The following is a 56,606-nucleotide window of genomic DNA, read 5'->3' on the forward strand; positions in this document are numbered from 1 at the left end:
GTCGCACCTCGCCCTGATCGAGCGGGTGGTCGCGGCCAACCCGCGTACGGTCGTCGTCCTCAACAACGGCGCCGTGGTCCGCACCTCCCCGTGGGACGCGTCGGTGCCCGGCCTGGTCGAGGCGTGGCTGCTGGGCCAGGCCGGCGGCAGCGCCATCGCCGACGTCCTGTTCGGCCGGGTCAACCCGTCGGGCCGGCTGGCCGAGACGATCCCGCTGAAGCTGGCCGACCACCCGTCCTACCTGGACTTCCCGGGCGAGGCCGGGCACGTGCGCTACGGCGAGGGCCTGCACGTGGGCTACCGCGGCTTCGACGCCCGCGAGCAGGCGGTGTCCTACCCGTTCGGCTTCGGCCTGTCCTACACCACGTTCACGTACGGCGAGGCCAGCGCGATCGCCGGCGCTGACAGCGTCGAGGTAACCGTCCCAGTGACGAATTCGGGCGCCCGCGACGGACGCGAGATCGTCCAGGTGTACGTGTCCAAGCCCGGCTCCCGGGTGCGGCGTGCCCCGCGCGAGCTGAAGGGCTTCGCCGCCGTCGACATCGCGGCCGGCGCCACCGGGACGGTAACGGTGACGATCCCCCGCGACGACCTGGCCTACTGGGACGTTCGCCTGGGCCGCTGGGTCGTCGAGGAGGGCGAGTACGCGTTCGCCGTCGGCGCTTCGTCGCGCGACCTGCGCACCACGGCCACCGTCGCGGTGACCGGCTCCCCCGATTCCCGTTGGCCGCTGGCCGCCGACTCGACGGTCTCGGAGTGGATGGCCGACCCGCGCGGCGCCGCGCTGCTGCGCGAGGCGTTCGCCGCCGCCCCGGACAGTCCCCTGGTGGCCGCGGCCGGCGGCGAGGGCGAGTTCGAGCTGCTGGGCGGCATGCCGCTCGACCGGCTGGCCCTGTTCCCGGGCAGCCCGTTCAGCCCCGAGACGGTCGCCGAGCTGGTCAAGCAGGCCAACGCCTGAGCCCGGTCACCGGGCGCGGGCCCGGTGGCGCCGGACGGCCGAGCGGTTGGCGCAGGCCGGGGAGCAGTACGTCTGCTTCCCGGTCCGGCTGAAGTCGGCGTAGGGGCGGCCGCAGCCGTCGGCGGCGCACCGGCCCAGGCGGTGCATGCCCCGGCCGGCCAGGTGCAGGGCCGTGCCGACGCTGATCAGCGTGCGCAGGATCGAGGCGAGCGGCTGGTCGGGGTCGCGGTAGTGGATGTGCCAGCCGTTCTCGGCGTGGTCGGTCAGCCGGGGGTAGGCCGACGCGAGCCGTAGCAGGTCGTTGAGGCGCCGGGCCCGCTCGGCGGGCACGGTGGCGTCGATCACGGTGAGCCATTCGGCCAGGAACTCGGCGGTCGCCTCCCTGTCCCAGGAGGTCACCGGCAGCTCGATGACCAGGTCGTATTCGAGGCAGCGGGCAACGAGCCCGTCGTCGGTGGCCGGTGGGTCGGTCACCAGGGAGAGGGCGAGCCGCACCGCATCCTCGCCGTAAGGGTTGAGATGCATAAAGCCATTACAGCAGGATGATCCCCGACTGAGAAGGGGACATCCGGACGTGGAATGGCAATACATCATCTTGCTTCTGGCCGTGGCCGCCGCGGCGGGCTGGGTCGACGCGGTGGTCGGCGGCGGCGGGCTGGTGCTCGTGCCGGCGCTCATGCTCGGCCTGCCCGGCCTGCCGCCGGTGACGGCGCTCGGCACCAACAAAGTGGCCAGCATCTGCGGCACGACCTCGGCCGCCATCACGTACGCCCGGCGTACGAAGATCGACTGGCGGATAGCCGGCCCGGCCGCCGCCCTGGCGGTCGCCTGCTCGGCCGTCGGCGCCTTGACGGCCTCACACATCCCGGCCGAGTACTTCCGCCCGGCCGTCATGGTGCTGCTTCTGCTGGTGCTGGCCTTCGTCGTCGCCCGCCCCAACTTCGGCGTGGTGGTGGCCGAGCCGTCCCGCACATGGCGCCGCCGCCTGGCCGCCGTCCTGCTGGCCGGCACGCTGATCGCCTTCTACGACGGCGTCTTCGGCCCCGGCACCGGCACCTTCCTGATCATCGCCTTCACCGCGCTGCTCAACCTGGACTTCGTCTCCAGTTCGGCCACCGCGAAAATTCTGAACGTCGGCACCAACCTCGGTGCCCTGCTGGTTTTCGCGGCCGGCGGCCATGTGCTGTGGAAGCTCGGCCTGGCCATGGCCGTCTGCAACATCCTGGGCGCCCGCTTCGGCGCCCGCACCGCCCTCAAACGCGGCGCCGGCTTCGTCCGCGTGGTCCTGGTCGTCGTGGTGCTCGCCATGGTCGGCCGCCTGGCCTCGCTCTACCTGTGACCCCGGGCCCGGTTCAGGCGAGGTGGCCGAGACGCGCCCGGCACGCCGGCCACTCGGCGGCGACGATCCAGGCGTACGCGATCGCCTTCGAGAACAGGAATGGACAGGGAACGCGGGAACGGCACGGCGAATCCTCCTTCACCATTTCTCATGCCGGCTGGCGCAGGAGCCCCATCCGCCACGGCGATCGCCGCCCGTTGATCCTGAGCGTCAATACATTTCCGATACGTGCCGCTTTGCCGAGAATGTTTCGCGATAGTGAAAGGGAAGCTGCCGGTATCGCACCCGACGGAGAGCGACATGAGCGTGCTAGCCCTGACCGAGCCGGTCACCGCGGCGAGCGTCAGAAGGCGGTCGTTCGACGACCTCAGCGTCAGCGTCAAGGTTCTGACCGCCGTGTCGGTGGCGTCGCTGGTGGCGCTGGTCGTCGGCATCATGGGCCTGGTCGCGCTCAGCAACGTCAGCGCGTCGGCGCAGCTCATCTATCAGAGCAACGTCTCCAGCATCCGGGCCGTCGGCCAGGTGCGGGCCGAGGTCAGCGAAGTCCGCCTGGACACCGCGAACCAGGCGCTGTCGACGACCGACGCGGCCTTGCAGAAGTTCACCGCGCAGTTCACTGACGACACCAACGCCTTCGCTGCCGCCATGACCGCGTACTTGAACAGCACCCCGGCCGGCGACCCGGCCGTCATCAGGCAACTCCAGTCCGACTGGAACGCCTACCTCGAGGTGGCCCGCACCCGGTTGCTGCCGGCCGGCGAACGCAACGCCCTCGAGGAGTGGGCGACGATCCGCGACAACGAGGCCATGCCGATCCTCGACAAGATCGCCGCCTCGGTGGCGGCGCTCGACGAGGACGAGACGGCGGACGCCGCCCGCAACGCCGACGCCGCCCACGACGGCTACACCGACAACCGGAACCGGGCGATCATCATGATGGTCGTGGGCCTCGGCCTCGCCATCGCTCTCGGCTTCTGGGTGGCCCGGCGCATCGTCGGCTCGCTGGCCAAGGTCACCGTCGTGTGTGACGGCCTGGCTGACGGCGACCTGACCCGTACGACCGGACTGACCACCGCCGACGAGCCGGGCCGCATGGGACGGTCGCTCGACTCGGCCATGACCCGCCTGCGGGCCACGGTCGCCACCATCGAGGCGTCGGCCGCCTCGCTGGCCGGCGCGTCCGACCGGATGACCGGCACCGCGACCCGGATCGCCTCCACCGCCGAGGAGACGTCGGCCCAGGCCCTGGCCGTGTCCGCGGCGGCCGAGGAGGTCTCGCGCAGCGTCGACAGCGTCTCGGCCGGGGGCGAGCAGATGGGCGCGTCGATCCGGGAGATCTCGCAGAACGCGGCCGAGGCGGCCCGGGTCGCCTCGGAGGCGGTCAGCGTCACCGCCACCACGTCGGCCACCATGGGCAAGCTGGGCGAGTCGTCGGCCGAGATCGGCAACGTCATCAAGACCATCACCGCGATCGCCGAGCAGACCAACCTGCTCGCGCTGAACGCGACCATCGAGGCCGCCCGGGCCGGCGACGCGGGCAAGGGCTTCGCCGTCGTCGCCAGCGAGGTGAAAGACCTGGCTCAGGAGACGGCCCGGGCCACCGAGGACATCTCGAAGCGGGTCGAGGCCATCCAGGCCGACACCAGTGGCGCGGTCGCCGCGATCGAGGAGATCTCGCTGGTCATCGAGCGGATCAGCGACTTCCAGACGACGATCGCCTCGGCCGTCGAGGAGCAGACGGCGACCACGGCCGAGATGAACCGCAGCGTCAGCGAGGCGGCCAGCGGCGCGGGCGAGATCGCCGAGAACATCACCGGGGTGGCCGAGGCGGCCCGCCTGACCAGCCAGAGCGTCGCCGAGACGCAGGAGGCCACCGCCGATCTGGCTCGGATGTCGTCCGAATTGCGCAGCGTGGTCTCGGCCTTCCGCGTCTAAACACTTGCGACCATGAATCGCGAGCGGAATAGTAGCAAGAAGGCGCAAGAAAGCGCCGACCAGCAATCAGGTGACACTTTCCCCAGGCAATTTTACGAGTTCGCACGCGTCATTCTTCCTCCACCGCGGCCCCTTCCGGCTGCGAAGGTTCAGCGGTGCCCGGCAAGGGCGCGAGACCTTCCAGGGGGGAAGAAAGCAAATGAATCCACTGCAGAACGCGACCGGACGACGCCGCATGCTCCGACTAGCCGTCCTGGCCGTGGCCGGCGCCGCGCCCGCGTTCGTCCTGTCCGCTCCGGCCCACGCCACCACCAACGTCTTCAAGGCCGGCAACGCGCTGGTCGTGAACGCCTCGGCCAACCGGGCCAACAACATCACGGTCGACCGGGTCGGCAATTTCTTCTTCGTCCGCGACTCGGGCGACAATCTGGTGGCCGGCGCCGGCTGCACGGCGATCGCCAACACGATCCGCTGCTCGTCGAACAATGTGGTGCGGATGGTCATCAATTCCGGCAACCTCAACGACCGGGTGGTCAACCGGACCAGCACGCGCTCGACGATCAACGGCGGAAACGGCAACGACAACCTGACCGGCGGCACGGGAAACGACACCATCAACGGCAACGCCGGCAATGACACTCTGGTCGGCGGCGCGGGCAACGACCGGCTCGACGGCGGGCTCGGCAACGACGTGGAAAGCGGCGGAACCGGCATCGACACCCTCGTCGGCGGCGCGGGGGCCGACCTGCAACGCGGCGGCGCCGGCAACGACCGGCTGAGCGGCGACGCCGGGAACGACACGCAGTTCGGCGACGCGGGCAACGACATCCTCGTCGGCGGCAGCGGCAACGACCGTCAGTTCGGCGGGACCGGCAACGACAGCCTGTCCGGCGGGCTCGGCAACGACACCCAGTCCGGCGCCACCGGCAACGACCGGCTGAGCGGCGACGCCGGCAACGACACCCAGCTCGGCGGGGCCGGCAACGACTCCGTGACCGGCGGCGCGGGCAACGACGACCAGCGCGGTGACGCCGGGAACGACATCCTCTCCGGCGGAACCGGCAACGACCGGCAGGACGGCGGCGCCGGCAACGACACCGTCAACGGCGGCGCGGGCAACGACAGTCAGCTCGGCGGCACGGGCAACGACAACGTGCGCGGCGACGGCAACAACGACGTCTCGCGCGGTGGGCTCGGCAACGACAACATCGTCGGCGGCACCGGCGCCGACCGGCTGTTCGGCGACGCCGGCAACGACCGGCTCAACAGCCTCGACGGCGTGAACGCCAACGACGCCAACAACGGCGGCGCCGGCACCGACACCTGCTTCTCGAACCCGGGCGACCTGCGCATCAGCTGCGAACTTCCGTAATCAAACACCAGGCGGCCGCGCGGAGTGGACTCACTTCGCGCGGTCGCGCAGCCGGTCCAGGTCCAGCACGGACACCGAACGCCGGCTGGTCTCGATGATCCCCTGCCGGCGGAGCGTCCGCAGCGCCTTGGTCACCGACTCGCGCGAGGAACCCGTCCAGGCGGCCAGCTCATCCTGGCTGAGCGGCAAAGTGATCCGTACGCCGTGGTCGGCGTCAGCCCCGAACCGGTCGGCCAGCTCGGCCAGGCGCAACGCGACCCGGCCCAGCGCGTCGTAGGTGCCGAACTCGACGCGCTTGCGGTCGGCGTCGCGCAGCCGGGACACGATCATCCGGATGATCCGCACCGCCGCGTCCGGGTGCGAACCGAGAAAATCGAGAAAGGCGGCCACCCCGATGACGTACGCCTCGAGGGGTTCCAGGGCCGACACGGACGCCGAGCGCGGGGCGCCGTCCAGCGCCGACATCTCCCCCAGCAACGCGCCCGGCCCCCGGATGGCCAGCAGCACCTCGCCGCCCTGCTCGGTCAGCGAGAACACCTTGACCCGGCCGGTCAGCACGAGCACCACAGTGGTCGACCGGTCGCCCTCGCTGAACAGGGTCGCCCCGGCCGGCCAGCGGCGCCGCCGACCGATCGCCAACAGGTCCGCCCGGTCGCTCTCGGCGAGCAGCGGGTCGGTGCGGGTCAGGAGACCAGGCTCATGGACCACGGGCTCTCCCCTCGCAGGCCGTGCAGCACGAAGGCCGGCACCGGCTGGAGCCGCCCCTTGACCATCAGGTCGCCCAGCGGCGTGACCAGCGCGCAGTCGCCTATCCGGTCGCGGGTGGCGGCGCCGATCACCACCTGGCCCGGGGTGGCCTGCGTCTCGAGCCGGGCCGCCACGTTGACCGCGTCGCCCATCGCGTTGAAGTTGCGCAGCGCCTCGCCGCCGATGTTGCCGACCAGCGCCTCCCCGGTGTTGATGCCGACCCGGAAGCGAGGCCACCCCGGCCGGGCCAGCTTGTCCACCTCGCGCTGCAGGACCAGGGCGGCCCGGGCCGCGCGCAGGGCGTGGTCGGGTTGCCGGGCCGGCGCGTTGAACAGGGCCATCAGCGCGTCCCCGACGAACTGGACGACGGTGCCGTTCTCGTCCAGCACGGCCCGGGTGGCCACGTCGAAGTACTGGTTGAGCATGTCCACGATCTCGGTCGGCGACGAGCGTTCCGAGAAGGTCGTGAAGCCCCGCAGGTCAGCGAAGAGCGAAGTCACCTCGACAACGGCGCCGCCCAGCGCGGCCTGGCTGGGGTCGGCGACCAGGGCGGTCGCGACGTCGGGCGACATGTACTGCCGGAAGAGCACGTCGAGCTGGCGGTAGAGACGGGCGTTCTCGAGCGCGATGGCGATCTGGGCAGCCAGCGAGGTGAGCAGGGCGGCGTCGCGTTCGGGGACCGGGCCGGCGTGCGCGGCGATCAGCACGCCGGCCGGGTGGCCCTTGACCAGGAAGGGCAGGTACAACGTTCCGTCGTCGTCTTTCTCGTGCGCTCCGGCCAGGGTGGCCTGCGCCGCCCGTACGGTGTGGACCTCGACCACCTCGTCGGCGCCCGGACCGGCCGCCAGCACCGGCGGGAACACCAGCCTGTCCTGTTCGACCAGACCGACCCGTACGGTGTAATCGCCGAAGGCCGACGCGACCCGGCGGACCGCCCCGCGCAGCAGCTCAAAGTCGGCCACCATCACCCGGGCGTCGTGCCCGACGGCGACCAGCGCGCCCAGCTTGCGGATCTGATCCCGCTCGGCGGCCAGCGCGCCCGCGGCCCGGCCCAGCACGGCGGCCTGACCGTCGGTGAGCTCGAAGCGCCGGGCCACACGCTCGGTGGCGGCGGCCATCCGACCCTCGGTGAGCGCGCCCTGCTCGCCGCTGTGCAACGCCTCGACCAAACCTTCGAGCGCCGCGCTGTAGTCGGCCCGCAACTGGCGTACGGTCTCGTCCCGGCCCACCGCGGCGAACAGCCCCGACGCCGCGCCCTCGTTGCGGTACTGCACCCAGGCGCTGTAGGCGACATAGCCGAACCCAGCTGCCATCAGCAGATGCCACAGCCACCAGGACGCGTGCCAGCTGACCCCGGACCCCATGGCCAGCGCCGACTCGGCCAGCAGGACGTACGCGGTGACGACCGACAGCAGCATGACCGCCCGGCGCCGCCGATAGAGGAGGTAGTAACGAACTGCCGCGTACGCGAAAAGGATGACGCCGGCCGCGGCCAGCAGGATCGCCGGCGTTCCCCCGTCGGCGCCCGGCACCCGGTTCAGCGGCGGCCGCCCGGTCAGCGACACCACCGCCCACGCCCCGGCCACCGCCAGCACGCCCCCGCGCAGCCACCCCGACCAGCGCAGCAACCGCCGCTCGCCCGCCACCGACAAGTCGGCCGCGCTGGCCGCCGCGAAGACCGCCGCCAGAGTCAGGCCGACGGGTGACGCGTACGCGAAGCCGGCGTTGCGCGCGTCGAGCACCACCTGCGGGGTGGCCGCCGCGTGCAGCCCGAGAAAGGCCGCCGCGACCAGGAACGACAGGGCGACCAGCAGCAACCGCGTGTCGTCGCGGCGCCGGGCGGCCTGGTTGATGACGAGGGCGAGCCCGAAGCTGATCAACGCCACGGTCAGGACCAGCCAGAAGTGGGACGGCTCGTGCTGCCAGCGGACGTCGAGCCGGGGCTGGGCGAGCAGCAGCCAGAGACCCACCATCGGGGCGCTCAGATGAGCGACCCAGACCGCCACTCGCGCCGCCATCCGCTCACATTAATGCCGCGTGAGCAGGAAGCTTCTGTCGGAAAAGAGCGGACGACGGGATTCGAACCCGCGACCCTCACCTTGGCAAGGTGATGCGCTACCAGCTGCGCTACGTCCGCGTTGGGAGAACCATACCGGATCGGTCCCGAGTGACGTGCGACGCCCCACCCCAGTCGGCCGACGGATTGTCCGGCCCCGGCCCCGATGGCAGCATCGGCGGCGTGGTGATCTCAGCCTTCCCCGAACTCGGCGACCATCCCGAGGACCTGGCCCGCGCGGCCTTCCCGACGCTGGACGCGGCCCAGTTCGCGCGGGCCGCCGCCTACGGCCGTCCGGAAGAGATCGTCGAGGGCCGGCTCGTGTTCGACGTGGGCGACGACGACGCCGACATGCTGCTCGTCGAGTCGGGCGAGATCGAGGTCGGACTGGGCGACGCCACCGACGGGGCGGCCCTGCGAGCTCAGGCGGGGCAGTTCGTGGGCGAGATGAACTTGCTCACCGGGCAGGCCCGCATCCTGTCGGCCCGGGTGGTCACGTCGGGGCTGATCCACCGGGTGTCGGCCGAGCAGTTCCGGGTCCTGATGGCCAAGGACACCGAGCTCAGCGACCTGCTGCTGCGCTCGTTCCTGGCCCGCCGGGAGTTGCTCGTGTCGCGGGCCGGGCGCAACCTGGCCGTCATCGCGGACGAGGCCACCGGCGTCGGGCTGGCCCTGCGCACCTTCCTCACCCGGCAGGCGCTGCCGCACCGCTGGATCGAGCAGCACACTCCGGAGGGGCGGGCCGCGGCGGAGGCGGCCGGGCTCACCGAGGGTGACCTGCCGGCGGCCGTCCTGCCGCGGGCCACGGTGCGCAACGTCGAGCCGCGGGCGCTCAGCCACCGCCTCGGGCTCACCTACCGCCGTACGCCCAAGGGCGTGGCCGACCTGACCATCGTGGGCGCCGGACCGGCCGGGCTCGCCGCCGCCGTCTACGGCGCGTCCGAGGGGCTCGAGACGGTGCTGCTCGACTCGGTGGCGACGGGCGGGCAGGCGGCGGCCAGCTCCCGGATCGAGAACTACCTCGGCTTCCCGTTCGGGCTCAGCGGCGAGCAGCTGGCGGCGCGGGCGGTCGTGCAGTCGCTCAAGTTCGGCGCGCACCTGGCCAGCCCGTGCGCCGTGGTCGGCATGCGCCGCTCCGACGAGGGGCACGTACTCACGCTGGTCGACGGGGCCGAGGTGGTCACCCGGACCGTGCTGATCGCCACTGGGGCCTCGTACCGCGATCTGCCGCTCGACCGGTGGGCCGATTTCGTCGGCTCGGGCATCTACTACGCCGCGACCGGGCTGGAGGCGCGCGCTGTGGCCGGCCTGCCGGTGACGGTGGTCGGCGGCGCCAACTCGGCCGGCCAGGCGGCCCTCTATCTGGCCCAGCACGCGGGTGAGGTCACCTTGGCCGTACGCGGGGACGACCTGGGCAAAGGCATGTCGAACTACCTGGTCGAGCGGGTGCTGGCCGATCCCCGGATCACGGTGCGCACCTCGACCGAGGTGACCGGCCTGACCGGCGGCCACCGCCTCGAAGAGATCACGCTGAATGCCGACCCGTGCGGGTGCTTCGGGCTGTTCTGCTTCATCGGGGCCACCCCGGCCACCGGCTGGCTGAGCGGCGTCGCCCTGGACGAGAGGGGGTTCGTGCCGACCGACGTGCAGCTCGGGGACCGGTGGACCGGGGTGGGGCGCGGGCCGCTGCCGTTCGAGAGCAGCGTGCCGGGGGTGTTCGCGGCGGGCGACGTGCGGCTGTCGTCGATGAAGCGGGTGGCCGCGGCGGTCGGCGAGGGGGCCAGCGCCGTGCGCTCGGTGCACCAGGCGCTGGCGGCGGGCCCGAGTTGATCTCTCGCCGTGCTGATGTGGCGGTCCGCGGGTAGGTTGGGCGGATGCCCTTGGACGCCACCATCGTGCACGAGCCGGCCGACGCCGACGGCCTGGTCGTCGCCGCCCTGAGCGGGGAGCTCGACCTCGACCGCGCCGACGCCGTGCGCGACCAGCTCGCCGCCATCGCCGCCGACCCCGCCTGCCGCTACCTGCGCATCGACGTGGCCGGGCTCGACTTCATCGACTCGTACGGGCTGGGCGCGCTGGTCAGCGCCCGCAACAGCGCCGCCGCCAGCGGGGTCACCCTGACCCTGGCCGAGCCGTCACCCCCGGTCCGCAAGGCGATCGAGGTCACCGGCCTGGGCCACGTCTTCGGTCTCTAGAAGGCCGTGGCGCCGATCCGGGCGCCGTCACGCGTGGTCAGCGAAGAGTCGTCGACCTTCGCCCCGAAGTAGCCGGCCGCCGCGTCCGGGATCACCGTCCGGGTGTCGCCCGTGGCCTCGAGGAAGCGCTGGACGAACGTGCTCATCGGCTGCACCTCGGGGCCGCCCAGGTTCACGATCCCGTTGAGCGGCGGCTGATCCACCAGCTCGGCCAGCAGGGCGGCCACATCGCCGGCGGCCACCGGCTGGAATGCCGCGGTGGTCACCCGTACCTCGTCGCCGCTCGTGCCCGCGTCCGCGATCATGCTCACGAACTCGTGGAACTGGGTCGCCCGCACGATCGTGTACGGCACGCCGCTCTCGATGATGATCCGCTCCTGGGCCACCTTGGCCCGCATGTAGCCGCTGTCCGGCATGGTCTCGGCGTTCACGATGGTCAGCGCCAGGTGGTGCCGCACTCCGGCCTGCTGCTCGGCCGCGGCCAGGTTGCGGGCCGATGTGCTGAAGAACGCCAGCACCTCGTCGTCGCCCCACGACGGCGCGTTGGTCACGTCGACCACGACGTCGGCGCCCCGGAACGCCTCGGCCAGCCCCTCCCCCGTGATCACGTCGACGCCGGTCGACTTCGACACCGGCACCGCCTCGTGCCCACCGGCCGCGAGCAGCCCGACCAGCTTGCGCCCGATCAGGCCGCTCCCGCCGACGACGACAACCTTCATGACCCGCTCCTCGCGTTCGCAACTCGGACAACTGCTGTCCGGAACTCTACTCGGATGGTTCCTGTCCGAGTCAAGTAGGCTGTGACCATGAAGATGTCCGGCGGAGTCGAGTGGGCCCTGCACTGCGCGGTCGTGCTGAGCGCGGCCGAACGGCCGGTTCCCGCCGCCCGCCTGGCCGAACTGCACGACGTCTCCGGCAGCTACCTGGCCAAGCAGTTGCAGGCGCTGTCCCGGGCCGGCCTGATCCGCTCCGCCCAGGGGCACGCCGGCGGCTACGAGCTGGCCCGCCCCGCCGCCGAGATCACCGTGCTCGACGTGGTCGAGGCGGTCGACGGCCCGCAGCCCGCCTTCACCTGCACCGAGATCCGGCAGCGGGGCCCGCTGGCCACCCCGCCCGAGGAATGCCTGACGCCGTGCCCGATCGCGCGCGTGATGTCGGCCGCTGACCGTGCGTGGCGAGCCGCGCTGGGCGCGGTGACCATCGGTGACCTCTCGCTCGAGGTCGCCCAGGGCAACGACGCGTTCGCCACATTGCGCGGCTGGCTCGCCCCAACTGCCTAGTCAATGTGCAAGAAGCCGCGACAACTAGTCGTGCCGATTAGTCTCGCGACATGGAGAAGGTCGTTCTGATGGGCGCCGGCGAGATCCGCCGCAGGCTCGGCGTGAGCCGGCAACGCGTCCAGCAGATCATCACCCGCAAGGACTTCCCCGACCCCTACCAGGAACTGGAGATGGGCAAGGTCTGGGACGCGCGGGACGTCGAGGTGTGGATCGCCGCCTACCGGCCGCGGCTCAACCCGGAGGACGGTCTCTAGTCAGCTTCCGCAGAAAGTCGCCGGTGCTCGTGACCAGCCGGTCGCCCGCGATGGCCCACTCGGCGACCAGCGACGCCGCCCGATCCATCGTCCGGCGGGCCTGCTCGAAGTCCTCGGCGTCGTTGCGCAGCAGCCACAGCCGCCGGGCCTGATCCCAGGCGCGGGCCCGGGTGACGGTGACCAGGATCCGCTGACTCCAGTCGTCGAGCGGCCCGACCAGCTCGTCCAGCTCCATCTGCCAGCGCGTCGAGAACCCCCGCCGCAGCGGCGGGATCTCCTCATAGAAGATCTCGTTGACCAGCAGATAGTCGGGGTCGATCACGTCGTCGCCGGCCTCCGGGGCGCCCAGCTCGTTCCAGGTGCCGATCAGGGCCAGCGACAGGTCGTGGTTGATGTGCGCGTTGACACCCAGCATGGCCGCGGTCAACCGGCTCATCCGCACATCGCCGGCCCGCTTGAACAACACCTCCCAGACGTCCGGAGTCTCCTCGTCGTCGTTGTTCCACAGCGTGAGCGCGTCGAAGTAACGCTTAGCGAACTCCACATCCAGCAGCTCGAGAAAATCGGGCGAGTTGACCCCACTGACCAACGCCGCCTCGACCCGCCGCGTGATCTTCAGGTAGAGCTCGTTGAACGCCGACACCCGGTTGGCGGCCCGGCTAGGCGGCAACTCGTCCAGAATGGCCTGCACAGTCACCAGCCGGCTGACCACCTCCCCGATGCCACCCGGATGCCCGTCCAGCGCCTCGGTCACCTTCTGCTGCAACGGACTCCAGCCCCGCCCGGCCGGAATGGCCAAACTCGACAACTCAAGCCGTTTGACGCGCAAAAGCTCAGCGCTGTCCCGCACCGAAGTCCGATCAAACCCCGTCACGCCCGTCATGCAGGAAAGCTTCCTCAGGGTGGGGGCATATGGCTATCGCCCTGTCGGCAAAACGTCCCGTAATCCGGACAACGATGCGACAACTAGCGACATCGTCAGAAAGCCTCGAAGATCAAGAGCAAGCTTTCGATGGCAATGTCGTAGGGACAGGTCAAGGGCGGAACTTCAAAGGCCATGTCGTAGCGGGGTGATGGGATGGTCAAGGTCAGGGGCGGAACTTCAAAGGAGACGTCGTAGCGGGGTGACGGGATGGTCAAGGTCAAGGGCCGAGGTTCAAAGGCGATGTCGTAGCGGGGTGGTGGGTGCAGACCGTCGCTCCCGCCGAGGGCGCGGGCGGGCTGAGCTGGCCGCTGGCGCGTCCAGAACGCTCATCCCACCCGCGCGACCTGCGTAAGTGGTTGCGCCCAAAACCAAAACCCACCTGTAGCGCCGCCCACGAGCGTCGCCGCCACCGCGCGCATCGCGACCAAACCACCCAGGCCACGTTCGACACCGTGAGCTCATGCGAGCGTCCGCGCCCGAACCAACCGCTTCACCGCGGCCCGCCCGTTCATCCGGCCAGCCGCGGTGTAGGCCGAACTCCATCGTCAAGTCACCCTCGACCGGCCGAACCACCGCGATTTACCGGCCCGGCGGTGTTCCACCGGCAGCGCTATGCACCGCCGACCGGCACGGGCCCTCAACCGGCCCAACCGCCGCGGCCGCACCCCACCACCGCGTCCGCACCCACCGCCGTCGCCGCACCGCCACCGCGGCCTCACCCACCGCCGTAGCCGCACCACCTCCATGGCCGCACCCACCACCGCGGCCTCCCCCGCCGCCAGCGGCCTCACCACCGCCGTGGCCGCAGCCGCTGCCGTGGCCGAGCCCGCCGCCGTGGCCGACCCGGATTTTCCGGGCACCACCTCGGTGCCGGCGCGTACCTCGAACGGGTGAATACGCCGGGCGCCAACTCGCCACGCGCAGCCAGCCGCGCATCGGTTCGGTCGGGCGTGCGGTCGGAGGGGACTGTGCGCGGTGCCCGGAGGGGCCGCGGGATACGCCGGGTGCCAGCTCGCCGCGCGTAGCCATCCGAGCGTCGGTTCGGTCGGGCGTGTGGTCGGAGCGGGACTGCTCGGTGCGCCGAGGGTCGCCGGAGACGCCACACGCCACCTCGCCACGCGCACCAGCCGCGCCTCGCGCCGGTCGGGCGCGTGGTCGGAACGGGACTGCTCGGTGCGCCGAGGGTCGCCGGACACGCCACAGGCCACCTCGCCACGCGCACCAGCCGCGCCTCGCGCCGGTCGGGCGTGCGGTCGGAGCGGGACTGTGCGCGGTGCCCCAACGGCCCGCCGGACACACCGCACGCCACCTCGCCACGCGCAGGCTGCCGCGCCTCGCGCCGGTCGGGCGTGCGGTCGGAGCGGGACTGTGCGCGGTGCCCAAAGGGCCCGCCGGACACGCCACACGCCACCTCGCCACGCGCAGGCTGCCGCGCCTCGCGCCGGTCGGGCGTGTGGCCAGAGCGACACTACCCTCGGTGCTTGGAGGGGCGGCGGGAGTTTGGGGATTGGCGTTGCGCTTGGCTTTTGGGCGCAACCACTTACGCACGTCGCCGTGGTGGGGTGAGTGGTTTGGACGCGCCAGCGGCCAGCTCACCCCGCCGCGGCCCTCGGCGGGAGCGACGGTCTGTAACCCCCCACCCAGCTACGACATCAAGATCTTGACCTTGATGCCTTTGATCTTCGCCCACTATCTACGACCCGCCCCGCTACGACACACTTTCGGCTTGGTTGATTCGCTGCGCCGGTCGTTACTTTGTTGAGAAGTAGCGCACATGACTGTTCCTGGACACTTCTGTGCTGCAAGCTGCGCGCATGGACCTTCGTAACGGGCTGCGGCCGCTCGGGAGCACCCCCGCCGAGTTCGAGCAGGACCTGCTGAGCAACCTTTACTACCGCCGCGGCACGACGGTGGAGTCGGCCAGCGCGCAGGACGCCTACGAGACTCTTGCCCTGACCGTGCGTGACCGGCTGGCCGCGCGCCGGGCCCGGACCGCCGCGGCCCACTACGAGAGCAACCCGCGCTGGGTCTACTACCTGTCGGCCGAGTATCTGCTCGGCCCGCAGCTGGAGCAGAACCTGCTGTACAGCGGCACCACCGAGCTGGCCCCGGCCGCCCTCAAGTCGCTCGGCTTCGACCCGGCCGAGGTGGCGGCCCTGGACGTCGAGCCGGGCCTGGGCAACGGCGGTCTCGGTCGTCTGGCCGCCTGCCTGCTCGATTCGCTGGCCACCATGGACATTCCGGCCGTGGGCTACGGCATCCGGTACGACCTGGGCATCTTCAAGCAGCAGTTCGTGAACGGCGAGCAGGTCGAGACGCCGGACGACTGGGCCTTCCAGGGCGACCCGTGGGAGTTCCCGGCCCCGGACGACCGGCACCGGATCGGCTTCTACGGCTATGTGGGCCCGGACGGCTGGGTGCCGGGCGAGGTCATCGACGGCGAGCCGAGCGTTCTGCTGGTGCCCGGCTACGGCACGGAGACCGTCAATATCGTCCGGCTGTGGCGCGCCCGGGCCACCGAGTCCTCGTTCGACCTGCGCCGGTTCTCGGCCGGCCAGTACGCCGAGGCCGTCGAGCAGGCGGTGCGGGCCGAGAACATCAGCAAGGTGCTCTACCCGGACGACAGCACCGAGTCGGGCCGCGAGCTGCGCCTCAAGCAGCAGTACTTCCTGGTGTCGTGTTCGCTGCGGGACATCATCCGGCGGTTCCGGTTCCGCAACGAGGGCTGGGACGGCTTCGCCGGCAAGACGGTGATCCAGCTCAACGACACGCACCCGACGCTGGCCATCCCGGAGCTGATGCGCCTGCTGGTCGACGAGGAGAAGCTGGACTGGGATCAGGCCTGGTCGATCGTGCGGCAGACGTTCGCGTACACGTGTCACACCCTGCTGCCCGAGGCGCTGGAGACGTGGCCGGTGGACATGCTGGGCCGCCTCCTCCCCCGGCACCTCGAGATCATCTACCAGATCAACGAGGGCCTGCTGGGCGAGGTCCGGTCGCGCTTTCCCGACGACATCGATCGCGTACGGCGGATGTCGCTCATCCAGGAGGAGCCGGAGCGCCGCGTCCGCATGGCCAACCTGGCCGTCACCGGCACGTTCGCCGTGAACGGGGTCGCCGAGCTGCACTCCGAGCTGCTGACCTCGACGACGTTCCACGACTTCGCGACGCTGTGGCCGGACCGCTTCACGAACGTCACCAACGGCGTCTCGCCGCGCCGGTTCGTCAAGCTGGCCAACCCGGGGCTGTCCACGCTGATCAGCTCGGGCCTGGGCTCGGACGACTGGCTGCGCGACTTGTCGCTGCTCGAGGGTCTGGTGCCGCTGGCCGAGGACGCCTCGTTCCGCTCGCAGTGGCGGTCCGAGAAGCGGCGGGCCAAGGCGGCGCTCGGCCTGGGCGACCCCGGGGCGCTGCTCGACGTCATGATCAAGCGCTTTCACGAGTACAAGCGGCAGCAGTTGAAGCTGCTGCACATCATCACGCTCTACCACCGGCTCAAGAGCGACCCGGGCCGGTTCGGCGTTCCGCGTACGGTGTTGTTCGGCGGCAAGGCGGCGCCGGCCTACACGGCGGCCAAGTCCATCATCCGCCTGATCAACGCGGTGTCGGCGACGATCGCGGCCGATCCGGTCGCCTCGGGGCTGCTGCGCGTGGTGTTCCCGGCCAACTACAACGTCACGCTGGCCGAGAAGATCATTCCGGCCGCCGACCTCAGCGAGCAGATCTCGATGGCCGGCAAAGAAGCTTCCGGTACGGGCAACATGAAGCTCGCGCTGAACGGAGCCGTCACGATCGGCACGCTCGACGGCGCCAACGTCGAGATCCGCGATCGGGTCGGGGCCGACAACTTCTTCCTGTTCGGCCTGGACGCTCCCGACGCGGCGGCGCTGCGCGGTTCCTCGTACCAGCCGCGGTCTTACTACGAGTCGGACCCGGAGCTCCGGTCGGCCGTGGACGCCATCCTGAGCGGCGCGTTCGGCGGGGTCGGCCAGGAGGTGGCCCAGTCGCTGCTCGACCGGGACGAATACCTGACGCTGGCCGACTACCGGTCGTACGTCGACCGGCAGGACGAGGTGTCGGCGGCCTGGAAGGACCAGGAGCGGTGGACGCGCATGTCGATCCTGAACGCGGCCCACAGCGGGTTCTTCTCGTCGGACCGTACGGTCGCCGACTACCTCGACCGCATCTGGCGGGCCGCACCCGTGCAGCCCTGAGCGATTACTCCGCAGCGTCCTCGCTGCGCACGTGCACCGTCTCACCGCGAAGCCGCAGTTCGTCGGTCACCTGGCCTTCGGTCATCGAGACCAGGTGACTCTCGACGGCGGCTTCGTCCTTGAGCCGGTCGTACGTGTCCCGGACGAGCTGCTCCAGCTCGCCCCGGTCGACGTCGGGGAATCGGAGGGTCAGGGCGTCCACCTGCCGGCGCAGGGCAACATCCACGCCGACGATGCCGTGATCAGTCATGAACTTTCTGTTCCCACTCCCCGCTCTTGGCAACCGCACGCCGGGCGGCTTTGATGTCGGTGGGATGCACAGACACCGGCCGAGCCTCGGGACCCTGCTCCATCACGTGCATGTGAGCGGGCCGTTGTCGCGCGCTGCCCTGGCCGAGCGGATGGGCGTCAACCGCAGCACGATCCTGGCGCTCACCGCCGAGCTGGTGGCGGCCGGTCTGGTCAGTGAGGAACACCCTTCCGGTACGACTGGAGCCGGGCGCCCGTCGCTCGTGGTGCGCCCGAATTCCCGTTTCTACGTGCTGGCCTTCGACGTGGCGGTCGATAGGCTCACGGCCGCCCGCGTCGGACTGGGCGGGCAGGTGCTCGACCGGCGTTCCGCCCCGCGCAGCCGGATCGGCGTCGACCTGGACACGGTCGTCCGGAAGCTGGTGTCGCTGGGCCGGTCTCTGGTCGACGCCGCTCCGGAGTCCTCGGTGTGCGCGGGCATCGGCGCCTCCTACTGCGGCATGATCCGCCCCGGCGACGGCATGGTCCGCTACGGCCCCGAGATGGGCTGGGTCGACCAGGCCTTCGGCACCGAACTGGCCAAGGCCCTGGACCTGGGGCACCCGGTCGCCGTCGGCAACGAGGCCCATCTCGGCGCGATGGCCGAGTTCGAGCGCGGCGCCGGCGTGGGCATCCCCGACCTGATCTACCTGCACGGCGACGTGGGGGTGGGCGGCGGCATCCTGGTCGGCGGCAAACTGCTGGGCGGCGACGCCGGCTACGGCGCCGAGGTCGGCCACATGCTGGTCAACCCGGTCGACGGCCGCGCCTGCCTGTGCGGCTCCCAGGGTTGCTTGGAGGCCGAGACCGGCGAGTACGCCCTGCTGGCCGCGGCCGGCCGCACCCCCGGCCCGTCCGGCGCCGCCGCCGTCCGCGCGGTGGCCCGCGACGCCCGAGCCGGCGATCAAGCCGCGGCCACCGCGATAGCCGAGATCGGCGACTGGCTGGGCATCGGCGTGGCCAACCTGATCAACCTGTTCAACCCCGGCGTGGTCATCTTCGGCGGCATGCTCCGCGACGTCTACGAGGCCGCCGCCCCGCAGGTGGCCGCCCGCATCGCCCGCCACGCCATGCCCGTCTCGCGCGAACGGGCCGCCCTGCGCCTGTCCGCCCTGGCCGGCGACGCCACCCTGCTAGGCGCGGCCGACCTGGGCTTCGCCACCCTGCTGGCCGACCCGCTGCTCACCTTCGACGAAGAACTTCCGTAGCGCGGCCGCGACCACTTCCGGCCGGCCGTTGTTCCAGGAGCCGCCGTGGTCGAGCCCGTCGAACTCGATGTGTGTGGCCTGCGGCAGCACGCCGGCGAGCTCCCGGATGCTCTGCCGCAGGAAGGCCGGGCTTCGCGTGCCGCTGAGCAGCAGCATCGGCTTGTCGACCGAACGGAAAGTGGCCATCTTGCCGTCCATGCCGCCGACGACGTTGAAGTCGTAGCGGATGCCCGGGAGCATGTCGCGAAGCTTCGGGGCCGGTCCCGGCTTGCGGCCGTCGATCGCCAGCACAGCCCCAGCCAGCAGGCGCGCGGCAAACTTCGGCAGCCCTTGCAACAGGGCCGGGGCGGTTCCGGAGGTGCGCAGCGATCCGGCGAGCGCGGCGGCCAGGCGTCCGTTCTCGATGTCGGTGTTGAGCCGCCGGATGCCGTCGTGCGAGATCCCGCGGGGGTAGAAGGGCGGCTCGTAGACCGCGGCCCGGGTGATCCGGGGCAGCGTCCGGGCCGCCTCGAGGGTGATCACGGCGCCGGAGCTGAGGCCGAAGACGTAACCCGTGCCGGCCTCGGCGAGGAGTGCTTCCAGGTCTTGCACGTCGCGAGCGATGGTGTGCTCGCTGCTGTAGTTCTTGGGGCTCATGCCGCGCCCCCGCCGATCAGGCGTGTAGACGGTGAAGTGAGCCGAGAGCGCCCGCGCGAGGTCGTTGAAGTTATAGGCGGTGCCCATCGCGCCCTGCACCAGAACCAGGCCCGGCCCACGCCCTTGGCGTTGAAAACCGATGCGGGTGCCGTCCCGGGACGTGACCTGACCGTTCTCCATCGAGTCCGCCTTTTGCCTCGCAAACTACCTTTGCCGCAAAGCTACTTCGCGGCAGTGCTATCTTGCAACCCGACACTGATGCAGGCCCAAGCGTCGGGCGCTTCGCGCTGGCCGATGGCGTTGCAGGCGCCGCGGTACGCATCGGATTTCCTCCGGCTACGACGTGCGGCGGCCGGCGGGCTCGCGGAAAGGAGTGCGCGTGACCGAGGTCAACCAGGTACAGCAGGTCGTCCAAAGCTTGCGCGACCTGGCCGCAGCACAGAGCGACCTGGGCCGCGCTTTCGCGCGGAGTCAGCGAATGCACCCCACCGACGCGACAGCCATAGTCGAAATCATCAACGCGGAACAACGCGGCCACCCCTTGACGCCGGCCCGCCTGGCCGAGCGGATCGCCCTGACCACCGGCGCGACCTCGATCCTGCTCAACCGCCTCGAGCAGGCCGGACACATCGCCCGCACCCGCGAACACAGCGACCGCCGAATCGTCACCCTACGGTCCACATCCGACATCCACGCCGCCGCGGCCGCCTTCTTCGAACCGCTGGCCCACCGCCTGACCGCCGCCCTGGCCGACTACTCCCCCGCCGACCTGCAACTAATTAATTCAGCCGCCACTCGCCTACACTCCACCATGACCACCTACATGGACGAGCTGGACACGTGACAGCTCCCGCTCGGTCCGGCGCCGCCCCAGCCTCAGCTTGACGGTGTAGACGCGGGCCACAGTCTCGCCGAGGACGCCGAAGGCTCAGCTTCATGTTGACTGAATCAACATTGACGTCAACATGTACACGTCAGTCAACACGTCAACATGAGGCCGTTCATGTCCACCTCGAGGGCGCTCGGCCGCCTTCAGCGGTCTCGGCGGTTCGAGTAAGCCTTCGGCCGCGATCGACTCGCCCGCCCGCGCCGCAACGCCCGCCAACCCAGCACGGTCACCAGCGGGCCGGTAGCACCGATGGCGCCGGCCGGGCCGTTGGCCTCACTGGCCGGCCTTTCGGCCTGCGGCGACGCCGAGACCGAGCCCCAGCGGCTGTCCCCCTTGGGCCCGGTCGCTCCGGTCGCCCCGGTCGCCCCAGCGGGACCCTGGGGGCCACAGTGACCAACCCTGGGCGGGTCGCTAAGCCCCGGCCGACGGGCCAGCCGCCGGGGGTGCGATGCCCGGCGGCGGCCTGCACCGTGCCGAGCACACCGTCGACCATCTCGTCGTGCACGCTTCCGCGCTGGACGAGGTCTACCCGCTCAATCGACTGTGAGTCCCGCTCGGTGCGGAAGCCCGGTCCGACCGACCAGCGCGGCCGCCATTCCGAACGTGCGCGAAGACCAACCGACACTCAACGACAGTGCCGTCGCACGCAGGTGGGGCTGAGTCCGAGCGGTCTGCGCGCGTTGAATACGCAGCGGCGAATCACCGCGCGAGACCAGCCACATTCAGAACCGGTCTGGATCGAAGCGCTTGTTGAACCCATTGCAGTCCGGAGCACCATGCGCAACCGTCCCGGCGACCGGCTGTTTGGGCCCGACGCGGCCGAACCGCCACGGAAGACGACGCGCTTCCCAGCAGTCAACGCGACAGAAGTGCCCGACCTCAGCGCCTCGCGCAGCTGAGTTCCGACAACGCGCTTTCCAAAGGCTCCACGACGCCCGGCCATGTCAACGCCGCCAACGCTGCCGAAGCGCCGGCATGAGCGTCGCACGCGGTCGTTCCAACCGGAGCGCCGGACGGTCCGCTGTACCGACCGAAGGCCGGCTGCGGACGCGATACGGCGCCCGGCTTCGTTTGATCGAGCAGACTGCCCATCCGGCGTCGCCCGCAGACACGAAACGCCGCCCGGCCCCGCCGGGCCGCAACGTGCGGATGTGGCCGCTCTGACCCGGGCCGTCCGCGTCAGCAAAGGCCGCTACGTGTGGCTGTGGCGGCTCTGGCCCGGGTCGTCGGCGTCGGCCGGGTCTGACGTAGGCGCGGCAGGTCGGCTGGCGGTCACCAGGTGGGTGGGAAGCCAAGGGCCCGACCACCATTGGCGCCAGCCCAGGCTGCGGCGCGTCACGCCGGAGAGGCCCCGGGCGCTCAGCTGGCGCTGGTAGGCGTCCGTGTGGTTGAGGTCGGCCAGCAGCAGGCGGCCGCCAGGCCGCAGCACCCGCACGGCTTCGTCCACAGCCTTGGCGCGGTCGTCGAACGACTTCAGGTTGTGGATGACCAGGTTGGACACGACCACGTCGAACGAGTCGTCCGGGAAGGGCAGCGCCGTGATGTTCGCCGTGTGCACCTCCACGCGGTCGGCCACCCCGGCCGCGGCGGCGTTGCGCATGGTGGCGTCGGGGCCGTTGCCGGACTGGTCGGCCCGCCACAGGTCGACGCCGACCGCCTGGCCGTGCGGCACTCGCAGGGCAGCCGTAATGAGCAGCGCGCCCCGGCCGCAGCCCATGTCGAGCACCCGCTCGTCGCCCTTGAGGTCGTCCAGCAGGCGCGCCCACACCACGAACTTGCCGTAGCGCGACGCATAGAAGGCCAGCCCGCAGCACGCCCCGATCAGGACCACGCCGATCAGCGGCCACGGCTGGCGGGTCAGCACGGCCTGCACCACGCCGGCCACCACCAGCAGCGCCGGCACGATCAGCAGACGGGGCGCGTCGACGCCGTAGGTGCCGGGCGGACGTTCAGACATCGGCTTCACTCCTTGCCGGGGTTCCGGCTATCGCTCGCAGGGCGGACAGATGTTCCTCGTACGCAGCGCGGCCGGCCGCCGTCAGCGACAGCCACGTGCGGGGGCGCTTGCCGACGTAGCCCTTGCGCGCCTGCACGTAACCGGCCTCGGTCAGCAGGGTCACCTGACGGGAGAGCACCGAGTCGCTCACCTCGACCGTGTCCCGTACGAAGGCGAACTCGGCTTTGTCGGCGGCCGCGAGACAGGCCACGATGGACAGGCGGATCGGCGAGTGGATGACCGGGTCGAGCCGGTGCCGCGGATGCGCGGTCACGAGCGCGCCCGACCCGCCGCCACGGCCATCGGAACGGCGACGACAACGCCCGCCACCAGCCAGTACGCGACGTTGCCGGGGAACGCCGCGTGCCCCAGCACGGTCAGCCCCACCCACAGCACCGTCCAGATGGCGGCCGCCGTCAGATACAGCCGCCGGAAGCCGCGCCCGACCACCCGGCGCGGCCGCGCGTACGCGAGCAGGCTCAGCAGGAACACCGCCCACGCCACGTTGACCACGACCGCCGACAGCAGGCCACCGGCCGGGAAGAAAATCAAGGTCCCGATGGCGTACGCGGTAAAGGCCCGCACCGCCCAAGCGGAGTGCTGCCGCACGGCCGCCGACGCCTGATCGACCCCGGCCAGGGCCGCCGCCGCGTGCCCCGGGCTCAGATCGGTCATGGGGCTCACCGTACGGGTTACTTTCCGTTTTGGAAACTACTTAGCGGATCGATGACTGTCCAGCGCCCAGCCCTCGGCCGCGGCGTAGTCGGCCGCGGCGGCCAGGTCGGCCGGGTCGGCCCCGGTGGTCCGCAGGTGGTCGAACAGGCGGTTCAGCGCGGCCCGGCGGTCGCTGCGCCTGTCCTCGTCGGCCGAGCGGCCCGCCGCGTACACGCGCACCAGGTCATGCATCGCCCAGCGGGACGGGCCGGCCGGCAGCAGCAGGTGGTTGGCGGCCAGGTCGCGCAACGCCTCGCCGGCCGCGGCGCCGGCCAGCGCCTCGGCGGCCGGGGCGTCGAAGCTGCGGCCGGGGTGGTGGGCCAGCAGGCGCAGCAGGTCACGGCCGCGGCCGGGCAGGTTGCGGTAGGAAACGTCCAGGGCCTGACGTACGGAGGGGTCGAGCCGGCCGGAGCGGCGGCGCTCGGCCAGCCAGTCGGCATGGTCGGCCAGCGTCCAGCCCGGCCTCTCCCGCATGTGGGCGACCACCCGGGCCAGCGCCAGCGGCAGATATCCGCAGGTCGCGGCGATCCGGTCGGCCGCCGCGGGGTCGGCCCCGGGCGGCAGCGCGGCCAGCAGGAAGTCGCGGGCCTCGCCGGGCCGGAACACGCCCACCTCGACCTGGGCCGCCTCGGTGAGCCCGTCGAGGCGCCGGCGGCTGGTGATCAGGGTGACACTGCCCGGACCGGGCGCCAGCAATGGGCGAACCTGGGAATCGCTCGCCGCGTCGTCGAGCAGCACCAGCACACGGGTTCCGGAGAGGCGGTTGCGGTAGGCCGTGGTCTGGGCGGCCAGGCCGTGCGGCAGGTGCTGGCCGGGCACCCCGAGCAGGCGCAGAAAGCCGTCGAGCACCGCGTCCGGACCGGCCGGGGGCTGGTCGGCGTGGCTGCCGCGCAGGTTGACCGCGAGCACCCGGTCGAACGGCTGCGACGCCGCGAGCCGGTGGGCCGCCTGCAACGCGAGGGTCGTCTTGCCGGCGCCGGCCATGCCCGAGAGCACCGACAGCGGCGCGGGCCCGACTGACGGCGTACGGGAAACAAAGCCCGCCGGCAAACCCGGCAGACTGCCCAGAACCCGCACCTGGGACCCCGCGCCCCGGGTCTCGCCGCTGGCCACACGCAGCGCCTGCCGCCACTGGTTGGTGTAGCCGGCGTCCGCGTGCAGCGCCTCGACCACGGCCACCACCAGGTCGGGGTCGAGGCGGCGGCGCCCGGCCCGGAAGCAGTCGACGACAGTGGTCTTGCCGACCTGCTCCCCCGGCGGCCGACGAGTGTTCACGCGGGCCGTGATGGTCTCGTAAGAAGGGTTGCCGGCCCAGGTCTTGAGCAGGCGCAGGCACGCGGCGACCTCGTCCAGGGTGTGCGCCAGCCCGGGGTCGGGCAGCACGGCGAACTGCGACACGGCGTGCTCCGCGGGGGTCGTAAGACGTCGGAGGATCGACGGTAGTAGCTGTCCGCCACCGGGCACATCCGGATTCGTTCGGATTCCGCATGCTGACGCCACAACGGCGGCAGAGTGAGTGGTGCCGGCGGATCCGAAACGGGGGGTCGTTCCCGCAACGGGGGTGGGAGCGACGCGGACCCCGCAGGCGCGTGCCGGGCGTGGCGCCCCCCAGAGGCCCACGCCCGGTATCGCTCTTCCCGCCCCTCGCGAAGCGCGGGTTGCTAGGCGGCCGCTCCGCGCAGCACCGCGTCGACCAGCGCCTCGGCGAACCCTTCCTTGGGCACCCGGGGCTGGTGCGGGAACAGGTTGTTGAGCATGTTGGGGCCGGTCAGCATGAGCAGCGTGAGCTCGATGTCGAGGTCGGCCCGCAGCTCACCGGACTCGATGCCGCGCCGCAGCACGCCGCGCATCACTTCCCGCCGGGGCTCGATGACCGCCTGGTAGCCGGCCATGATCTGGTCGTCGCGCATCAGCTCGGGCATCAGGCAGGCGGTCACCTTGCCGTAGTTGTGCTGGTGGCTGCTGCGATTCGACTTCATCAGGGTGACCAGGTCGTCGCGGACCGACTCGCCGGCCAGCTCGGGCACCGGGCCCTTGAGCGCCGCGACGGCGTCGATGATCAGGGCCTCTTTGTTGGCCCAGCGGCGGTAGATCGTCGCCTTGCCGACCCCGGCCTTGGCGGCCACCGCCTCGATCGAGATGGCGGCGACGGTCTGGCCCTCGCTGAGCAGGTCGAGCACCGCGTGCAGGATCGCGGAGTCGGCGAGGGCGTTGCGGGGCCGGCCAGGAGCCTTGCGGTCCTGGCCGGCCGTTGGTGCCGTGGTCATGGCGTTCATTGTTACCGACGGGTCACGCTTCGACCAGTTCGACGCCCTGCTCCTCGGCCAAGCCCTCTTCGTTCGTGGGCTTGGGCGCGGAGGCGGGGCGCTTACCGGGCAGCCACAACACGGCGACCAGGGCGCCGAGCAGGGCGAAGACCATCGAGCCGATGGCCGCGTAGTGCATGGCGTCGAGGAAGGCCGCGTTGGCCTGCGAGATCAGCGCCGGGGCAGCCGCGCCGGCCTGCTCGGCCACGCCGTACGCGCCGGAGATCGACTCGCGGGCCGCGTCGGCCGCCTGGGCGGGCAGACCGTCGGTGGCGTTGCCCAGGTTGCCGCGGTAGACCGAGGAGAGCACGGCCCCGAGCACCGCCACGCCGAGCGCGCCGCCGAGCTGGCGGATCGTGTTGCTGACGGCCGAGCCGACGCCGGCCTTCTCGCGCGGCAGCGCTGCCATGATCGATTCGGTGGCGGGCGGCATCACGTTGGCCATGCCGGTGCCCATGATGAAGAACGCGGCGCCGACCACCCAGATCGGGGTGTCCTGGCCGATGAACAGCCACACCGCCAGACCGGCCGCGACCAGCAGCAGACCGACCGTGCTGACCGCCTTGGGGCCGAAGCGCTTGACCATCGCGGCGCTGCGCGGGGCGAAGACCAGCTGGCCGACCGCGAACGGGACGAACAGCGCGCCGGACGCGAGCGGACCGTAGCCGCGGACCAGCTGCAGGTAGAACGCGCCGAAGAACATCGCGCCCATGGCGGCGAAGAAGACCAGGCCGATCATGCCGGTCGAGGCCGAGAACTGGCGGTTGCGGAACAGCCGCACGTCCAGCGACGGGAACTCGATGCGCAGCTGCCACATGACGAACGCGGCCAGCACGATCACAGCGCCGGCGAGGGTGCCCCACGAAAGCGGGTCTCCGAAACCGGCTTCGCCACCTTCAATAACGCCGTACGTCAGAAGGCTGAGGCCGATGATGGAGAGCACGACACCCAGGTAGTCGATGCGGCCCGGCTTGGGATCGCGTGACTCCGGCACGAGCGCCAGCACCAGGATCACCCCGGCCACGGCGACCGGCACGTTGATCAGGAAGACCGAGCCCCACCAGAAGTGCTCGAGCAGCAGGCCGCCCAGGATCGGGCCGATGGCCACGGCCAGGCCGACGGCGCCGGCCCAGATGCCGATGGCGCGCGGGCGCTCCTGCGGCGAGAAGACGTTGGCGATGATCGAGAGCGTGGCCGGCATGACGGCGGCGGCGCCCAGGCCCATCAGCGCGCGGGCGCCGATCAGCTGCCCCGGCGAAGAGGCGTAGCTGGAGATCAGCGAGGCCACCGCGAAGATGGCCAGGCCGACGACCAGGGTGATCCGGCGGCCGAGGCGGTCGGCCAGGATGCCCGCGGTGAACAGCAGGCCGGCGAAGACCAGGGTGTACGAGTTGATGGACCATTCCAGCTCGCTCTGGGTGGCGCCGAGCCCGTGCACCGGGTCGGCGATCGTCCGCAGGGCGACGTTCAGGATGGTGTTGTCGAGCACGACCACCAGCAAGCTGATGACCAGCACGCTCAGGATGGCCCAGCGCCGGGGGTGCCCGGCGGGAGCGGTCGCTGATGCGTCCATGGAGTTCCCCCATTTTCGAAACGGAACTGTTCCGTATCCGATAGGCACCCTAGACCCTCCGAGATGCGAAACGAAACGTCTCCGTATCGGAATGTGCCGACGATCACTCGGGCTCCGCAACCGGTTCGCTCCCGGGTCGCCCTGAAGGCGGCAACCCGGCCCGCCGAAGTTGAGCGCATGGTGACTGGAAGGAACGCGCTGCACCGCTGGCTGCCCACGGGTGGCGGGCTGCGGGACGAGGACTGGGCCGGGCGGCACCGCCTGATGACCCGGCTGCTCGCCGCGAGCATGGTCGCCCTGGTCGTCTACGGCGCGCTGCAGGACGAGCTGGGCGGGGGCAACCTCACCACCTGGCTCCTGCTGCTCATCCTGCCCTGCGTCGTGGCCGCCGTCACGCTGCCCGGCCGGCGGGTGCCCTCGATCTTCGTGGCGCTCGGGTTCACCATGGCCTGCGCCGCCTTCGTGGCGATGACGCACGGCCAGACCGAGGCCCACTTCACCTTCTTCATCACGGTCGGCGCGCTCGCCCTCTACCGGGACTGGGCGCCGTTCGGCGTGTTCCTGGTGGCCACCACGGCCCACCACGGCGTCTTCGGGATCTTCGACGCCGAGCTGACCTACGGGCACCACTCCGCGCAGACCCACCCGCTGTTCTGGGCCCTCATCCACGGTGTCGCCGTGCTGTTCGCGGCCGCTTTCCAGGTCGTCCAGTGGCGCCTGAGCGAGGCTGAGGAGCAGCGCGCCCAGGAGAACCTGGACGAGAGCCAGGCCCAGCTGACCGTGGCGTTCGAGGAGACGCCCGTGCCGATGGCGATCTTCGCGCCGGACGGCCGGGTCGTGCGGGTCAACGCCGCGTACCGGAACTGGCTCGACCTGCCCGGGGAGCTGCCCGCCGGCACCCTGGTCACCGATCTGCCCATCGAGCTGGCCGACCCGGACGCCCCGCGCGTGTTCGACAAGATCGTCGAGCAGAACGGCTCGTCCATCCACCTGGCCGAGTACCGCCGCAAGGACACCGGCGAGCAGCTCTGGGTCGAAGTGCACGGCACCGCCCTGCACGACCGCACGGGCCAGCTCCGCCTGATCTTCGTGCACTGCCTCGACGTCACCAAGAGCCGCCGCCACCAGGAGGAACTGCAGCAGCAGGTGCGCCACGACGCGCTCACCGGCCTGCTGTCCCGCTCGGCCTTCGAGACCGACCTGGCCGGGCTGCTGGCCGGCGACCTCCCGGTCAACGTGCTCTACATCGACGTCGACCGGTTCAAGTCGATCAACGACGGCGCCGGGCACGCGGTCGGCGACGAGCTGCTGCGCGGCCTGGCCGTCCGGCTGGAGGCCACGGTTCCGGCCGGCGCTCTGGTGGCCCGTCTCGGCGGCGACGAGTTCGTCGTCGCGCTGGCCGGCTCGCCGCGGGCCGGCGCCCGGGTCGGGCACGCCATCCTGAGCGCGTTCGCCGAGCCGCTCGAGATCGGCGACGGCCACCTGCAGGTGTCGCTGAGCCTCGGCCTGGCCGCCGGCAGCGGACCCGAGAACGCCGACGAGACCGTGCTGGCCGCCGACACCGCCATGTACGCGGCCAAGCGCGGCGGCGGCAACCGGATGCAGATCTTCAGCGACGACATGCGGGTCAAGGTGCGCGAGCGGATCGCCGCCGAGTCCCGCCTGCGCGAGGCCCTGTCGGGCGACCTGACCGAGTCGCTGCCGGTCTGGTTCCAGCCCATCGTGTCCGCCGCGACCGGCCTCGTCGTCGGCGCCGAGGCCCTGGTCCGCATGCGGACGCCGCAGGGCGACATCCTCGGCCCGGGCCACTTCATCCCGGCCGCCGAGGAGACCGGCCTGATCGTCCCGCTGGGCGAGCACGTGCTGCGCCGGGCCGTGATCCGCCTGCTCGAGTGGTCGGACCACCTCGAGTACGTGTCGGTCAACGTCAGCCCGCGCCAGCTGGCCGAGCCCGACTTCGTGCCCACGCTGGCCAACCTGCTGGCCGCCCACCCGTCGCTCGACCCGTCCCGCCTGGTCGTCGAGATCACCGAGACCGCCCTGCTGGGCTCCTCGGTCGACGTCCGCGAGCGCCTGGAGGCCATCAAGAACCTGGGCGTGCGCATCGCCCTGGACGACTTCGGCACCGGCTACAGCAGCCTGACCTGGCTGCAGTCGGTCCCGGCCGACGTGGTCAAGCTGGACCGCTCGTTCGTGGCCGGCCTGTCCGCCGACCCCCGCAAGGCCTCGATCATCCAGGCCGTGCTGTGGCTGGCGCGCTCGCTGAACATGTCGGTGGTCGCCGAGGGCGTCGAGGACCCGGCCGACTGGCACGCCCTGCGCGAGCTGGACTGCCCGTCCTGCCAGGGTTACCTGTTCGGCAAGCCGCTGCCCCCGGCCGAGTTCGCCGCCACGCTGCAGCCCCAGCCGGAGCCGCAGCTGGCCACCCAGGCCGCCTAACGCTCGAGGATCGCCACCACGCCCTGCCCGCCGGCGGCGCAGATGCTGATCAGGCCGCGGCCCGAGCCCTTGTCGGCCAGCAGCTTGGCCAGGGTGGCCACGATGCGGCCGCCGGTGGCCGCGAACGGGTGGCCGGCGGCCAGCGAGGAGCCGTTGACGTTGAGCTTGGCCCGGTCGATGCCGCCCAGCGGCGCCTCCAGGCCCAGCTTCTCTTTGCAGAACTCGGGCGACTCCCAGGCGGCCAGCGTCGCCAGCACCTGCGACGCGAAGGCCTCGTGGATCTCGTAGAAGTCGAAGTCCTGCAGGGTGAGGTTGTTGCGGGCCAGCAGCCGCGGGACGGCGTAGGCGGGGGCCATCAGCAGGCCCTCGTCGCCGTGCACGTAGTCGACGGCGGCGGTCTGGCTGTCGACCAGGAAAGCCTGCGGGGTCAGGCCCTGCTCGGCCGCCCACTCCTCCGACGAGAGCAGCACGGTCGAAGCGCCGTCGGTCAGCGGGGACGAGTTGCCGGCGGTCATCGTGGCGTCGGTGGTCCCGAAGACCGGACGCAGCTTGGCCAGCTTCTCCAGGCTGGTGTCGGCGCGCAGGTTCTGGTCGCGGGTCAGTCCCAGGTACGGGGTGATCAGATCGTCGAAGAAGCCGCGCTCATAGGCGGCCGCGAGCCGCTGGTGCGAGGCCAGGGCCAGCTCGTCCTGGGCGTCCCGGGTGATGCTCCAGCGCAGGGCGGTCAGGGCGGCGTGCTCGCCCATGGACAGGCCGGTGCGCGGCTCGGCGTTGCGCGGGATGTCTGGCTTGAAGGCGAGCAGCGGGTTCAGCTTGGCCGCCGCCTTCAAGCGCTCGGGCAGCGTACGGGCCCGGTTGAGATTCAGCAGCGCGCGGCGCATGTCGTCGTTGAGCTGCAGCGGAGCGTCCGACGTGGTGTCCACGCCGCCGGCGATGCCGACGTCGATCTGCCCCAGGGCGATCTTGTTGCCGACGAGGATCGCCGTCTCGAGGCCGGTTCCGCAGGCTTGCTGTACGTCGTACGCGGGGGTGCGCGGGTCGAGTCGGGAGCCCAGGACCGTCTCGCGCGTGAGGTTGAAGTCGCGCGAGTGCTTGAGCACGGCCCCCGCGGCCACCTCGCCCACCCGCCGCCCGGCCAGCCCGTATCTCGCGACGAGGCCGTCGAGGGCGGCGGTCAGCATGTCCTGGTTCGATGCCTGGGCGTACCGGCCGTTGGACCTGGCGAACGGGATCCTGTTCCCACCAAGGACGGCGACGCGGCGCATAACGGCCTCCACACTCCGACGGAACTTACTGGTGAGTAGGCTACCAACGCCGGCGCCGAGTAGGCTGCGGCCCATGGGCGACAGGTACGCGAGTTTCGCGAACTCCGGTCCCGGCCGGACCATGATCAAGCGGCTCGGCCTGCCCGATCCGCCCCGGCTGCGGCGGTACACGCCCGGCGACCCGCTCACCGAGGGCCCCGTGCTGATCGGCGCGGCCCCCGGCGGCCGGCTCGCCGACCAGGTGCGGAAAGTGCTGGCCGGCGCGGGTGTTGAGGCGCTGGACGAGCCCTTGGCCGAGGGCAAGCACGGCGCCCTGATCTTCGACGCCAGCGGCATCACCGACGTGGCCGAGCTGGGCGAGCTGTACGGCTTCTTCCACCCGTACGCCCGGTCGGTGCGCCGCTCGGGCCGAGTCATCGTTCTCGGCACTCCCCCGGCGTCGATCGAGGATCCGCACGAGGCCACGGCGCAGCGCGCGCTGGAGGGCCTGACGCGCAGCATCGGCAAGGAGTTCGGGCGGGGCATCACGTCGCAACTGGTCCATGTGGACCGCGGCGGCGAGGGCGCGATCGAGTCGACGCTCCGCTTCCTGCTGAGCGGACGTTCCGCGTACGTGTCGGGCCAGGTCGTGACGGTCGGACCTGGCACCCCACCCGCACCGGCCGACTGGCAGCTACCCCTCGCGGGAAAGACGGCCCTGGTCACGGGGGCGGCGCGCGGGATCGGCGCGGCCATCGCCCGGGTGCTGGCCCGCGACGGCGCCGACGTGATCGCCCTGGACGTGCCGGCGGCGGGGGAAGCCCTGGCCGGGGTGGCCAACGACGTACGCGGCCGGGCCCTGCAACTAGACCTGACCGCAGAAGGCGCCGGCGACCGGCTGGCGTCGCACCTCAGCCGCCCGATCGACATCGTGGTGCACAACGCCGGCATCACCCGCGACAAGACGATCGCCAAGATGGACGAGGCCGCCTGGAACGCCGTGCTGGCGGTCAACCTGGTCGCGCCGAGCCGCATCAACGAGGCGCTGATCAGCCGGGATCTGATCGCCCCCGGCGGCCGGATCGTCGGCGTGGCCTCGATAGCCGGAATAGCCGGCAACCGCGGCCAGACCAACTACGCAACAAGCAAGGCCGGCGTGATCGGCTTGGTGCAGTCCAGCGCGCCCGAGCTGCTAGCCAAGAACATCACCATCAACGCGGTGGCCCCCGGCTTCATCGAAACCGCGATGACGGCCAAGATGCCGGTAACGCTGCGCGAGGCCGGCCGCCGCATGAACAGCATGGCCCAGGGCGGCCTGCCGGTCGACGTGGCCGAGACCATCGCGTGGTTCGCCTCCCCCGGCTCAGCCACCATCACCGGCAACGTGGTCCGGGTCTGCGGCCAAAGCCTGCTGGGCGCCTGAGCCCGCAGGCTGCTCGGCCTCCGCGGGCTCCTCGGCGTCCGCACGCCCCATTCACCCCTGGGGGCTCCGCCACCTCCGCGGCCTCCGCGGGCTCTTCGGCTTTCGTGGGCTCCTCGGCTTTCGTGGGCTCCTCGGACCCTGCGTGCTCCGCGGCCTCCACGGCCTCCACGGCCTTCACGGGCCTCCGCGACCTTCACGGGCCTCCGCGACCTCCACGGGCCTCCGCGACCTCCACGGGCCTCCGCGACCTCCACGGGCCTCCACGGGCCTCCACGGGCCTCCGCGACCTCCGCGACCTCCGCGACCTCCGCGACCTCCGCGACCTCCGCGACCTCCGCGACCTCCGCGACCTCCGCGACCTCCGCGACCTCCGCGACCGGAGTGTGAAGCCCCGCGCAAGTCCGTTGTGAGCGTGAGATCCTGCGGACCTGAGGCACGAGCACCCGGCGAGCGTGACGAGTTCGCGGGTCTGCGGCCGAGCCGGCTGGGGAGCGTGAGGAAATGCAGGTCGAACCGGGCGATTTGCGAGGGAACACCATGCGAGCCGCGCTGGGGCTGCTACCGCGCCGCCGCCCCGAGACGTTGCCCGAGCTGGAATTGGAACAGGCCGGCGTGCTCGTCGACCGGGACCACCTGGCCGCATACGACCGGGTCTGCGGTTTCCGCCTGAGCGACAATCTCCCGGCCACCTACCCGCACGTGCTGGCATTCCCCATGGCCATGCGAATCCTCACCGCGCCGAACTTCCCCTTCCCCGCAATCGGCCTGGTCCACATCGCCAACACCGCGACGGTGCACCGCCCACTCACCGCCGAAACGCCATACGACCTGTCCGTCCGAGCCACCAACCTGCGCCCCCACGACCGCGGCCGCCAGGTAAACATCCAAGCCACCGCCACAGTAAACGGCGAGCCGGTGTGGACAAGTGTCTCGACATACCTCTCCCGCTCCAGCAACAAATCCCCATCCACAGCCCCCGGCAGGCCCCCGTCCACAGCCTCGGCCAGCACGCCTCCGTCCACAGGCCCGGCCAGCGCATCACCGTCCACAGGCCCGGCCAGCGCATCGCCCTCCACAGCCGCCGCCGGCGCTGCGCCGTCCACCGCTACCGGTAACGCGAGGTCGTCCACAGGACCGGTCGACGCAACGCCGTCCACAGGTGCCGGCAGCGCGTCGTCGTCCTCAGGTCCTGATGGCGCGCGGCCGTCCACAGACCCGAGTCGCGCGCCGCTGTCCACAGGCCCCGCCGGCGCATCGCCGTCATCCACAGGCTTCGACGGCGAGTCGCTGTCCACAGATGGGTTATCCGGTTCTGAGGGCGGCGCGGAGCCGAGTGCGGTGTGGCGTGTGCCGGCGCGGGTCGGTGGGGACTATGCGGCGGTGAGCGGCGACCGCAATCCCATCCACACGTCTCGGATCGGGGCGCGGCTGTTCGGGTTTCCGCGGCCGATCGCGCACGGCATGTGGAGCGTCGCCCGCTGCCTCGCCGCGCTCGAGGGCCGGCTGCCCGACGCGTACACAGTGGAAGTTCGTTTTCAGCGGCCGATCCTGCTGCCCGCGACCGTCTCTTTAGCTTACGACGACGGCCGATTCGCGCTGTTCGGGCGGAAGCCGCATCTTGCGGGGCAAGTTACGCCTGCGTAACGTTACCGGCCAGTAAATCCCGGCCCTCGTTGGTTCGCGGCGGATCGCCGGCAGCGGGGGCGGCACTGGTTTCCACGAAGGGCGTCGCATGGAGTTCTGGCTCGATCTCAACGAGGAACAGACCGACCTGCGGGAGTGGGTGCACGGGTTCGCCGAGAGCGTGATCCGCCCGGCCGCGGCCGAGTGGGACGAGCGTGAGGAAACCCCGTGGCCGATTCTGCAGGAGGCGGCGAAGATCGGCCTGTACGGGTTCGAGTTCCTGGTGAACACCTGGTCCGACATGAGCGGGCTGTCGCTGCCGGTCGTCAACGAGGAACTGTTCTGGGGTGACGGCGGCATCGGGATGGCGTTGTCCGGCACGTCGTTGGCGGTGGCCGCCATCTACGGCTCCGGCACACCCGACCAACTGGTCGAGTGGGTGCCGCAGTGCTTCGGCGACGAGGCCGACCCCAAAGTGGGCGCGTTCTGCTCGACCGAGCCCGAGGCCGGCTCCGATGTGGCCGCCATGCGCACTCGTGCGGTTTACGACGAGGCGTCCGACGAGTGGGTGCTGAACGGGCAGAAGGCGTACGCGACCAACGGCGGCATCGCAAACGTGCATGTTGTGACAGCTTCGATCGATCCGTCGCTCGGTTCGCGCGGTCAGGCCGCCTTCATCGTGCCGCCCGGAACACCCGGCCTGGCCGCCACGAAGAAACTGCGCAAGCTCGGATTGCGCGCCTCGCACACGGCGGACGTCTTCCTCGACGACGTACGCGTGCCGGGAAGTTGCCTGCTCGGCGGCAAGGAGGCGTTGGATGCACGTCTCGCGCGCGCCCGCGAAGGCAAACGCGCATCCGGGCAAGCATCAATGCGCACTTTCGAACTGTCCCGACCGGCGGTTGGTGCACAAGCGCTCGGTATCGCGCGGGCAGCGTACGAGTATTCGCTCGACTACGCTCAGAATCGCGTGCAGTTCGGCCGGCCCATTGTGGAGAACCAGGCGATCGCGTTCGCGCTGGCCGACATGCGCACCGAGATCGACGCCGCCCGGCTGCTGGTGTGGCGGGCCGCCTGGATGGGCCGCAACGACCGCCCGTTCACGGCCGGCGAGGGTTCGACGTCCAAGCTCAAGGCGGGAGAGGTGGCGGTGGCGGTGACGGAGAAGGCGGTGCAGATCCTCGGCGGGGCGGGCTACCTGCGGGACCACCCGGTCGAGCGCATGTTCCGGGACGCCAAGATCTACACGATCTTCGAGGGCACGTCCGAGATCCAGCGCCTGGTCATCTCGCGGGCGATAACCGGACGGCAGATCCGCTGATGCCCGGCGCGGCGTTCGTCCTGCGCACGATGGCCCGGCGCGGCCTGCTCAGCCCCGGCTCGCCGCCGCGCGTGCTGCGCCAGTTCGCCGCCCTGCACGCGTGGGGCTTCGGCCTGGCCGGCGAGCTGCGCCAGGCCACCGCCCGCGACCCCGGACGCACCGCGATAATCGATGAAGAGCGTTCCCTGACGTACGCCGAACTCCTCGACCAGTCCTCCCGCCTGGCCGCCGCGCTGCCCGTCGAGCCCGGCGCCCGCGTCGGACTCCTCTGCCGGAACTCGGCCCGCATGGTCGTGGCCCTGATCGGCGCGGCCACCCGCGGCGCCAACCCGGTCCTCATCAACACCGGCCTGTCCGGCCCCCAGCTGGCCGACGTGGTCCGCGACCAGCAGCTGGCCGCCCTCATCCACGACGCCGAGTTCACACCCCCACCCGGCGTGCCCGCCTACTGCACCACCCCCGCGCCGAACAGCCGCCCGCCAGTGAACGTCAGCCGGCCTGCACCCAGCGAAACGACATCAGACGGAACACCCACGACCACCGGCGCTTCATTCACCGCCGGAACAACGGCAGCCGGCGAGACGACAACATCAGGAAAATCCACCACCGACGCGTCATCGACCTGCGAGGCAGCCGCGGACGGCGAAACCACCACACCAGGCGCACCGAGCGAACCTTCCACCGTGGCGCCGGCGAACGGCGAAGCAGCCGCGGACGGCGAGACCACCACACCAGGCGCACCGAGCGAACCTTCCACCGTGGCGCCGGCGAACGGCGAAGCAGCCGCGGACGGCGAAACCACCACACCAGGCGGACCGAGCGGACCTTCCACCGTGGCGTCGGCGAGCGGCAAGCCGGCGATGCCGGTGGAGCTGTTCACGAATGGCGGTGAGCCGACGGCAACGACCGGATTGTCATCGCCGCCGGCCAAGCCTGGGCGCACGATCGTGCTCACTTCAGGAACGACCGGCACCCCGAAGGGCGCTCAGCGACCCACACCCAGCGGTTTCAGCCCGCTCTGCTCGATCATCGACCGCATTCCGTTGCGCGCAGGTGCACGAATGCACATCGCCGGGCCGCTCTTTCACACCTGGGCGTACGCCGGGCTGCAGATCGCACTCGCCCTGCGCGCGACGGTCGTACTGCGCCGCCGCTTCGAACCTGCGGACGCCCTCGAAACGATCGCCGAGCACAACTGCTCGGCCCTGATCGCCGTACCCGTCATGATTCAGCAGATCATGGAGCAGCCCTATCGCCCGGTGCCGCTGACGGTCGTCGCGGTGAGCGGTTCGGCGCTCCCCGGCGGACTGGCCGACCGTTTCATGGACCGCTACGGCGACATTCTCTACAACCTGTACGGCTCGACCGAGGCCTCGTGGGCGTCGATCGCCACACCGGCCGACATGCGAGCCGCTCCCGGCACGGCCGGCCGCCCACCCCACGGCACGGTGGTAGTCGCGCTCGACGACGACGGCCGCCCAGTGCCGACCGGCACCACAGGACGGTTGTTCGTCGGCAACGAGATGCTGTTCGAGGGCTACACGAACGGCGCCGCGCAGGAACGACGCGACGGCTTGCTGTCGATCGGCGACCTCGGCCACCTCGACGAGGCCGGCCGCGTATTCGTCGACGGCCGCCAGGACGACATGATCGTCTCCGGCGGCGAGAACGTCTTCCCCTCCGAGGTCGAGAACCTGCTGGCCGACCTGCCCGACGTTCGCGAGGTGGCCGTCATCGGCGTCCCCGACGACAAGTACGGCCAACGCCTGGCCGCCTACGTCGTCCTCCGCGACGACGCCAAGCTGACCGCCGACGAGGTCCGCGACCACGTACGCCATCACCGAGCCCGCTTCAGCGTCCCCCGCGACGTCGTCTTCCTCCCCGAGCTACCGCGCAACACGACCGGCAAAGTGCTCAAACGCTCACTCCCCACGCCGTAACGCTCACTACGCGCCAGAAGCGCGCAGTCCCGCGAACGCCAACGCTCAAATCGACGGCAAACGCTCACCCTGCGGACGTCAACGCTCACTCCGGCGAGCGCAACGCGCATAAGGCGACAACAAACGCTCAGTTCGATCGCTCAAACGGTCACTCCCCAGGCCGTAAACGGACAACTACGTGCGGGGCACCGGCGTCTCGCGGCCGGCTTCGGCGTGGAACTTGATGGCCTTGTGGGTGCCGTCGCAGAACGGCTTGGCGGCGGACTTGCCGCAGCGGCACAGGGCGATCGTGCCGCGGCCCGGGTCGATCGTCTCGCCGTCCGGGGTCAGCAGTTCGAAGTCGCCGCGGACGATCAGGGGGCCGTCCGGGTAAGGCACGATCGAGGAGGTCATGGCGGCCCGAATGCCCCGTGAGCTGCGCTTGAAACAGCCCGTTTACGTGCCCAAGATTCGGGAAGCTTGCGGTCATGCAACTTCCTGCCGCCCGCGGGCGGGTCTCCGCCGCCCTGATCGACGTGCTCGGCGGCCGCGCCGCGAAACTGCCCGCCTTCGCCCGCTTCGACAGCGACGAAGACCTGCACCTGACCCTTTTCGTCTGTTACGAGCTGGCCTACCGCGGCTGGGACGGCGTCGACGACTGCTGGGAGTGGGACCCCGGCATGCTGCGGTTGCGCACCGCGGCCGAGAACCGGTTCCTGGGCACCCTGCGCGAGCTGGTGGGCGAGCCGGAGGCCGTGGACCCGGCCGAGGTGCCGGAGCGGCTGGCGCAAATCGTGGAAGAGGACGACGGGCCCGGGCTCTCCGGCTATCTGCGCGGCCGTGCCACGTACGAGCAATTTCGCGAATTTGTCATGCACCGCTCGGTCTATCACCTGCGTGAGGCGGACCCGCACTCGTGGGCGTTGCCACGGATCGGCGGCCGGGCCAAGGCGGCGCTCGTCGAGATTCAGACCGACGAGTACGGCGGCGGCATCGAGCGACGCATGCACCAGGAGCTCTTCAAACGGACGATGAGCTGGTTCGATCTTGATCTCACCTACGGCGCCTACGTCGATTCGGTGGGCGCGCCGACGCTCGCGGTGAACAACCTGATGTCGCTGTTCGGGCTGCACCGCAAGCGCCGCGGCATGATTCTCGGGCATTTGGCGGCGTACGAGATGACGTCCTCGCTGCCGAATCGGTCGTACGCCAACGGGCTGCGCCGGCTGGGCGGGGACGCCGACGCCACGGCCTTCTACGACGAGCACGTCGAGGCGGACGCCGTGCACGAGCAGATCGCCGCGCACGACTTGTGCGGTTCGTTCGCGGCGGCCGAACCCGCGCTGGCCGGTGACGTTCTGTTCGGGGCGCGCGCTGCCCTGGCCGTCGACTCGCTGTGGGCCGGTTCGATCCTGGACACCTGGCAGAGCGGCCGTCCGACGATTCGGACGAACGTGATTGAACCGGTGCTGGCCGGGTAGTCGTTCGCCTCCTCGCACAGGCCGGAGACTTCGATGAACGCCAGCATCACCTTCATCGGCAACGCCACGACCCTGCTGCGGCTCGGGCAGTTCACGCTGCTGACCGATCCGGCTTTCGGGCCGGCCGGCAGCCGGGTCTACCTGGGCTACGGCGCGTGGACGAAACGCCTGCGCGACCCTGTTCTTGACGCGCTGCAGGGCGCCGCCATCGACGGGATGGTGCTGTCGCACCTGCACGGCGACCACTTCGACGCGGCCGCGCGCAAGTGGATCGAGCCCACGCTGCCGATCCTGACCACGCCGGCGGCCTCCCGCAAGCTTCGGCGCAAGCGTTACCTCGCGGTGCGCGGCCTGCCCACGTGGGAGTGCTTCGAGTGGAGCCGCGACCGGCAGAGGCTGCGCGTGACCGCCGTACCGGGAAAGCATGGTCCTGGCCTGGTCGACCGTCTGCTGCCCGACGTCATGGGCTCGGTCGTCGAACTCGAGGTCGACGGGCGGCTGGCGCTGCGGCTGTACATCACCGGCGACACGCTGGTGCACGACGCGCTGGAACAGATCCCGCGGCGTTTCGGCGAGATGGACGCCATGCTGATCCACCTGGGCGGCACGCGGCTGGCCGGCATGCTGCTGACGATGGACGACCGCCAGGGCGTCGACGTGGCGCAGCTGATCCGGCCCGCGCTGACCGTGCCGATCCACTTCGACGACTACCAGGTGATGAAGTCCCCGCTGGCCGACTTCGTGACGCGGGCCGAGCGGCAGGGGCTGACCGGCATCACGCCGATCGAGCGTGGCGGCACGCTGCACCTGCCGCTGCGTGACGGCATCGACGGCGGGCACGCCGAGCAGCGCAACGCTATGTGAACAGCATCCCGAGCGACGAGCCGGACTGCCGCAAACGTTCCAGCGCGTACGCCATGGGCATGGCAGCCGGCAGCGGTCGCAGCGCCGTACCCGCGAGCATGCGCGTCGCGTGCCCGGTGGCGACCGGCAGCATCGGATAGCGGCTGGCCGCGAACCGGTCCATCGGCTCGCGCCGGCGCCCGAAGGAGGCCAGCGCCCGCCACTGCGACAGCGGCGCTATCCGGCTCCCGATGTGGCCCGGCGGCTCGGGCAGCACGGTCACCGCGTCGAAGCTGTCGCTGCCGGCCAGCCACATCTCGGCCGCCTCGACCGTCGCGGCGGCGGCCGACTCCGTCCAGTACGGCACCAGACCGCCGGCCCGGGCCAGCCACGGGTCGAGCAGACGACCGCACTCGATCACGCAACGATCGCTCACTTCCGCGCGCCATTCGCGCAACAGGTCGGCCACCCACGCGCTGAGCGTCTCCGGGCGCGCGTAGAGCAGCCGGTGCGAGTCGTGCCCCAGCCGGCCGAGGTCGACGCCGAGCGACGGCTCGCCCGAACGTTCGGCATAGCGGGGCGGCGTGTCGGGGTCGAGTTCGGGCCACGAGGCGGCGCCGAGCGTTTCGAGCACGCGGCGGAACTCGGGATTGGCGAGCGAGTAGTCCTCGGGGCTGCCGCCGGCGACCGGGCTGCCGACCTGGAATCCGTGCCGGGCCGTCACCGCGGTCACCGGCCAGGTGCGCAGATCGCGGGTCAGCAGCGTGCTGCCGTCGGGTGCGAGCCGAGTGCGCAGGAAACGTTCATAGGCGTCCGGAAGCGTCGTCCAACGCAGGTGGAAACGCACAGTTGCCCCGCACAACGGACCACTTCGCAAAGGATCGTGCACTTGGCGCACAGTGATGGACGGGTTCTGCGCGTTTATGGCGCGCGCCAGGTCGGCGCCCCACTCGAGCGCGCCCGGCCAGTCCCCCGGCGAGCCGCCCGGCCAGGTCACCGTCACCGGGACGCTTGTCGGCAGCCAGGCCGCCCCGAGTGCCACCGCCAGGTGAGCCGCCGAGCCGTGCGGGGAGCCGAGCAGCACCGCCGGATACTCGGCCTCCCGGTAGTGCCCGACAACCCACTCGGCGATCGCGTCGGCGTCGATCAGGCTCACCGCGTCGTGCGGAACTGCTTCCGCGTACGCGTCACGGGCCAGCTCGAAATGCCGGCGCCCCGGCGGCAACTGCCCCCGGCGGCCTAGCAGCGGCGTGCGCGCCACCCAGCCGCCGACCGTTCCCGACACCGTGGACAACAAAGCGCGGCACAGACTGTCCGCGCAGACGACATTGTCGATCGGCAAACCGCCCCGCGGCTCCGAAACCGTCTCGTAGATCGTCACCCGGCTCAACTCCCCCCAGAGTTCACCGGGGGTGCCCACGAATGTCCGGCACGAACCTCGATTCGCGTGTGAGCTGCCTCAATGCGGTCACCTGTCACACTCGCGGCATGTCTGATGTCGAGGTGCGCCTGCGGCCCGTCCGGATCACCGACATCGATGACTTCTTCCGCCACGAGCAGGAGCCGGAGGCGCAGCGGCGGGCCAACTTCCCCGCCCGCGACCGGCCCGAGTTCGTCACGCACTGGATCACCCGGATCCTCGCCGATCCGCAGGTGGGCGCCCGGACGGTGCTGGCCGACGGCGCGGTCGCGGGCAACGTGGTCTCGTGGTGGCAGGACGGGCGGCGTGAGGTCGGCTACTGGCTGGGCGAGCGGTTCTGGGGGCGTGGGGTGGGCACCCGGGCGCTCACTCTTTACCTGGAGGTCGAGAAGCACCGGCCGCTGCACGCAACCGCCGATGTGAGCAACAAAGCGTCCATTCGAGTGCTCGAACGCTGCGGTTTCGTGCGGACCGACACCGTACGCGAGCCGAACGTGCAGTTCGCCGTCCTCGAGCTGAGGTGACTGCCAGGCTGAGCAGGTGACCGAACTGCTCGTCGTGATCGTGACCGGCCTCCTGGTGATCGCCGGCGCCACTCTTGTCGGCCCGCGCCTGGGGATCGCGGCGCCGCTGGTGCTGGTGGCGATCGGCGTCGCGGCGAGCTTCCTGCCGGTGTTCGAGGCGGCCCACATCGAGCCGGAATGGATCCTCGAGGGCGTGCTGCCGCCGCTGCTCTACTCGTCGGCGGTGTCGATGCCGGCCATGAACTTCCGGCGCGAGTTCGGCGCGATCAGCGGCCTGTCGGTTGTGCTCGTGGTCAGCAGCGCGCTCGTGCTGGGTGTGTTCTTCGCGACGGTCGTGCCGGATCTGGGGTTTGCCTGGGGCGTCGCCCTGGGCGCGATCATCAGCCCGACCGACGCCGTGGCGACGTCGATCATCAAGCAGACGTCGGTGTCACGCCGGGTCGTGGCCATGCTCGACGGCGAAAGTCTGCTCAACGACGCCACCGCGCTCGTGCTGCTGCGCACGGCCATCGTCGCCACCGCGGCGTCGTTCGAGTTCTGGGGCGCGGTCGGCACCTTCGCCTACTCGGTGATCGTTGCGCTGGTCGTGGGCTGGCTGGTCGGGCGGCTCAACCTGATGATCCGCCGGCGGGTCACCGACTCGACCGTCAACACGGTCATCTCGTTCGCGGTGCCGTTCGCCGCCTCCGTGCCGGCCGGGCTGCTCGGCGGCTCCGGCCTGGTCGCGGCGGTGGTGGCCGGCCTGGTCACCGGCATCCGGGCGCCCCGCGATCTCTCGGCCCAGAACCGCCTGTCCGACTCGCAGAACTGGCGGACGGTCGAGTTGGTGCTCGAGGGCGCGGTGTTCCTGACAATGGGGCTGCAGATCAAGGCGATCGTCACGAACGTGCAGAACGATCACGCCGGCATCGGTTCGGCGTTGCTCGTTTCGGCCGGCGCTTTGGTGCTGACCGTGCTCGTTCGTGCAGGGTATGTCGCTCCATTGCTCGCTTTTCTGTCCGCTCGTGCGCGTCAACGTGAGCGAATGCAGGACCGCTTGCAAGGCATGCAGCAGCGCATGAGCACGCCCGAGGGCAAGCAGGAGACGTACGACGAAGTGAACCTGCGGCGCCGCAAGGTCTCCGAGGCCGACCTGGACCGGTTCGCCGTCCGCCTGACTCGCCTGGTCGCCGACACCGAGTACTTCCTGCGCGAGCCGCTGGGCTGGCGCGAGGGCACGGCGGTGGTCTGGGCCGGCATGCGCGGCGCGGTCACCGTGGCCGCCGCGCAGACGCTGCCCGAGGACACCCCGCAGCGATCCGTCCTGGTGATCATTGCGTTTACCGTCGCTTTGATGTCGCTTCTTGTCCAAGGCGGCACGATCGGCCCCCTGCTGCGCCGCATAACGCCAAGAATCGACCAACAAACGCTCAACCAACAGGCCGAAACTGAGCGAACGAACATCTTCAGCCTGTTGCGCGCAAGCGCCGAGTCCATCCCCGAACCGCCACCCCACGACGGCCACCCGACAACAGCCGACTTCGAGGCCTCGAAGACGCACCGCCTGGCCGTCCTCAGCGCCCAGCGCACGGCTTTGCTTGACGCCCGCGACAACGGCACCTTCGACGCCGAAGTCCTGGCCGGCGCCCTGGCCAACCTCGACGCCGACCAGATAGCCATCGAAATGCGCGGCAAGCTCACCGTCTGACCGCCGGCCCCCGGCAACTCTGACCGGCAAAGCTGCGTGCGTTTGTTCCGGCTTCCTCTTGTACGAGCCATCGAGCGCACACCGAACCGGGAGTTCAGCCGACGCAAGCTACGCGCGCACACGAGCACATGCGCCACGGCCGCCCGCCTACCGACTCACAGCGGGCGACCGCCGGGCGGCGCCGCCCTACGCGCCCAGCCGGAGCCGGACGCAGGCGCCTGCCAGGCGCCGAGTGGGCGCGGGCCCCCCACACACATCGCTGCCCTACGTCCGGCCCGAGTCGAACGCCGCCGCCCCACCCGACCGGGAGCCGAGCGCACGCGCTTGCCAAATGCCGACGGGTGCGGGACCACACACCGCCGCCCTCCACCCGGCCCGAGTCGAACGCCGCCGCCCCACACCCGACCGGAACCGGGCGCACGCGCCTGCCGGGCGCCGAGTGGTGGGACCACCACGCCGCTGCCCCACGCCCGGCTCGAGCCAGACGCACGCGCCTGCCAGGCGTCGATTGGGATGCCGGACCACACGCCGCCGCCCTGCGCCCGGCCGGGGCCGGGCGCCGGGTGAGTGCGGGACCACAGACGCCGCTGCCCCGGCCGCGTTGGCCGGGGCAGCGCACGTTCTGTGGCATCGCTTCAATCCTGATCACCGGTGCGGTGTGCACCCGATGGCTCGTAGTTTCAAGTGCGTTCGACCAGCCCAGACGGGCGACGACCGCCCGGCTCGGCCGCCGGGGCCGCTCGCTCTCGCAGTCGAGAACCGTCCAGCTCCACCGACCAGGACCGCTCAGCTTTCGCAGTCGGGAACCGGTCGGCGTCGGTCAGCGTCGCTCAGCTTTCGAGGTCGACTGGCTCCTTCTCGCGGGCCGGCAGGTCGAGGCTCGAGCGCAGCGAAGTCCGCGGTAGGAAGATCGACGCCACCAGGCCGACGACGGCGATGGCCGCTGAGATCAAGAAGATGTGGCCGGTCGCGTCGCCGTAGGCGGCTCGCACGATGTGCTGCACGGCCTCGGGCAGCGCCGCCACGTTGAGGCTTCCGCCGCCGCTGTCGCCTGAGGTGGGGAAGCCGGCTGCGGCCAGGTCGTGGGTGATCTGGTCGGTGACGCGCCGGGCCAGCACCGCGCCCAGCACCGAGACGCCGATCGCGCCGCCCATCGAGCGGAAGAACGCCACCGTGGACGACGCCGCGCCGATGTTGCGCAGCGGCACCGTGTTCTGCACGGCTAGCACCAGGTTCTGCATGCTCGCGCCGACGCCGAGGCCGACCAGCAGCATGCCGAAGCCGACGAACACCAGCGAGGTCTCGTGGTCGATCGTGCTCAGCACCGCGAAGCCGGCGAGCAGCACGACCAGGCCGGCGATGATGTACGGCTTGATCGTGCCGGTGCGGGTGATGATCCGCCCGACGATGATCGACGACAGCAGCACGCCCGCCATCAGCGGAATCGTCAGCAGGCCGGCCTCGGTCGGGCTGTAGCCGCGGCCGATCTGGAAGTACTGGCCGAGGAACACCGCGCCGCCGAACATGGCCATGCCGACCGCCAAACTGGCAACAATGGACAACGCCGTTGTGCGTTCGCGCACGATCTCGAGCGGAACGACCGGCTCGGCTGCACGCTTTTCGACCAGTACGGCAAGAACGAGCAACACGAGCGCACCGCCGACCATCGTGTACGTCTGCCACGACAGCCACGCGAATGTTCCGTCGACGAACGACACCCAGATGAGCAGAACGCTCACCCCGGCCGCGATCAGCCCGGCGCCCAGGTAGTCGATCTTCACCGACTCCCGGCGCTCGGTGTGAACGTGCAAAGTGAGCTGCAGCAGGACCAGCGCGATGATGGCGAACGGCACGCCCACGAAGAAGCACCACCGCCAGCCCAGCCACGACGTGTCGACGATCAACCCGCCCAGCAGCGGCCCGCCCACCGTGGCCAGCGCCATCACGCCGCCGAGGTAGCCGTTGTACCGCCCACGCTCGCGCGGCGGGATCATCGCGGCGATCACGACCTGGACCAGCGCCTGCAGACCGCCGACGCCGATGCCCTGGAACGCGCGGGCCGCGATCAGCTGCCCCGCCGTCTGGCTGAAGCCGGCGATCACCGAGCCCAGCGCGAAGATCACGATGGCGATCTGGACCAGCAGTTTCTTGCTGAACAGGTCGGCCAGCTTGCCCCAGATCGGGGTGGTCGCGGTGGCGCTGAGCAGGGTCGCCGTGACCACCCAGGTGTACTGGGTCTGGCTGCCCTCGAGCGCTCCGATGATCTTCGGCAGCGCCGTCGAGACAACAGTGCTGCTCAGCAGCGCGACAAACAGCACCAGCAGCAGGCCGCTCAGGGCCTCGAGGATCTGCCGATGGGACATGTCCTCCGCCGCCGGCGCGGACGCCGACGAGGTGGTGGGTGCGCTCATCGCGCGGCCTCCAGGTTGTGCGATTTTTCCAGTACGGCGGACAACGCGACCGAGAATCGTCCGAGCGCACCGCTGACGCGCTCGACCTCGTCCTCCGGCCAGTCGGCCAGGGCGTGCCCGATGAGCGCGCCGAACCATGCATTGGCCGCAACGAGCAGTTCATGTCCGGCCGGAGTGAGCGAAAGCGTCGACGCCCGTCGGTCGGTGCTGTCGACGCCCCGCTCGACCAGCCCCTGCCCGACCGCGGCGGCGACCGCCCGGCTGACCGTGGACGGGTCGAGCCCCGACCGCTCGGCCAGGTCCTTGGCGTGGCAGCAGCCGTCGGCGGCCGTGCCGATCTCGTCGATCAGCTTGAGGATGCTGACCGTGCCGATCGGCACGTCGGGCCGTTCGCGCAGCCACTGTTGCCGGGCCTTGCGGATGAGCTGGGACAGCTCCAGCAGCTGGGACGCCAGCACGTCTTCCATCTCGTCCGTCCTCGTCACGCCGTTGCTTGCGCCAAGCATCCATCAAAGCTGCGCATTGAGCAAGTTTGCACGTCGGGCAGTATTTCTCCCGTGAGATCATGCCGCCATGACCGCAGCTGACTGGTATGTCGACTTCGCCGAACGGCAGGCGCGCGGCGTCTTCCCCACCTACGAGCGGCTGTCGTTGGGTGTCGCCCGCGACGACGAACTGCTCGCCCTGCTCGAGACGGTGCCGCCACCGAAACGACAGCCCAATCTCCTGTTCGCGGTCGTGCAATGGCTGAGCGGTCCGGTGCACGACTATGAGCGATTCCGCGCGTTTGTCGTCGCGGAGTGGCCGCGGGTGTCGGCGGAACTGCGCGTTCGTGCAACTCAAACGAACGAGATCGGCCGATCCGCGCTTCTGCTGCCCGTGTTGGCCGCACTCCCCCAGCCGCTGGCGCTGATCGAGGTCGGCGCTTCGGCGGGGCTGAACCTCTATCCCGACAAGTACCGCTACCGGTACGGCGACACGACGCTCGGCTCGTCCGGCCCCGAACTCGACTGCGACGCGACCGGCCTGACCCCGCCCACCGCCCTGCCCGAGATCGTGTGGCGGGCCGGCATCGACCTGAACCCGCTCGACATCACCGACCCCGGCGACCGCGGCTGGCTCGAGGCTCTGATCTGGCCCGAGCACGACCACCGCCGCGAGCGCTTCCGGCAGGCGGCAGCCATCGCGGCCGCCGACCCGCCCCGGCTGATCCGCGGCGACCTGGTCGACGACCTGCCGGCCCTGCTCGCCGAGGCGCCGGCCGACGCCACCCGGGTCGTCTTCCACACGTCGGTGCTCTACCAGGTGCCGGAGAACCGCCGCCGCGCCTTCGTCAAGCTGATCGGCACGCTGCCGGTCCACTGGCTGTCGGCCGAGGACCCCGGCACCATCGAGTACGCCGGACTGCCCGCCCCGCCGCCCGACGGCCGCCACAAGAACGTGCTCGCCCTGGACGGCAAGCCCCTGGCTTGGACCGAGGGCCACGGCCGCTCCCTGTCCTGGTTCGGCGCCTGAAACACCGGCCCCGCGACAAAGCCAGGCCACGATGAAGCCCGGACACGCGGCCAAGCCAGGCCGACGACGAAGCCCCGAGCCGCGACAAAGTCCGGGCCCCCGACGGCGTGCCCACCTCCACTAGGCTGTCGGCATGTCCAGTCCAGACGATCGGCCCGCTCGGGTCGAGGACATCCACGAGCTGGCCACCGCCCTGCCCGACGTCGAGGTCGGCGGCACCGGCGACCGCCCCGGCTTCTCGGTCGGCGGCAAGGCGTTCGTCTTCTTCCGCGAGCCCCGCAAGGACGCGTTCGACCCCGAGACCGGCGAGCGCTACCCCGATGTGATCGCCTTCCACGTCGAGTCCGAGGGCGACAAGCTGGCCCTGGTGCAGGACGAGTCCACCCCGTTCTTCACCACCCCGCACTGGAACGGCTACAACGCCGTCCTGTTGCTGGCCCGCAACATCGGCCGGCTGAGCCGGGCCGAACTGGCCGAGATCATCCAGGACGCCTGGCTGGCCCGCGCCCCCAAGCGCAAGGCGGCCGCGTGGCGCGCGGCCCGGACGACGTGAGCCGCCTGTTCGCGCTGGCCGTCGAGCGCCGGCTGCCGTTGTTGCTCGGCTCGCTCGTCGTCGCGCTGCTGCTCGTGGCCGGGATCAGCCTGGCCCCCGACCCGCTCAGCGCCCTGCTCTTCGCGGTCACGATCGTGCTGTATCTGGGGCTGCTCGTCACCGCCACCGTCGCTCTCAACCACCACCCGCGGCAGATGGTCGAACGGCCGGGCGAGCTGGCCACCGTCGGCAACCCCGCCCCCGTTCTGATCGCGGCCGGCCTGACGCTGCTGGCCACCGGGCTCGTGGGCGACAGCATCGGCGACCTGCGCGCGCACCGGGACATCGCCGCGCTCGAAACGGCGTACCTCATAATTTGGCCCTTGGCGGTCGGGCTGAGCTGGTATTCGGCGCTCGGCTCGTTCGGCGTACGCCTGAAGTCCGACGGCCTTCATTACCGGCGCCCGTTCGGCTCGCTGTTCGTGCCGTGGGAAGAGATCGAGTCCGCCACGCCCGGCCGCTACAACACGGTGACGCTGACCGGTCGCGACCGCACTCACCAGCTGAAGAGCGCCACCGATGCCGCCTACCTGGCCGGCGTGATCAACTCGGCCGTTACCGCCCGCGCGGCCGCCCGCTGACCCTAGAGTCGGCCCTGTGGATCTCAACGGGGCCGCCGACCGGATCGACTGGGCCGAGCCGGACAGCGTGCTCGCCACGTACGTAGCCCAGATGGACCGGCTCACCGAACCCGTCAATCCCGGGGTGCCGCTCAGCCTCAGCGTGCACGGCCAGCTGATCAGCGGCGAGCTCATCCCCGAGTGGCAGTGGTTCGCCGAGGTGAGCGAGCTGAACGACCACGAGGACGCCTTCTACGTCGGCACCGCCGAGCACGTCAAGGAGCAGTCCGACCTGGCCCACGCCGCCGTCAAGATCCGCGACACCGGCGGCGAGGTGAGCCATCGCCAGCACACCGCCCTGATGGCGCCGACCCGCTACATCCACCTGCGCAACACGAACATGCCCAACGCCGGCTCGTTCTGGCGGGGCCGGCTGGCCGACGTCTCGGGCTGGTTCCCCGGCACGACAGTCCTGCACGAAGACTGAAACGCCCGGTGGCGCGGATGCACCACCGGGCGTCAGAGACTTACTTGAGCTTGATCTGCACGTTGAACTTCGGGCTGGCGGCGAGCTTGCGGAAAGCGGCCAGGCTCGACGGCGCGCTGTCGATGCTGATGTCGCGGTCGCCGAACAGGTCCTTCTTCGTGTCGAAGTAGACGATCGCCTTCACCTTGGGCCGCTTGGCCAGCTCGGGCAGCACGCTGTTGAACTGCTTGGCCTTGTCCACGACCTGGCCGATGCGGTGGTAGGCGCCCCACTCGGCAACCATCAGCGGCTTCGAGGCGTGCTTGGTGGTCGCCCACGAGTAGAAGCCCTCGCCGCCCTTGGCCTTACGGTCGAGCAGGTCGGCGAACACACCGGCGTGGTAGTAGTTCTGCTCCGCGCTGACGTACGAGTCCAGGCCGATCCAGTCCACGACGTCGTCGCCCGGGTAGAGGTCCTTCCACCACGACTGGGCCATCCACTTCTCGTTGCCCATGTAGGCGACCACGTTGATCATGTTGTTCAGGCCCTTGGACTTGAGCCGCTTGATCACGTGACGGTACGAGGCGGCGAAGTCCTTGGCCGTCATGCCCGAACCGGCGGCCGGCTTCACGTCGTCCTCGGGCTCGTGGTTGAGCACCAGGAAGAACTTCTCGGGCATGGTCGCCTTGACCCGCGCCGCGAACGCGTCGATCCGCGCGTCCAGCTTGCCGGCGGCCACGTTCCCCCACGTCGAGCCGTACTCGACGCGCCAGTTCAGCAGCAGCACGCGCGGCTTGGCGGGGTCGCGGACCATGGCGATCTCGGCCGCGGTCGGGAACTTCTCGTCACCCTTGTGGTAGGTGTGGAAGATCGTCGCGGTGCGTCCGCTCAGCTTCTCCCAGTTCTTGTGCTCGGTGTCGCGCGGCAGGTTGGTGAACCCGCCCGCCGCGGCGCCCCACAGCACGCCGCAGCTCGGAACCAGCTTCGCGTCCGTCACGCACTTCTGCGCGGCAGGCGCAGCGGCAGGCGTGGTGGCGGCCTGGGCCGTGGCCGGGCCGGTCGCGAACGCGGCGCCGACCCCGGCGACGAGTGCGGCCAGCGAGTACACGGTCTTACGAAGCATCGAATCTCCCCCTGTTGTCCGGCCGTTGTCCGCCGGGCATGAGAAGAGATTCCAGGTCGCCGGGTGCACGCCAAGTGCCCGTCCCGGTGCCGCTGGGTTGCGCGTTCCAGACCCCGAATCCGTCGGTCCTGCGATCGGTTGCGGCTGGTTTTGGTTGAGCTTTCTTGGCGTACGGAGTCAAGGCCCGCAGCCAACCTCGGAGCGCACAACCCACCCGCCCACAGCTAGACCTGAAAAGGCGCACCGGCATGGGCTGATGAGTGAACCGCCGTGAGTCTTCCTCGATGGGGCACGATCTCTCCGGGGCGATGATCACCTACCGATCGGAGTTGGCTTTGTCCGTGCGACGTTCCATGCTCGCTGGTCTCGTTTCTCTCGCCTGCGCCGTGGCGCTGCTACCCGCCGCGGCCGCCCAGGCCACGGCCGGCGACGGCATCTTCCGCATCATCAACGCGGTCAACTGGGCGCTGAGCGCGGACGGCAACTACGAAGGCGTCAACGCCGCCTTCGCCGGTCCGAACCCCAGTCCCGGCAACGGCGGCCCGATCGCCTCGCAGGGCTGGCGGAGGTCGTACGACAGCGACGGGCTTCTCCGGTTCCGCAGCACGGTGAGCGGGTCGGCCTGGGCGCTCACGGTCAACACCGGCGTCGACTGGGTCAACAAGCCCGTCATCCTGATGGCCAGCAACTCCACGTTCCCCAACCAGAAGTGGCGGGCGCTCCCCGCGTCCAACGGCTTCGTGCTGCTGCAGAACCCGTACACCGGAAAGTGCCTGGGCGAACCCGCCGGCGGCAGCACGTTCACGGTCTATGTGGTCGCGTGCAACACCGGCGACAACCTCCAGCGCTGGAAGGTCACCGACAACGACTGACCGCGTTCCTGGGCCGGCCGCCCCTCAGCGGCGGTCGGCCCGGCGGCACCTGGCCCACGGCGCCGTCCGGCCTTGACGGAGTGAGCACTCACTCCGTACCGTCGAGAGCATGACGACACCCACCGAACGGCGCCGGGCGCCGGGCATGACCGCCGACCAACGGCGGGAGACGATAGTGCGGGCCGCGCTGCCGCTGGTGGCCGAGCTCGGGGCCGCCGTGACCACGGCGAAGATCGCGCGGGCGGCCGGCATCGGCGAGGCCACGATCTTCCGCGTCTTCGAGGACAAGAACGCCGTACTGGAAGCCTGCATAGCCGCCGCCCTGGACCCGGCGCAGACCCTGAGCGAACTGCAGTCCATCTCGCTCGACCAGCCGCTGGCCGCCCGCCTGACCGAGGCCGTCGAAGCGCTCGACGCCTACCTGAACCGCATGGGCGCCGTCATCGGCGCGCTGAGCGCCACCGGCACCCGCCGCCCGGCACACGACAGCCCCCAGGCCCGCGGGATGTCCGCCGGCCGCGAGACCTCCCAAGCTGCCACCCGCCAAGCCGTCCTGGAGCTCTTCGAGCCCGACCGCGACCACCTGCGCCTCACCCCCGAAGCCGCCACTGACACGTTCCTCAGCCTGTTCTTCGGCCGCAGCCGCTTCCCCACCGCCACCGTCCCCACAGCGGATCTGGTCGAGGTCTTCCTGCACGGCGCCCTGTCCGAATGAAAGCGATCGCGGACGTCCTAGGGCCGAACTGCCGCGCCTTGATCCTGCATGGCTCGCTCGCGGCGGGCGGCTTCCGGGCCGGGGCGAGCGACATCGACCTGCTCGCGGTCGTCGACGAGCCGCTGACCGACGACCAGGCCGACGCCGTCGTGCGGCTGGCGCGGGACGCCGACCTGGGTGAAGCGGCCGGCCTCGACCTGGACGTCATCACGACCGCCGTCGCCCTCGCACCCACGCCCGCGCCGCCCCTCGAGCTGCACGTCGGGCGTTACCCGGCCGAGCCCGACATCGAAGTCGAACGCCGCCTCCCCGCCGCGCCCGACCTGCCGGCCGAGCTGTCGATGGCCCGCCAGAACGGCCGCATCCTGGCCGGCGACATCACCCTCGCGCCGATCCCGCCCGAGTGGGTGATCGCCCGCGGCCGCCACTGGCTGCGCACGTGGCAGGGCCTGACCGACGACACCGCCCACGCCGCGTTCATGGTCCTGACGGCATGCCGCATCTGGCACTTCGCCACCGAACGCCATCACGTCCCCAAGGCCGCCGCCGCGCGTTGGGCCCTCACACAAAACCAGTCGCTCACCGCCATCGGTCAGGCCCTTCGCCAGTACGAGGGTGAATCCACAGCCGTCGTCGATGAGCCCGCCATAACCGCCGTCCTGGCCGAAGCCCTCCGGCGCACCACATAGGATCCCCATCGTGATCATGAGGAGTTCGGCGGCCCTGGCCCTGCTCGTGCTGGCGGCCGGCTGCGGCCAGCCGGCGACGACCACAGCCGTCCCCGCCGGCTGCGACCCCACGGCCGACCACCTCACCTGGTCCCCCAGCACCACCACCCCGACGCTGACCAACGCCACCCTCTTCACCGGCGGCCGCGAGACCACGCTGATCGACGAGCCCTACAAGCCCTCCATCACCGGCGTCGACGCGCCCGCTGAATGGCTCAACCGCCTGGCCACCTCGCTGCAGAAAACCGCCGGCCCGCCGGTACGCGCGAACTCCCCCGAGCCCATCCCGACCGATCTGCGCATCGCCGCGCCCGCCGAATTACAGATGATCGTCTACACCGGAGTCGATCGCGTAGCCGCCGACTTCGAGATCCGCTGCCACCCCACGATCCGCGGCACCTTCCACGGCTGGTCCACCGCCACCACCGGCGTCGTCTCGTGCAACAACTACCAGCCCACGCTCCCCGACGCCTTCGGCAGCCTGGCCCTCAAGCTCTGCCCTCCCCCAACGGCCGAACCCTCAGCCGACAGCGCCGACGCCATCCCGTTCCCTGAGGTCACCCCGGGAGGCTGACTCCGTGGGCCGTGGTCCGCCACGCCTTCCCGTCGTACCAGACGGTGTAGAGCTTGTTGTCGGTGCCACGGCCGGCTATGTGCAGCTGGTCGCCGAAGACGCTGATGCTGGGATCGGCCGTGAACGCGCCCCGCAACTTCTCGTGGCGCAACGTGGACTTGTCGCCCCACCAATGATGGATCGCGTTGTCGGGCGCCCGGACGACGACGTGCATCTGCCCCCGGTACACCACAGCCGCCGGCGCGCTGCCCACGACGACCGAGCCGTCGATGAGCGTCGGCGACTCCCACTTGGAGGCCACACCTTTGGGCGCCCCTCCGGTGGCCCGCAGCCGCCACAGATGGCCGTCCGTGCCGCGTACGAAGGTCCAGAGCTCTTCGCGGAACGGCAGCGCCTGCGGGTCGGCATTGGTCCGGGCGGGCGCGAGATCACGCCGGGCCCACTTGCCCGTCCCGTCCCGCCACCATTCCCACATGCGGTTGTCGGCGGTCCGGGCCACCACGTGCAGCAGCCGGTTGTGCAGTGCCACCGTGGGCGTGCCCGCGATCGCGGTCGGCGCGTCGATGAGCTGCGGATCGGACCACACGCCGTTCCCGGCACTCCGCCAGTTCCACAACCGGTTGTCGGTGCCCCGGCCGACCACGTAGAGCCGGTTCTCCTGCGGGCGATAGATCGCGTCCGGCGAGCTGGACAGCTTTCCCTTCAGGTACGTTTTCCGCCATCCGCCCAGCACGGTGTACCGCCACTCCGACACCCGGTTGTCGTGCTCGCGGGACATCACGCTGATCCCGTCCCGGAATGCAGTCACGACCGGCGGCCCGGCCAACCGGGTGTCCGGCAGGGTCGTCGACGACCAGCTGCCCTGCTTCCAGAGCTGGACCAGGGCGTTGTCGCCGGCCCGGCGCACGAACATCTGCAGCTGGGTGACGGTCGCCATCTTGCCCATCTCGGTCAGATTGCCCGGCGCTCCCCCGCCCGGGCAGCCGTTGACGCTGGTGACCTCGGGCTTTTGCGCGGCGTCCAGGCGGTACTCGACTCCTTGCAGCACCGGGAACTGCCGGTCTCCACTGAGGTGACCGTTCGCGTCGCTGTCGAAGTCGACGGTGCCGGTGTCGTCCCGGCCGAAGGCCTGCTCGTAGTGCAGGTGATGTTTTTGCCGCAGTCCGTCGACGCCGACGTTGCCGACGTATCCGATGACCTCACCCCGGCCGACCCGCTGGCCGAGTCCGACCTGGATCGCATTCATGTGCAGTGACAGCGTGTACCAGCGGTTCCCGTGCGCGATCTCCACGCCGCCGAGGCCGGGCGTCAGTTCGGTCACCACACCGGCCGCACTGGCGAGCACCGGACCCCCGCTGGTGTAGCCACGGACGTGATAAAAGTCGATCTTCTTCGCTTCCGGGTTGTGGTTGTCCCGTGTCTCCAGCCGCCAGGTCTCGCCGCAGCTGAACGGCAGCGCGAACGCCGGCCGCGGATACTGCGAACCATCCGGCGGATCCGTCGGCGCGGCCGGCGACGGCGTGGCCCCGGCCAGCACCCCCGGCGCCAGCACCGCGATCGGCGCGAGCCGTAACCATGTTCTGCTCATTGCTTCCCCTCCCCGTGTACGAGCCCGCCAAAGTAGGCGGACCGTCACGGGGAAGCCCGTCGTTGTCTCCAAAGCGACTTCGGCCCACGGTGGTTGGCACACTCTCGCGGGAGAAATGCTCGTCAGACGATGTCGTCCAGGACATCCGGGGCGCCGGGCAGCTGGTGGGAGCCGACGGCGGTCGCTTCGATCAGGGCGGCTACCGCAGGGGCCGGCAAGTCGAGCTCGATCGGCCCCTCGTCCGGGCGACGGACGGCCGGAGTGTCGGCGCTGTTCAGCAGAACTTTGTGCTCACCGCTTTCGAGTAGCAGGCTCCGCCCGTACGGAAGCCGGTCGCTAACGGCCTCGGACACCATCTTCGCGGTGATCTCCTTGATCGTGAGGCGCACCGTGCCGGCCGGCGACGACGCGCACGTGAAGCCCCCGACCAGCAGCCAGCCCGTTGAGGAGCCGTCGCGCGTCCGGCCCTCTTCGGTGGCGGCCTGCCCCTCGGGGTCGTCGGTGGCCGACGGCCGGTTCAGGTCGGTGATCAGCAGCGGCTGGCGGGCCGACAGCAGGCCGAGCACCCCGTTGGTGTTCCAGCGCCGCGCCGCCTCGTACTCGTCGGCGGTCAAGCCCACAACCTGCAGGAAGCGCAGCCCGCCGTTGGGTGTGTCGATGGTTCCCAGTTCCGGGTCTTCGACGAAGGCGAGCGCCGTCACCGCCGTCTCGTAGCCCTGGCGGATCGGGCCGTTGGCGTTCATGTGGTGGCCCGGCTCGAACCAGTTGCCGCTCGAATACACGTACCGGGCCAGATTCTGCAGCAGATTGGCCGCCCACATCGGCGGTTCGGTCTCGTGTTCGGCTCGGGCGACGCGGAACGTGAACTCGAAGCCCCAGCCCGAGGTCTCTTTCTCGTAGAGATCGCTCATCCCGTAGCCGACCAGATGCCAGTGCGGCACCGGCTCTTCGCGGGCGTAGAAGCTCACGCCGTCGAGCGGGTCGGCGCCGCCCAGCGCGGAAAGGGTGACGTGGGCCGGCGCACTGCGGCTCGGCACCCGCGATGCAGGGCGCCGAGCCGATGGCCGGCAATGTCGTCGAGTTACGGAATCACACTCACCGCCGGCGGAATTCGTGGGCCAGCACGTACTTGGCCACACCTGTGCCCACCTTGACGCCCTGGACGTCGGCGCTGCGGTAGTGCACCCCGCCCCAGATGCGGGCCTCGACCACCTCGTCCAGCGCGGCCGAGAAGCTGGGGAACGAGCGTGTCGTCGCGGAATCGGCGCTGTAGGCCGAGAACGGGATGTCGTCGCGACCGAAGTACGCCCGCATCGTGTACATGATCGTCGACGTCGAGCAGGTGTGCCCGGAGGTGTAGTCGGGGAACGGCGGCGTCACCAGCAGCGGCATCCAGGCCGGGTCGGCCGTGGTGCGCGGGTTGCCGTCCGAGGCCGCCTCCTGCACCGCGGTCACCGGACGCCAGAAGTTCCAGTGCTTCTTCTCGTTGAAGCACGCGATCAGCGAGTCGGCGTTGGCGATCTCGGCCATCGCGAAGAACCGGGCCGCCTGCAAGGTGTTCAGGCCCTGCCGGTCCGACACCTGGCGCTTGATCTCCCACTCGGTCAGCCGCCGATCGTGCCACCAGATCGCGGCTTGCGTCTGGTCAGCCGTACGAACCGTGCTGTTGACCGCGCCGATCGCCTTGACCTCGTTGAGATCGCGCGCATACGCGGCCGACGACAGCGCGGGCGGCCCGGAGGTGCGGAACTGGTCGCCGCGCCGGATCACGAACGGTTTCAGGTCCCCGACCCACGCCCCGTCCGAGGCGAGCGTCGGCGGGGTGGGCCGCCACTGGCCCGGCGCCGTGGACACGTTCCAGCTCGCGGAGGCGAACGCGCCGTCGTCGGCCCGGGCGGCGATCATCGCATCGGCGGCCCGCTCACCCACGGCGATGCCGCCGGCTTTCCCGCGGCCGTCCGGGATACCCGCCAGGAAGGACTTGTACATCTCGTCGAGCGACGCGGCCTGCGCAGGGAACAGCGAAAGCAGAACGCGGTGAGCCGCCGCGCCTACTGCCGCATCGGAGGAGAAGCTGCGGCGTGCAGCCGGCGCGACCAGGTACGGCTCGTACGGCGTACCGGCAATGGCGTTGACCGCGTCATAGATGGCGCCGTGCACCATCGCGAAGCTGCGCGGAGCGACATAGGGCGCCTGACGGGCCACTTCATAGATGGCCTGCTGCGCGTTGCTGTTCCACAGCACCACCGGGTTGGGCCCGGCGGCGTGGGCCGGAGCGACCAGCACGAACAGCGACAGCAAGGGCGCGAGGAGGACGGCGAGGAATCGTTTCACGTGGGACCCCCGTGGGTCGTACGAAATCAGCCGCCCGTCAGCCTCGCAGTACGTCCAGCGTGGACACAAGGAACTTTCAGCAACGACTTTCAGCGCGGTCCCAGCGCCACCCCGTCCGACCTGCCGTAGGCCGCGAAGAACCGGTTCCGGAACTCGTCCATCCGCCAGACCGGACCGTTCGCCGCCGGCTTGAGCCCGTCGGTCCACCCCCACGACGCGATCCGGTCGAGCACCGCCGGATCCTTGGCGATGATCGAGACCGGCACGTCGTGGCTGGCGTTGCGACCCGTGATGATCGACATCGGCTGGTGGTCGCCGA

The 56,606-nt window shown here is 70.6% G+C and carries 53 protein-coding genes and 1 tRNA gene (2 of these 54 cut by a window edge); 29 read left to right on the plus strand and 25 right to left on the minus strand.

The genetic code is table 11. The annotated features are described in order from the left end of the window. A protein-coding gene (locus OWR29_RS23280) for a glycoside hydrolase family 3 C-terminal domain-containing protein (protein WP_267565290.1) crosses the window boundary here: on the plus strand, positions 1-958 show its 3' portion. Its footprint begins 1,226 nt before the window's first position; only the last 958 of its 2,184 coding nucleotides appear in the window; the start codon falls outside the window, past its left edge; its stop codon occupies positions 956-958. Positions 959-964: 6 nt separating this feature from the next. On the opposite strand, the gene OWR29_RS23285 is transcribed toward OWR29_RS23280, so the two are convergent. Beyond that, positions 965-1,483 carry a CGNR zinc finger domain-containing protein gene (locus tag OWR29_RS23285; protein WP_267565291.1) on the minus strand — a complete coding sequence of 173 codons (519 nt, stop codon included), beginning with the start codon at positions 1,481-1,483 and terminating at the stop codon, positions 965-967. Between the two features lie 49 nt (positions 1,484-1,532). On the opposite strand from OWR29_RS23285, the gene OWR29_RS23290 reads away from it, so the two are divergent. The 3 genes from OWR29_RS23290 to OWR29_RS23300 all read left to right on the plus strand — a co-directional run bounded on the left by OWR29_RS23290 (position 1,533) and on the right by OWR29_RS23300 (position 5,604). Further along, the gene (locus tag OWR29_RS23290) at positions 1,533-2,297 is read left to right on the plus strand and encodes a TSUP family transporter (protein WP_267565292.1); all 765 of its coding nucleotides are present in this window, start codon (positions 1,533-1,535) and stop codon (positions 2,295-2,297) included. A 300-nt stretch (positions 2,298-2,597) separates the two neighbouring features. Beyond that, a complete protein-coding gene (locus OWR29_RS23295) occupies positions 2,598-4,232 on the plus strand; it encodes a methyl-accepting chemotaxis protein (RefSeq protein ID WP_267565293.1) in 1,635 nt (544 codons plus the stop codon). A gap of 235 nt (positions 4,233-4,467) precedes the next feature. Further along, entirely contained in the window at positions 4,468-5,604 is a 1,137-nt protein-coding gene (locus OWR29_RS23300; protein ID WP_267565294.1) for a calcium-binding protein, read from the plus strand. Between the two features lie 30 nt (positions 5,605-5,634). Here the strand turns inward: OWR29_RS23300 and OWR29_RS23305 are convergent, their stop codons facing one another. From OWR29_RS23305 to OWR29_RS23315, 3 genes are all read right to left on the minus strand, one after another. Continuing rightward, a complete protein-coding gene (locus OWR29_RS23305; RefSeq protein ID WP_267565295.1) occupies positions 5,635-6,312 on the minus strand; it encodes a Crp/Fnr family transcriptional regulator in 678 nt (225 codons plus the stop codon). Then, positions 6,288-8,369: an adenylate/guanylate cyclase domain-containing protein gene (locus OWR29_RS48050; protein ID WP_324291265.1), complete on the minus strand. Its 2,082-nt coding sequence runs from the start codon at positions 8,367-8,369 to the stop codon at positions 6,288-6,290. The genes OWR29_RS23305 and OWR29_RS48050 overlap by 25 nt, the downstream gene beginning before the upstream one ends. 46 nt (positions 8,370-8,415) lie before the next feature. Then, positions 8,416-8,488 (minus strand) — tRNA-Gly (locus OWR29_RS23315). A gap of 102 nt (positions 8,489-8,590) precedes the next feature. Here OWR29_RS23315 and OWR29_RS23320 point away from each other — a divergent pair. Beyond that, a complete protein-coding gene (locus tag OWR29_RS23320; RefSeq protein WP_267565296.1) occupies positions 8,591-10,237 on the plus strand; it encodes an FAD-dependent oxidoreductase in 1,647 nt (548 codons plus the stop codon). 44 nt (positions 10,238-10,281) lie between these two features. After that, the gene (locus tag OWR29_RS23325) at positions 10,282-10,602 is read left to right on the plus strand and encodes an STAS domain-containing protein (protein ID WP_267565297.1); all 321 of its coding nucleotides are present in this window, start codon (positions 10,282-10,284) and stop codon (positions 10,600-10,602) included. Here the strand turns inward: OWR29_RS23325 and OWR29_RS23330 are convergent. After that, positions 10,599-11,321 carry an SDR family oxidoreductase gene (locus OWR29_RS23330; RefSeq protein ID WP_267565298.1) on the minus strand — a complete coding sequence of 241 codons (723 nt, stop codon included), beginning with the start codon at positions 11,319-11,321 and terminating at the stop codon, positions 10,599-10,601. The two genes, OWR29_RS23325 and OWR29_RS23330, sit on opposite strands and share 4 nt — an antisense overlap. Before the next feature lie 87 nt (positions 11,322-11,408). Here OWR29_RS23330 and OWR29_RS23335 point away from each other — a divergent pair, with 87 nt between their 5' ends. Both OWR29_RS23335 and OWR29_RS23340 read left to right on the plus strand, forming a co-directional pair. Further along, positions 11,409-11,882 carry an RrF2 family transcriptional regulator gene (locus OWR29_RS23335; protein ID WP_267565299.1) on the plus strand — a complete coding sequence of 158 codons (474 nt, stop codon included), beginning with the start codon at positions 11,409-11,411 and terminating at the stop codon, positions 11,880-11,882. Positions 11,883-11,932: 50 nt separating this feature from the next. After that, positions 11,933-12,136, plus strand: a complete 204-nt coding sequence (locus OWR29_RS23340) for a DNA-binding protein (RefSeq protein ID WP_267565300.1) — start codon at positions 11,933-11,935, stop codon at positions 12,134-12,136. On the opposite strand, the gene OWR29_RS23345 is transcribed toward OWR29_RS23340, so the two are convergent. Both OWR29_RS23345 and OWR29_RS23350 read right to left on the minus strand, forming a co-directional pair. Continuing rightward, the gene (locus tag OWR29_RS23345) at positions 12,114-12,902 is read right to left on the minus strand and encodes a DUF5995 family protein (RefSeq protein WP_267565301.1); all 789 of its coding nucleotides are present in this window, start codon (positions 12,900-12,902) and stop codon (positions 12,114-12,116) included. The genes OWR29_RS23340 and OWR29_RS23345 overlap by 23 nt on opposite strands. 212 nt (positions 12,903-13,114) lie before the next feature. After that, the gene (locus OWR29_RS23350) at positions 13,115-13,282 is read right to left on the minus strand and encodes a hypothetical protein (protein WP_267565302.1); all 168 of its coding nucleotides are present in this window, start codon (positions 13,280-13,282) and stop codon (positions 13,115-13,117) included. Between the two features lie 523 nt (positions 13,283-13,805). Between OWR29_RS23350 and OWR29_RS23355 the strand changes: the two genes are divergently transcribed. Next, positions 13,806-13,955 (plus strand): hypothetical protein, encoded by a 150-nt coding sequence (locus OWR29_RS23355; protein ID WP_267565303.1) that lies wholly within the window; start codon positions 13,806-13,808, stop codon positions 13,953-13,955. A 920-nt stretch (positions 13,956-14,875) separates the two neighbouring features. Next, the gene (locus OWR29_RS23360; RefSeq protein WP_267565304.1) at positions 14,876-17,275 is read left to right on the plus strand and encodes a glycogen/starch/alpha-glucan phosphorylase; all 2,400 of its coding nucleotides are present in this window, start codon (positions 14,876-14,878) and stop codon (positions 17,273-17,275) included. Positions 17,276-17,279: 4 nt separating this feature from the next. Here the strand turns inward: OWR29_RS23360 and OWR29_RS23365 are convergent, their stop codons facing one another. Continuing rightward, positions 17,280-17,525 carry a three-helix bundle dimerization domain-containing protein gene (locus OWR29_RS23365; RefSeq protein WP_267565305.1) on the minus strand — a complete coding sequence of 82 codons (246 nt, stop codon included), beginning with the start codon at positions 17,523-17,525 and terminating at the stop codon, positions 17,280-17,282. A gap of 64 nt (positions 17,526-17,589) precedes the next feature. Here OWR29_RS23365 and OWR29_RS23370 point away from each other — a divergent pair, with 64 nt between their 5' ends. After that, the gene (locus OWR29_RS23370) at positions 17,590-18,771 is read left to right on the plus strand and encodes an ROK family transcriptional regulator (RefSeq protein ID WP_267565306.1); all 1,182 of its coding nucleotides are present in this window, start codon (positions 17,590-17,592) and stop codon (positions 18,769-18,771) included. Here the strand turns inward: OWR29_RS23370 and OWR29_RS23375 are convergent. After that, positions 18,697-19,587, minus strand: a complete 891-nt coding sequence (locus tag OWR29_RS23375) for an alpha/beta fold hydrolase (RefSeq protein WP_267565307.1) — start codon at positions 19,585-19,587, stop codon at positions 18,697-18,699. The genes OWR29_RS23370 and OWR29_RS23375 overlap by 75 nt on opposite strands. 199 nt (positions 19,588-19,786) lie before the next feature. Here OWR29_RS23375 and OWR29_RS23380 point away from each other — a divergent pair, with 199 nt between their 5' ends. After that, positions 19,787-20,251: a MarR family winged helix-turn-helix transcriptional regulator gene (locus OWR29_RS23380; RefSeq protein ID WP_267565308.1), complete on the plus strand. Its 465-nt coding sequence runs from the start codon at positions 19,787-19,789 to the stop codon at positions 20,249-20,251. A gap of 1,237 nt (positions 20,252-21,488) precedes the next feature. Here OWR29_RS23380 and OWR29_RS23385 read toward each other — a convergent pair. The 6 genes from OWR29_RS23385 to OWR29_RS23410 form a co-directional block, all read right to left on the minus strand. Further along, the gene (locus OWR29_RS23385; protein ID WP_267565310.1) at positions 21,489-22,253 is read right to left on the minus strand and encodes a class I SAM-dependent methyltransferase; all 765 of its coding nucleotides are present in this window, start codon (positions 22,251-22,253) and stop codon (positions 21,489-21,491) included. Next, a complete protein-coding gene (locus OWR29_RS23390) occupies positions 22,246-22,566 on the minus strand; it encodes a winged helix-turn-helix domain-containing protein (RefSeq protein ID WP_267565311.1) in 321 nt (106 codons plus the stop codon). The genes OWR29_RS23385 and OWR29_RS23390 overlap by 8 nt, the downstream gene beginning before the upstream one ends. Next, positions 22,563-22,967, minus strand: a complete 405-nt coding sequence (locus OWR29_RS23395) for a hypothetical protein (protein ID WP_267565313.1) — start codon at positions 22,965-22,967, stop codon at positions 22,563-22,565. The genes OWR29_RS23390 and OWR29_RS23395 overlap by 4 nt, the downstream gene beginning before the upstream one ends. A gap of 36 nt (positions 22,968-23,003) precedes the next feature. Beyond that, entirely contained in the window at positions 23,004-24,404 is a 1,401-nt protein-coding gene (locus OWR29_RS23400) for a tetratricopeptide repeat-containing protein (RefSeq protein ID WP_267565314.1), read from the minus strand. 263 nt (positions 24,405-24,667) lie between these two features. Further along, positions 24,668-25,273: a TetR/AcrR family transcriptional regulator gene (locus OWR29_RS23405; RefSeq protein ID WP_267565316.1), complete on the minus strand. Its 606-nt coding sequence runs from the start codon at positions 25,271-25,273 to the stop codon at positions 24,668-24,670. Positions 25,274-25,295: 22 nt separating this feature from the next. Further along, positions 25,296-26,885: an MFS transporter gene (locus OWR29_RS23410; protein WP_267565318.1), complete on the minus strand. Its 1,590-nt coding sequence runs from the start codon at positions 26,883-26,885 to the stop codon at positions 25,296-25,298. 177 nt (positions 26,886-27,062) lie between these two features. On the opposite strand from OWR29_RS23410, the gene OWR29_RS23415 reads away from it, so the two are divergent. Next, positions 27,063-29,324, plus strand: a complete 2,262-nt coding sequence (locus OWR29_RS23415) for a putative bifunctional diguanylate cyclase/phosphodiesterase (RefSeq protein WP_267565319.1) — start codon at positions 27,063-27,065, stop codon at positions 29,322-29,324. Here OWR29_RS23415 and OWR29_RS23420 read toward each other — a convergent pair. Further along, positions 29,321-30,589, minus strand: coding sequence for an acetyl-CoA C-acetyltransferase (locus OWR29_RS23420; RefSeq protein ID WP_267565321.1), 1,269 nt, complete (start codon positions 30,587-30,589; stop codon positions 29,321-29,323). The two genes, OWR29_RS23415 and OWR29_RS23420, sit on opposite strands and share 4 nt — an antisense overlap. A 73-nt stretch (positions 30,590-30,662) precedes the next feature. Here OWR29_RS23420 and OWR29_RS23425 point away from each other — a divergent pair, with 73 nt between their 5' ends. From OWR29_RS23425 to OWR29_RS23445, 4 genes are all read left to right on the plus strand, one after another. Then, a complete protein-coding gene (locus OWR29_RS23425) occupies positions 30,663-31,991 on the plus strand; it encodes a 3-oxoacyl-ACP reductase (protein ID WP_267565322.1) in 1,329 nt (442 codons plus the stop codon). 501 nt (positions 31,992-32,492) lie between these two features. Then, a complete protein-coding gene (locus OWR29_RS48305) occupies positions 32,493-33,635 on the plus strand; it encodes a MaoC family dehydratase (protein ID WP_438872643.1) in 1,143 nt (380 codons plus the stop codon). An 88-nt stretch (positions 33,636-33,723) separates the two neighbouring features. Then, on the plus strand, positions 33,724-34,935 hold the full coding sequence (locus OWR29_RS23440; RefSeq protein WP_267565323.1) for an acyl-CoA dehydrogenase family protein: 1,212 nt from the start codon (positions 33,724-33,726) through the stop codon (positions 34,933-34,935). Beyond that, positions 34,935-36,875: an AMP-binding protein gene (locus tag OWR29_RS23445; protein ID WP_267565324.1), complete on the plus strand. Its 1,941-nt coding sequence runs from the start codon at positions 34,935-34,937 to the stop codon at positions 36,873-36,875. Before OWR29_RS23440 ends, OWR29_RS23445 begins: the two co-directional genes overlap by 1 nt. A 174-nt stretch (positions 36,876-37,049) precedes the next feature. Here the strand turns inward: OWR29_RS23445 and OWR29_RS23450 are convergent, their stop codons facing one another. Continuing rightward, the gene (locus OWR29_RS23450; RefSeq protein ID WP_267565325.1) at positions 37,050-37,268 is read right to left on the minus strand and encodes a CDGSH iron-sulfur domain-containing protein; all 219 of its coding nucleotides are present in this window, start codon (positions 37,266-37,268) and stop codon (positions 37,050-37,052) included. A 74-nt stretch (positions 37,269-37,342) separates the two neighbouring features. Here OWR29_RS23450 and OWR29_RS23455 point away from each other — a divergent pair, with 74 nt between their 5' ends. Together OWR29_RS23455 and OWR29_RS23460 are read left to right on the plus strand one after the other, a co-directional pair. Beyond that, entirely contained in the window at positions 37,343-38,335 is a 993-nt protein-coding gene (locus OWR29_RS23455) for an iron-containing redox enzyme family protein (protein WP_267565327.1), read from the plus strand. Positions 38,336-38,368: 33 nt separating this feature from the next. After that, complete coding sequence (locus OWR29_RS23460; RefSeq protein ID WP_267565329.1) at positions 38,369-39,199, plus strand: MBL fold metallo-hydrolase; 831 nt, start codon at positions 38,369-38,371, stop codon at positions 39,197-39,199. Here the strand turns inward: OWR29_RS23460 and OWR29_RS23465 are convergent. Continuing rightward, positions 39,192-40,559 (minus strand): hypothetical protein, encoded by a 1,368-nt coding sequence (locus tag OWR29_RS23465; RefSeq protein ID WP_267565330.1) that lies wholly within the window; start codon positions 40,557-40,559, stop codon positions 39,192-39,194. The genes OWR29_RS23460 and OWR29_RS23465 overlap by 8 nt on opposite strands. A 107-nt stretch (positions 40,560-40,666) precedes the next feature. On the opposite strand from OWR29_RS23465, the gene OWR29_RS23470 reads away from it, so the two are divergent. Together OWR29_RS23470 and OWR29_RS23475 are read left to right on the plus strand one after the other, a co-directional pair. Next, positions 40,667-41,122, plus strand: a complete 456-nt coding sequence (locus OWR29_RS23470) for a GNAT family N-acetyltransferase (RefSeq protein WP_267565332.1) — start codon at positions 40,667-40,669, stop codon at positions 41,120-41,122. A gap of 16 nt (positions 41,123-41,138) precedes the next feature. Further along, positions 41,139-42,809: a cation:proton antiporter gene (locus OWR29_RS23475; RefSeq protein WP_267565333.1), complete on the plus strand. Its 1,671-nt coding sequence runs from the start codon at positions 41,139-41,141 to the stop codon at positions 42,807-42,809. An 830-nt stretch (positions 42,810-43,639) separates the two neighbouring features. Here OWR29_RS23475 and OWR29_RS23480 read toward each other — a convergent pair. Continuing rightward, positions 43,640-45,220 carry an MDR family MFS transporter gene (locus OWR29_RS23480; RefSeq protein WP_267565335.1) on the minus strand — a complete coding sequence of 527 codons (1,581 nt, stop codon included), beginning with the start codon at positions 45,218-45,220 and terminating at the stop codon, positions 43,640-43,642. Then, a complete protein-coding gene (locus OWR29_RS23485) occupies positions 45,217-45,705 on the minus strand; it encodes a MarR family winged helix-turn-helix transcriptional regulator (protein ID WP_267565336.1) in 489 nt (162 codons plus the stop codon). The genes OWR29_RS23480 and OWR29_RS23485 overlap by 4 nt, the downstream gene beginning before the upstream one ends. A gap of 88 nt (positions 45,706-45,793) precedes the next feature. Here OWR29_RS23485 and OWR29_RS23490 point away from each other — a divergent pair, with 88 nt between their 5' ends. The 4 genes from OWR29_RS23490 to OWR29_RS23505 all read left to right on the plus strand — a co-directional run bounded on the left by OWR29_RS23490 (position 45,794) and on the right by OWR29_RS23505 (position 48,374). Next, positions 45,794-46,735 (plus strand): DUF2332 domain-containing protein, encoded by a 942-nt coding sequence (locus OWR29_RS23490; protein WP_267565337.1) that lies wholly within the window; start codon positions 45,794-45,796, stop codon positions 46,733-46,735. Between the two features lie 133 nt (positions 46,736-46,868). Further along, positions 46,869-47,288 (plus strand): MmcQ/YjbR family DNA-binding protein, encoded by a 420-nt coding sequence (locus OWR29_RS23495; protein WP_267565339.1) that lies wholly within the window; start codon positions 46,869-46,871, stop codon positions 47,286-47,288. Continuing rightward, on the plus strand, positions 47,264-47,908 hold the full coding sequence (locus OWR29_RS23500) for a PH domain-containing protein (protein WP_267565341.1): 645 nt from the start codon (positions 47,264-47,266) through the stop codon (positions 47,906-47,908). The genes OWR29_RS23495 and OWR29_RS23500 overlap by 25 nt, the downstream gene beginning before the upstream one ends. A gap of 16 nt (positions 47,909-47,924) precedes the next feature. Further along, positions 47,925-48,374 (plus strand): GvpU-like protein, encoded by a 450-nt coding sequence (locus OWR29_RS23505; RefSeq protein WP_267565342.1) that lies wholly within the window; start codon positions 47,925-47,927, stop codon positions 48,372-48,374. Positions 48,375-48,414: 40 nt separating this feature from the next. Here the strand turns inward: OWR29_RS23505 and OWR29_RS23510 are convergent, their stop codons facing one another. After that, on the minus strand, positions 48,415-49,476 hold the full coding sequence (locus OWR29_RS23510) for a glycoside hydrolase family 26 protein (protein ID WP_267565344.1): 1,062 nt from the start codon (positions 49,474-49,476) through the stop codon (positions 48,415-48,417). Between the two features lie 341 nt (positions 49,477-49,817). Between OWR29_RS23510 and OWR29_RS23515 the strand changes: the two genes are divergently transcribed. The 4 genes from OWR29_RS23515 to OWR29_RS23530 all read left to right on the plus strand — a co-directional run bounded on the left by OWR29_RS23515 (position 49,818) and on the right by OWR29_RS23530 (position 52,365). Further along, positions 49,818-50,348, plus strand: a complete 531-nt coding sequence (locus OWR29_RS23515) for an RICIN domain-containing protein (protein WP_267565346.1) — start codon at positions 49,818-49,820, stop codon at positions 50,346-50,348. Positions 50,349-50,457: 109 nt separating this feature from the next. Further along, positions 50,458-51,063, plus strand: coding sequence for a TetR/AcrR family transcriptional regulator (locus OWR29_RS23520; RefSeq protein WP_267565347.1), 606 nt, complete (start codon positions 50,458-50,460; stop codon positions 51,061-51,063). Then, entirely contained in the window at positions 51,060-51,752 is a 693-nt protein-coding gene (locus OWR29_RS23525) for an aminoglycoside adenylyltransferase domain-containing protein (RefSeq protein WP_267565348.1), read from the plus strand. The genes OWR29_RS23520 and OWR29_RS23525 overlap by 4 nt, the downstream gene beginning before the upstream one ends. A 10-nt stretch (positions 51,753-51,762) precedes the next feature. Further along, positions 51,763-52,365: a hypothetical protein gene (locus tag OWR29_RS23530; protein WP_267565349.1), complete on the plus strand. Its 603-nt coding sequence runs from the start codon at positions 51,763-51,765 to the stop codon at positions 52,363-52,365. Here the strand turns inward: OWR29_RS23530 and OWR29_RS23535 are convergent. From OWR29_RS23535 to OWR29_RS23550, 4 genes are all read right to left on the minus strand, one after another. Further along, complete coding sequence (locus OWR29_RS23535) at positions 52,349-53,953, minus strand: DUF8189 domain-containing protein (protein WP_267565351.1); 1,605 nt, start codon at positions 53,951-53,953, stop codon at positions 52,349-52,351. The two genes, OWR29_RS23530 and OWR29_RS23535, sit on opposite strands and share 17 nt — an antisense overlap. A 122-nt stretch (positions 53,954-54,075) precedes the next feature. Next, positions 54,076-54,990, minus strand: coding sequence for a suppressor of fused domain protein (locus tag OWR29_RS23540; protein ID WP_267565352.1), 915 nt, complete (start codon positions 54,988-54,990; stop codon positions 54,076-54,078). A gap of 58 nt (positions 54,991-55,048) precedes the next feature. Then, on the minus strand, positions 55,049-56,287 hold the full coding sequence (locus OWR29_RS23545) for a vanadium-dependent haloperoxidase (RefSeq protein ID WP_267565353.1): 1,239 nt from the start codon (positions 56,285-56,287) through the stop codon (positions 55,049-55,051). Between the two features lie 89 nt (positions 56,288-56,376). Continuing rightward, on the minus strand, positions 56,377-56,606 hold the end of the coding sequence (locus OWR29_RS23550) for a sulfatase-like hydrolase/transferase (protein WP_267565354.1). 1,426 nt of this gene lie beyond the right edge of the window; 230 of the gene's 1,656 nt are visible here — the last part of the coding sequence; its start codon lies off the right edge, out of view; the stop codon is at positions 56,377-56,379.

It is taken from the genome of Paractinoplanes pyxinae (assembly GCF_026626335.1).
Classification (GTDB): domain Bacteria; phylum Actinomycetota; class Actinomycetes; order Mycobacteriales; family Micromonosporaceae; genus Actinoplanes; species Actinoplanes pyxinae.

Bases quoted from the DNA above. Each gene is read 5' to 3' on its own strand.
- OWR29_RS23440 (WP_267565323.1), top strand. From the start codon at position 33,724: ATGGAGTTCTGGCTCGATCTCAACGAGGAACAGACCGACCTGCGGGAG.
- OWR29_RS23460 (WP_267565329.1), top strand. From the start codon at position 38,369: ATGAACGCCAGCATCACCTTCATCGGCAACGCCACGACCCTGCTGCGG.
- OWR29_RS23335 (WP_267565299.1), top strand. From the start codon at position 11,409: ATGAAGATGTCCGGCGGAGTCGAGTGGGCCCTGCACTGCGCGGTCGTG.
- OWR29_RS23480 (WP_267565335.1), bottom strand. From the start codon at position 45,220: ATGAGCGCACCCACCACCTCGTCGGCGTCCGCGCCGGCGGCGGAGGAC.
- OWR29_RS23300 (WP_267565294.1), top strand. From the start codon at position 4,468: ATGCTCCGACTAGCCGTCCTGGCCGTGGCCGGCGCCGCGCCCGCGTTC.
- OWR29_RS23410 (WP_267565318.1), bottom strand. From the start codon at position 26,885: ATGGACGCATCAGCGACCGCTCCCGCCGGGCACCCCCGGCGCTGGGCC.
- OWR29_RS23420 (WP_267565321.1), bottom strand. From the start codon at position 30,589: ATGCGCCGCGTCGCCGTCCTTGGTGGGAACAGGATCCCGTTCGCCAGG.
- OWR29_RS23385 (WP_267565310.1), bottom strand. From the start codon at position 22,253: ATGTCTGAACGTCCGCCCGGCACCTACGGCGTCGACGCGCCCCGTCTG.
- OWR29_RS23450 (WP_267565325.1), bottom strand. From the start codon at position 37,268: ATGACCTCCTCGATCGTGCCTTACCCGGACGGCCCCCTGATCGTCCGC.
- OWR29_RS23455 (WP_267565327.1), top strand. From the start codon at position 37,343: ATGCAACTTCCTGCCGCCCGCGGGCGGGTCTCCGCCGCCCTGATCGAC.
- OWR29_RS23415 (WP_267565319.1), top strand. From the start codon at position 27,063: ATGGTGACTGGAAGGAACGCGCTGCACCGCTGGCTGCCCACGGGTGGC.
- OWR29_RS23295 (WP_267565293.1), top strand. From the start codon at position 2,598: ATGAGCGTGCTAGCCCTGACCGAGCCGGTCACCGCGGCGAGCGTCAGA.
- OWR29_RS23395 (WP_267565313.1), bottom strand. From the start codon at position 22,967: ATGACCGATCTGAGCCCGGGGCACGCGGCGGCGGCCCTGGCCGGGGTC.
- OWR29_RS23510 (WP_267565344.1), bottom strand. From the start codon at position 49,476: ATGCTTCGTAAGACCGTGTACTCGCTGGCCGCACTCGTCGCCGGGGTC.
- OWR29_RS48050 (WP_324291265.1), bottom strand. From the start codon at position 8,369: ATGGCGGCGCGAGTGGCGGTCTGGGTCGCTCATCTGAGCGCCCCGATG.
- OWR29_RS23535 (WP_267565351.1), bottom strand. From the start codon at position 53,953: ATGAGCAGAACATGGTTACGGCTCGCGCCGATCGCGGTGCTGGCGCCG.
- OWR29_RS23425 (WP_267565322.1), top strand. From the start codon at position 30,663: ATGGGCGACAGGTACGCGAGTTTCGCGAACTCCGGTCCCGGCCGGACC.
- OWR29_RS23355 (WP_267565303.1), top strand. From the start codon at position 13,806: ATGGCCGCACCCACCACCGCGGCCTCCCCCGCCGCCAGCGGCCTCACC.
- OWR29_RS23520 (WP_267565347.1), top strand. From the start codon at position 50,458: ATGACGACACCCACCGAACGGCGCCGGGCGCCGGGCATGACCGCCGAC.
- OWR29_RS23490 (WP_267565337.1), top strand. From the start codon at position 45,794: ATGACCGCAGCTGACTGGTATGTCGACTTCGCCGAACGGCAGGCGCGC.
- OWR29_RS23405 (WP_267565316.1), bottom strand. From the start codon at position 25,273: ATGACCACGGCACCAACGGCCGGCCAGGACCGCAAGGCTCCTGGCCGG.
- OWR29_RS23365 (WP_267565305.1), bottom strand. From the start codon at position 17,525: ATGACTGATCACGGCATCGTCGGCGTGGATGTTGCCCTGCGCCGGCAG.
- OWR29_RS48305 (WP_438872643.1), top strand. From the start codon at position 32,493: ATGCAGGTCGAACCGGGCGATTTGCGAGGGAACACCATGCGAGCCGCG.
- OWR29_RS23285 (WP_267565291.1), bottom strand. From the start codon at position 1,483: ATGCATCTCAACCCTTACGGCGAGGATGCGGTGCGGCTCGCCCTCTCC.
- OWR29_RS23495 (WP_267565339.1), top strand. From the start codon at position 46,869: ATGTCCAGTCCAGACGATCGGCCCGCTCGGGTCGAGGACATCCACGAG.
- OWR29_RS23370 (WP_267565306.1), top strand. From the start codon at position 17,590: ATGCACAGACACCGGCCGAGCCTCGGGACCCTGCTCCATCACGTGCAT.
- OWR29_RS23360 (WP_267565304.1), top strand. From the start codon at position 14,876: ATGGACCTTCGTAACGGGCTGCGGCCGCTCGGGAGCACCCCCGCCGAG.
- OWR29_RS23330 (WP_267565298.1), bottom strand. From the start codon at position 11,321: ATGAAGGTTGTCGTCGTCGGCGGGAGCGGCCTGATCGGGCGCAAGCTG.
- OWR29_RS23445 (WP_267565324.1), top strand. From the start codon at position 34,935: ATGCCCGGCGCGGCGTTCGTCCTGCGCACGATGGCCCGGCGCGGCCTG.
- OWR29_RS23375 (WP_267565307.1), bottom strand. From the start codon at position 19,587: ATGGAGAACGGTCAGGTCACGTCCCGGGACGGCACCCGCATCGGTTTT.
- OWR29_RS23325 (WP_267565297.1), top strand. From the start codon at position 10,282: ATGCCCTTGGACGCCACCATCGTGCACGAGCCGGCCGACGCCGACGGC.
- OWR29_RS23340 (WP_267565300.1), top strand. From the start codon at position 11,933: ATGGAGAAGGTCGTTCTGATGGGCGCCGGCGAGATCCGCCGCAGGCTC.
- OWR29_RS23525 (WP_267565348.1), top strand. From the start codon at position 51,060: ATGAAAGCGATCGCGGACGTCCTAGGGCCGAACTGCCGCGCCTTGATC.
- OWR29_RS23470 (WP_267565332.1), top strand. From the start codon at position 40,667: ATGTCTGATGTCGAGGTGCGCCTGCGGCCCGTCCGGATCACCGACATC.